General features: G+C 40.9%; 33 protein-coding genes, 2 tRNA genes and 2 pseudogenes. 20 read left to right on the top strand and 17 right to left on the bottom strand.

The features are described from left to right. Window positions 1-4: 4 nt before the first annotated feature. Together AYI87_RS20375 and AYI87_RS20370 are read left to right on the top strand one after the other, a co-directional pair. Window positions 5-91: transfer RNA gene (locus AYI87_RS20375), tRNA-Leu, on the top strand. Window positions 92-111: 20 nt separating this feature from the next. Then, window positions 112-198 (top strand) — tRNA-Leu (locus tag AYI87_RS20370). Window positions 199-247: 49 nt separating this feature from the next. Here AYI87_RS20370 and AYI87_RS20365 read toward each other — a convergent pair. From AYI87_RS20365 to AYI87_RS20345, 5 genes are all read right to left on the bottom strand, one after another. Next, entirely contained in the window at window positions 248-649 is a 402-nt protein-coding gene (locus tag AYI87_RS20365) for a DUF2787 family protein (RefSeq protein WP_144204436.1), read from the bottom strand. An 82-nt stretch (window positions 650-731) separates the two neighbouring features. Next, window positions 732-1,271: a hypothetical protein gene (locus AYI87_RS20360; RefSeq protein WP_144204435.1), complete on the bottom strand. Its 540-nt coding sequence runs from the start codon at window positions 1,269-1,271 to the stop codon at window positions 732-734. 21 nt (window positions 1,272-1,292) lie between these two features. Then, on the bottom strand, window positions 1,293-3,347 hold the full coding sequence (locus AYI87_RS20355; protein WP_144204434.1) for an AAA family ATPase: 2,055 nt from the start codon (window positions 3,345-3,347) through the stop codon (window positions 1,293-1,295). Beyond that, window positions 3,341-4,273, bottom strand: coding sequence for a tyrosine-type recombinase/integrase (locus AYI87_RS20350; RefSeq protein WP_144204433.1), 933 nt, complete (start codon window positions 4,271-4,273; stop codon window positions 3,341-3,343). Before AYI87_RS20350 ends, AYI87_RS20355 begins: the two co-directional genes overlap by 7 nt. Before the next feature lie 191 nt (window positions 4,274-4,464). Further along, window positions 4,465-5,187 (bottom strand): hypothetical protein, encoded by a 723-nt coding sequence (locus AYI87_RS20345; RefSeq protein ID WP_144204432.1) that lies wholly within the window; start codon window positions 5,185-5,187, stop codon window positions 4,465-4,467. A 496-nt stretch (window positions 5,188-5,683) separates the two neighbouring features. On the opposite strand from AYI87_RS20345, the gene AYI87_RS20340 reads away from it, so the two are divergent. From AYI87_RS20340 to AYI87_RS20310, 8 genes are all read left to right on the top strand, one after another. Beyond that, complete coding sequence (locus AYI87_RS20340; RefSeq protein ID WP_144204431.1) at window positions 5,684-8,464, top strand: DEAD/DEAH box helicase; 2,781 nt, start codon at window positions 5,684-5,686, stop codon at window positions 8,462-8,464. 539 nt (window positions 8,465-9,003) lie between these two features. Next, window positions 9,004-9,639 carry a hypothetical protein gene (locus AYI87_RS20335; RefSeq protein WP_144204430.1) on the top strand — a complete coding sequence of 212 codons (636 nt, stop codon included), beginning with the start codon at window positions 9,004-9,006 and terminating at the stop codon, window positions 9,637-9,639. 652 nt (window positions 9,640-10,291) lie between these two features. Continuing rightward, on the top strand, window positions 10,292-10,993 hold the full coding sequence (locus tag AYI87_RS20330) for a hypothetical protein (RefSeq protein WP_144204429.1): 702 nt from the start codon (window positions 10,292-10,294) through the stop codon (window positions 10,991-10,993). 165 nt (window positions 10,994-11,158) lie between these two features. Further along, entirely contained in the window at window positions 11,159-11,437 is a 279-nt protein-coding gene (locus tag AYI87_RS20325; protein WP_144204428.1) for a hypothetical protein, read from the top strand. Further along, window positions 11,430-12,020: an ABC-three component system protein gene (locus AYI87_RS20320; RefSeq protein WP_144204427.1), complete on the top strand. Its 591-nt coding sequence runs from the start codon at window positions 11,430-11,432 to the stop codon at window positions 12,018-12,020. Before AYI87_RS20325 ends, AYI87_RS20320 begins: the two co-directional genes overlap by 8 nt. Further along, window positions 12,014-12,247, top strand: a complete 234-nt coding sequence (locus AYI87_RS21525; RefSeq protein ID WP_409928986.1) for an ABC-three component system middle component 6 — start codon at window positions 12,014-12,016, stop codon at window positions 12,245-12,247. Before AYI87_RS20320 ends, AYI87_RS21525 begins: the two co-directional genes overlap by 7 nt. Before the next feature lie 7 nt (window positions 12,248-12,254). Continuing rightward, window positions 12,255-14,012 carry a DUF2326 domain-containing protein gene (locus tag AYI87_RS20315; protein WP_144204426.1) on the top strand — a complete coding sequence of 586 codons (1,758 nt, stop codon included), beginning with the start codon at window positions 12,255-12,257 and terminating at the stop codon, window positions 14,010-14,012. A 101-nt stretch (window positions 14,013-14,113) separates the two neighbouring features. Beyond that, entirely contained in the window at window positions 14,114-14,848 is a 735-nt protein-coding gene (locus AYI87_RS20310; protein ID WP_260865198.1) for a hypothetical protein, read from the top strand. Window positions 14,849-15,975: 1,127 nt separating this feature from the next. Here AYI87_RS20310 and AYI87_RS20305 read toward each other — a convergent pair. Beyond that, window positions 15,976-16,692 (bottom strand): annotated as a pseudogene (locus AYI87_RS20305) (IS3 family transposase); the annotation flags it as partial. A gap of 216 nt (window positions 16,693-16,908) precedes the next feature. On the opposite strand from AYI87_RS20305, the gene AYI87_RS20300 reads away from it, so the two are divergent. The 4 genes from AYI87_RS20300 to AYI87_RS20285 all read left to right on the top strand — a co-directional run bounded on the left by AYI87_RS20300 (window position 16,909) and on the right by AYI87_RS20285 (window position 23,933). Continuing rightward, window positions 16,909-21,024 carry an RHS repeat domain-containing protein gene (locus tag AYI87_RS20300; RefSeq protein ID WP_144204425.1) on the top strand — a complete coding sequence of 1,372 codons (4,116 nt, stop codon included), beginning with the start codon at window positions 16,909-16,911 and terminating at the stop codon, window positions 21,022-21,024. Between the two features lie 56 nt (window positions 21,025-21,080). After that, on the top strand, window positions 21,081-21,899 hold the full coding sequence (locus AYI87_RS20295; protein WP_144204424.1) for a colicin E5-related ribonuclease: 819 nt from the start codon (window positions 21,081-21,083) through the stop codon (window positions 21,897-21,899). Next, window positions 21,899-22,216, top strand: coding sequence for a hypothetical protein (locus tag AYI87_RS20290; RefSeq protein ID WP_144204423.1), 318 nt, complete (start codon window positions 21,899-21,901; stop codon window positions 22,214-22,216). The genes AYI87_RS20295 and AYI87_RS20290 overlap by 1 nt, the downstream gene beginning before the upstream one ends. A gap of 967 nt (window positions 22,217-23,183) precedes the next feature. Beyond that, window positions 23,184-23,933 carry a hypothetical protein gene (locus tag AYI87_RS20285; RefSeq protein WP_144204422.1) on the top strand — a complete coding sequence of 250 codons (750 nt, stop codon included), beginning with the start codon at window positions 23,184-23,186 and terminating at the stop codon, window positions 23,931-23,933. A gap of 986 nt (window positions 23,934-24,919) precedes the next feature. On the opposite strand, the gene AYI87_RS20280 is transcribed toward AYI87_RS20285, so the two are convergent. The 3 genes from AYI87_RS20280 to AYI87_RS20270 all read right to left on the bottom strand — a co-directional run bounded on the left by AYI87_RS20280 (window position 24,920) and on the right by AYI87_RS20270 (window position 28,398). After that, window positions 24,920-25,834, bottom strand: coding sequence for a DMT family transporter (locus AYI87_RS20280; protein ID WP_313955040.1), 915 nt, complete (start codon window positions 25,832-25,834; stop codon window positions 24,920-24,922). A 108-nt stretch (window positions 25,835-25,942) separates the two neighbouring features. After that, the gene (gene deoC / locus AYI87_RS20275; protein ID WP_144204421.1) at window positions 25,943-26,722 is read right to left on the bottom strand and encodes a deoxyribose-phosphate aldolase; all 780 of its coding nucleotides are present in this window, start codon (window positions 26,720-26,722) and stop codon (window positions 25,943-25,945) included. A gap of 233 nt (window positions 26,723-26,955) precedes the next feature. Then, the gene (locus tag AYI87_RS20270) at window positions 26,956-28,398 is read right to left on the bottom strand and encodes a PLP-dependent aminotransferase family protein (RefSeq protein WP_144204420.1); all 1,443 of its coding nucleotides are present in this window, start codon (window positions 28,396-28,398) and stop codon (window positions 26,956-26,958) included. A gap of 147 nt (window positions 28,399-28,545) precedes the next feature. On the opposite strand from AYI87_RS20270, the gene AYI87_RS20265 reads away from it, so the two are divergent. The 4 genes from AYI87_RS20265 (at window position 28,546) to AYI87_RS20250 (ending at window position 35,832) form a co-directional block, all read left to right on the top strand. Next, a complete protein-coding gene (locus tag AYI87_RS20265; protein ID WP_144204419.1) occupies window positions 28,546-29,919 on the top strand; it encodes a cytochrome ubiquinol oxidase subunit I in 1,374 nt (457 codons plus the stop codon). 28 nt (window positions 29,920-29,947) lie between these two features. Continuing rightward, window positions 29,948-30,955: a cytochrome d ubiquinol oxidase subunit II gene (gene cydB / locus AYI87_RS20260; RefSeq protein ID WP_144204418.1), complete on the top strand. Its 1,008-nt coding sequence runs from the start codon at window positions 29,948-29,950 to the stop codon at window positions 30,953-30,955. A gap of 9 nt (window positions 30,956-30,964) precedes the next feature. Beyond that, window positions 30,965-31,105, top strand: coding sequence for a DUF2474 domain-containing protein (locus AYI87_RS20255; protein WP_313955039.1), 141 nt, complete (start codon window positions 30,965-30,967; stop codon window positions 31,103-31,105). A 176-nt stretch (window positions 31,106-31,281) separates the two neighbouring features. Then, a complete protein-coding gene (locus AYI87_RS20250; protein ID WP_144204416.1) occupies window positions 31,282-35,832 on the top strand; it encodes a PKD domain-containing protein in 4,551 nt (1,516 codons plus the stop codon). Window positions 35,833-36,105: 273 nt separating this feature from the next. On the opposite strand, the gene AYI87_RS20245 is transcribed toward AYI87_RS20250, so the two are convergent. The 6 genes from AYI87_RS20245 to AYI87_RS20215 all read right to left on the bottom strand — a co-directional run bounded on the left by AYI87_RS20245 (window position 36,106) and on the right by AYI87_RS20215 (window position 40,344). Continuing rightward, window positions 36,106-36,579, bottom strand: a complete 474-nt coding sequence (locus AYI87_RS20245; protein ID WP_144204415.1) for a GrpB family protein — start codon at window positions 36,577-36,579, stop codon at window positions 36,106-36,108. Window positions 36,580-36,669: 90 nt separating this feature from the next. After that, complete coding sequence (locus tag AYI87_RS20240) at window positions 36,670-36,984, bottom strand: hypothetical protein (RefSeq protein WP_144204414.1); 315 nt, start codon at window positions 36,982-36,984, stop codon at window positions 36,670-36,672. 54 nt (window positions 36,985-37,038) lie between these two features. Then, entirely contained in the window at window positions 37,039-37,287 is a 249-nt protein-coding gene (locus AYI87_RS20235) for a hypothetical protein (RefSeq protein ID WP_144204413.1), read from the bottom strand. A gap of 160 nt (window positions 37,288-37,447) precedes the next feature. Then, a complete protein-coding gene (locus AYI87_RS20230) occupies window positions 37,448-38,404 on the bottom strand; it encodes a DUF4268 domain-containing protein (protein ID WP_144204412.1) in 957 nt (318 codons plus the stop codon). A 127-nt stretch (window positions 38,405-38,531) separates the two neighbouring features. Then, entirely contained in the window at window positions 38,532-38,933 is a 402-nt protein-coding gene (locus AYI87_RS20225) for a hypothetical protein (RefSeq protein ID WP_144204411.1), read from the bottom strand. Between the two features lie 835 nt (window positions 38,934-39,768). Beyond that, complete coding sequence (locus AYI87_RS20215) at window positions 39,769-40,344, bottom strand: TorF family putative porin (protein WP_260865196.1); 576 nt, start codon at window positions 40,342-40,344, stop codon at window positions 39,769-39,771. Here AYI87_RS20215 and AYI87_RS20210 point away from each other — a divergent pair. Beyond that, complete coding sequence (locus AYI87_RS20210; RefSeq protein ID WP_260865195.1) at window positions 40,331-41,134, top strand: molybdopterin dinucleotide binding domain-containing protein; 804 nt, start codon at window positions 40,331-40,333, stop codon at window positions 41,132-41,134. The two genes, AYI87_RS20215 and AYI87_RS20210, sit on opposite strands and share 14 nt — an antisense overlap. Window positions 41,135-41,326: 192 nt before the next feature. Here AYI87_RS20210 and AYI87_RS20205 read toward each other — a convergent pair whose 3' ends face one another. Then, window positions 41,327-42,289: a LysR family transcriptional regulator gene (locus tag AYI87_RS20205; protein ID WP_144204410.1), complete on the bottom strand. Its 963-nt coding sequence runs from the start codon at window positions 42,287-42,289 to the stop codon at window positions 41,327-41,329. 307 nt (window positions 42,290-42,596) lie between these two features. Between AYI87_RS20205 and AYI87_RS20200 the strand changes: the two genes are divergently transcribed. After that, window positions 42,597-43,172: a DUF1835 domain-containing protein gene (locus AYI87_RS20200; protein WP_144204409.1), complete on the top strand. Its 576-nt coding sequence runs from the start codon at window positions 42,597-42,599 to the stop codon at window positions 43,170-43,172. Here AYI87_RS20200 and AYI87_RS20195 read toward each other — a convergent pair. Further along, window positions 43,150-43,478: pseudogene (locus AYI87_RS20195) on the bottom strand (IS4 family transposase); the annotation flags it as partial. The gene AYI87_RS20200 and the pseudogene AYI87_RS20195 sit on opposite strands and share 23 nt — an antisense overlap.

The raw sequence follows: 43,478 nt of genomic DNA, 5'->3' as shown, positions 1-43,478 counted from the left end.
AGATGCAGATGTGGTGGAATTGGTAGACACGCTAGCTTCAGGTGCTAGTGGCTTAACGGCCGTGCGAGTTCAAGTCTCGCCATCTGTACCAACTTATCGATGTTTAGTTATGCCAGAGTGGTGAAATTGGTAGACACAGGGGATTCAAAATCCCCCGCCCTTAAAAGCGTGTCGGTTCGAGTCCGACCTCTGGTACCATCTCTTCTAGAGATTTCAAGCCGACATTAAGTCGGTTTTTTTGTGCCTGTTATTCTGGCGTCACAGTTGTCTTAAATACGCCCATTTCGTAATAGCTCATAAAGTTTGGCTCCCAAATGGTGTACATGTCCTGGGCTATCTCGATAGCAAACACACCAAAGTTGGTTTGAAAGATCCCACTCCCAAAATCAAAGTCGATAGCCTTGGCTAGTTCAGCAAAATGACCCGTTCCAACATAGCAAAACTCGGTAATGTAATTAATCTGCCACTGTTCACTATGCCACTCTAGGCGTATTTCGACGGGGCGGTATCCACCCGCTTCGGCGCTGTAGCTCTCGTCTCGAAAATTAAGTGTCACTGCATGGCCGTCAACATCTTTGACTATTGATGCTAATAGATTGGCAAACGGTTCGGAGATTCGGACGGGTAAGTCGGTGTTTATGGCTTTCATAAGGTTTTCCATTAATAACAGGTCTAACAAAGGGGGCGGTATGCCCCCATCTGAAGGTGTGATGCTGGTTCGGTGTAAGTTGTTACTTACTGGTCTTGTTTGCTGGCTTCTCATTAGTCGCTTGGTTTTTGGTTTTACTGCTGGTCTTACTGGTGTCTGTTGCAGAGGCTTCTTCCTTATCTTTGCTGCTAGCCTTCTTGCCGAATTTGGATGAAGCAGCCAGCAGCTGTTCATCCAGCTCTCCTTTCTCTACAGCATCAATCACTACCTTAATCACTTCAGGTAGCTTGGCTTTCTCCCCAACATCGATAGCAGGGCAACCTTTTTGCAGTTCAACAGGCTTATTACTAATCCGCACTTCAAAGTAGTAATGGTTTTCGCTGTCGTAATACCAAGGCCTGACGACATAACGGCGACGGATTTTCTTGCGCTCTCCCGTGTCAGGGTCTTTGATCGAGCGCTCTTTGTAGGCCTCAAACTCACGACCTTCTATCATGCATTCGGCCAATGTCAGTTGTTGCTCGAGCTTTTCTAACAGCTTCATGCGTTTACCTAGCACGGGTGGCTTAGGCGCGATTTCAGGGCGAGCGATAACCTTGAGTGAACTCAATACATTAGTCATGGTGGTTTCCTTATTGTGGTGTTAGCGGATAAATCCGATTTGGGGTTGCCCTTGCTTACGGCTATTTTCCGCGCTAAGTAAGGCGAGGGCGGTTGTACGATGATTGTGTTTAGGTGTAAAACGTTGGCGTCTTGCTAAGATGGCAAAGTCACCTGGTGTTAAATGGGTTAGGGTGTTTAGTGTCGATAGCTCGATATTAGTCAGGCGCTTAATACCAAAGACTTGCCGAAATAATGCTTGGCGCTGTTCAAATGTCAGATAGTCACAGATGAGCTTTACATCAAAGCGGCGCATCACAGCACTATCGATGCGCTCCAGCGCGTTAGTCGCAGCGAATACGGGCACAGTATTACATTCAATTTGCGAGAGCAGTTCGTTGACGAGCTGTATTTCATGCAACGCAACAGTGCTGTCGCGCTTGCTAAGCAGACTATCGACTTCATCTATCAGTATCAGCTTCTGCTGTTTGTGTGCGTCTCTGAAGAGCCTAGCGACGTTCTGCTCGCTCTCTCCTACATATTTACTGAGTACGTCAGAGCATTTGATATGCATGAGCTCAAAGCCGTGAGTTTCAGCAAGATGATGTACCCAAGCTGTTTTCCCTGTTCCGGCGGGACCACTGAGCATGACCCTGATAGGCATTGCCTGTTCAAGCGCACTGTTAACTGTGGTTATTATCTCGGTTGCTTGCGATGTGGTAGGTGTAAGCTCCTCTTTCACTACCTTGAAGTTCAGCATATTGCTATCGAACTGAAGTTCTCCTTGGTACTTCGGTTCCTGCACTTCTTCATTACAGGCCTCCAAGGTGGCATCTATTACCTCATCTAACACGCTCTCGGCCTTGCTTCCTTTGAGTTTTAGTGTCATTGCAACATGGGCGGCATTACCTACCATGGCAGGAGTAACATTAGGTTTCTCCGAGAGTAGTAACCGATATTCATCAGACACTTTAAGTGGCGTAAGTAACCGCTGACTCATGGCGTAGGCAAAGGGTTCATCAGGTACGGGTATCTCCATAACCAGTTTAAAGCGGCGAATAAAGCTAGGCTCTAACAAGTCGACATGGTTGGTTATCCAAATAGCTGGCACGGCATTGTTTTCCAATACCCGCATGAGCCCTTCTTTGGCATAGCGTTCATCTGCCTGAACAAATAGGCTTTCGCATTCATCTACCAGTAGCAGGCTTTCGTCGCTATGAGACAACAAAGCTTGAAGCAGATTCAGGTATCCAAGGCGCTGCGAAGCATGATCGCGGGTTTGAAACTCTCCAGCCAATTGACCGTCCATCAGCTTTAAGCTGCGAACTTCCAATAGGCTACGTCTAACAGTCTTGGCTAAGGTGCGAGCTAACTCCGTTTTCCCTGTTCCTGCTTTGCCATACAGCAATACGTTGATGCCGGCATTGTTAGCTTTAGTGATAGCCTTCAGATAGCTCACTAACAGGTCAGTATTGACGTGGACGAACTGGGTTAATGGAAACTGTGCGTCAGGGCTTTTAGAGAGTATGGGGGCAAGTAACTGCTCACAACTTACTAGCTTCTGCTTAACCAGTATCGGCACCAATAGTGTTGGCAGTCTCATCAGATAGGGCATTGCCAATGATGCTTCTTCGACCAACTGACACTGCGCCAACACGGTTAACTGTTCAATGATGGTGGTACTTTCAAGCCCTGTCTTCTCTTCTAACATCCGTTCTAGGAGTGTTTCATCCTCATCGGTCAGTAAATTGGTGAGCCTTCTTAGGCCAACATTGGCGTTAGCAACAATTAGGTATTCCATAACGGCCTGCATTTGTTGTTGCAGGGCAAAGCACTGGCACAAGAACAGAGCGTTATGACGAACAATTTCACTACAACTAGGTACGCGATCTTTGTCTGGCAGCATGGTCAATATGCTGTCCAGGCTGTAGTGCTGACGACTGCTGACACGCTTACCTGTAATGCTTTCGAGCACTGGAGAAGGTATATATTGCTCTTCCTCATTAAATGAGGCATTGATTAACGCCTCGCTAAATTGAGAGGCAAGATAGTGACAATGCCGAGCTTGCCTGTGAGGAGACTTAGATTGTTTTAACATCTTCTCCTCCTGCCACGTTGCTTAGGCGCTGGCACATAGTTCAGGGCTGAAGCAGCTTCACGCATAAAGGCATCACCACGCTTATCATAGATAGTGGTGGTGCTGATATCCGCGTGTCCCGCCATTTGGCGAACCGTATTGATATCGACGTCCTGCTCAAGTAGTCGAGTAATGAAAGTACGGCGCAAGTCGTGAGGAGATGCGCCAGATATCCCAATATCAATGAGCTTGTCCTTCACCAATCGATAAAGGGTGTCACTGCTGACTGGCTGGGTAACGTCCAGTTTGCCAGAGATATAACACTTACAAATGAGCCAACCTTCTTGTCGGCTACGAAGTTTTAGCCAAGCGCTAATATGTTGCTCAACCCAACTAGGTAAGAACAGTACTCGGCTTTTGTTACCTTTGCCTGCTACCACAGTGATAGTGGAGTTAAGTCTGTCGTAATCAGCCATTGATAGTGCTGCTAGCTCACTACGGCGAAGACCCGTACCCAAGAACAGTGCAAAGATTGCTAGCGTTCTCAGGCCATAGGCTCCTTTGGGCTTAGCCAGTCGTTCAAATAGCTCATTTACTTGTTTAACTGTGAGTGGATTGCCCTGATGGGCACCATGTTTCATGTTTGCGATGCTAGATATGTGTGCGACTTGCTGCATATCAGCTTTTCCCATAAGGGCTGCGACTTTGACGATATTCTTTATCGCTGTCATGGCGCGATTAATTGAACGTGCAGACCATTGCTCATGTATCAGCAAAGCACGTATCTGCATAGCTTGTTGATAGTCGACGCTGCTCAGTCGTATGTCGATGACTGTATCAGGCCAGTCCATTAATCTGCCTATACTGCGCATCTGTGATTCAATAGATCGCTTACTGTTAGGCGCAAGGCGGCTCAAATACAGCGCATAAGGGGTTGCTGTCGTCATAGAAATAACTCCAGAAATAGTAAGATTGATTTGTTGCTAGATAATTGAAATAGAAGAGGATAGCGATACCACGCTATGTAACCATGGTATCACTAGAAAAGCGGTATTTCAGCCGGTGTTTTTGACACGGTAACTGGTTGATTGTATTTTTAATAAATGTCAATAATTTTAGGTTGGGTTAATATATAATGTTATTGTCTGTTTATTGGTAGTTTTGTTTTTAGTTTTAATTTTAGCTTGTTGTTTTCTTTCTCTAAAAGTGCGTTTCTTTCCTTTAGTTCCTTGTTCTCATTGTTGAGAAATTTAATTTCATTTTTCATATCCTTATTTGTTATTTTTCTTAATAGTATTAGATCTTCGAAGCTTGTTATTTTGTTTTTCTTTAGCTCATCCAGTATTGATTTTATTATTCTGTTTGTTCTTCCTTGAGGGAGTGTTCTATCTGCCAATAAAGATTTTGAGTATCTCTCACTTGTGGCTGAACTAAACTTGTTCAATTCTTCTATTATTTTGTAAGTCTCATCAATGCTATTTAAGTCAAATATGCTGATATAGCTTAATAAGGCTGTGAATATTTCGTTGTCACTTTTCTTGTTGTTTTTAGTTTGCCCTAGGAATGATAGTAACTCGTTAAATGTTTTATCTTTCAGATAAAACCTACTTCTTTTCATGTCATTTTTCTTTTGGTTTATCTTTTTTACCCAATCCGTCCAATTTTTTCCTAATTCATACTTTAGCTGATTTAAAATTGTTGTTGCTTCTTCTTTTTGATGTCTGTTTGCATCGCTTTTTAATATGGAAATTTGGCGGCTTATTGCTTTATGTTGGTTGTTTCTATTGTCTATCATTTTTAGCAATAAAACACCATGCTCAGACCAGTCTTCCAAGGTTCTGTCTTCTCTTTCTCGCGCCATGTCAAGACTTCCTTTTATTTGTCATGATTGCAATTTTTAATATAAATTTAAGCTAAAAAAATAAGTGTGTCCATATCTATTTATTTTGGTGTTTTAGTCTGTTTGAACGGTATGTCCGTACTTATTGGTTTTGGTGTTTTAGTCTGTATGAACGGTATGTCCGTACTTTTGTTTTTGGTGTTTTAGTCTGTTTGAATGGTATGTCCATACCAATGGTGTAAGTAGTTTTAAGTGAGATTTTTCATGTCTGCTGTAGGATGTGGATGGAAGGCATTGAACGGTATGAGTGGTATTAGTTACTCGGTATAGCGTGAGGCTGTTGGTGCAGTAAATCGGAATCGAACTAGAGATTGTTTCTCATCACAGTAGAAATTGATGGGGTTACCTTGTTAGTGCATAAATTAGTGGTCATGGTTATCATATCGAAGTACTATCCAATAGTAGTAGAAATAGCCTTAAATGTCAGATCGATAGTCAATTTTATAGGTATTCAAGGATGAGTAATTCTAAGTCACCTAAGAGTGAATCCGTAGCGTCTAACAGTGGTTTTTCGGGAAAAGTGTTTTATAAAAACATAGTCCCGAGTAAGATTTTTGATGTGTCCAATAAGGATCGTTACCCACTAGTTCAACCTGAACTTAATCGTAAGATTGCTAAACTCACAAATCCTAAAACATTAAACTACACAACTGATATCGCAAAGATCATGAAAGTGCTGCGTGATAGAGAAATTGTTGAGTACCAACAACGTCTCATGGAAGCAGCAATCGATAATATCAGCGAAGATACAGTTGATATTGACTATATTCGCATAGGCTTAAATTTAACAATAACTGACATTGAAAAGTTATTGGATGAGGAAAATGGTCTAATCCGGGTTAAAACCCAAGTGAGGCAGCAACACTTAACAGTTGAGACAAAGGGTGTCGGTAATAAAAATATAGGTTTCAAGAAAACAGATAAAAAGCCATTTTTTACAAAAAGATTTATAATATTTGCCAATGATGACGATTATCGATGTATTAATATCTTGATTGCTGAACCTGAAAATCAACGGAATGTTGATAGAAAGCTAAAGCATAATTGCGAAATTGAATATATCCCAACCCGTGTAAGTAATCAACTTGCATCATTCTTGTTGTACCAACTTTGTTCTGTGTTAGAGAGTCGCCGTTATAGCCAACTAATGCGAAATGCACTCCTGCTTGAATTACATACCGGATATATCATGTATGGTGTTTCACAGCTCTTCGGTTTCATGTTGACAAAAAATGATGGTGTTAAGAAGAGGCAGGTTTACCCTGAGGAGCGGGAGATGGCTGTTGAGACAACCTATGTCGGCAGTTACGAGGGTAATCATCTAATAGGCTACGATAAAACACTTAAAGAGAATAAGAAGTTCATTGAAAAGGCTTTAGTTGGATGGGGTGGCACATTTGAGAGAATAGCCAAGTACCTTCCTGGAATTGAAGAATGGTTTCCAAATCAGGTGTGTAGCTATCGTATAGAGTCTCGATGTCGGTATGATAATAAAAATATCTTGATGGGTATGAGTCCTGTAAATTCTTTGCTATCAAATGTTAGGATTATACGACCTAGAAGACTGTTTGAACTTGACGATAAAGAATTGGAGTTATTATTAACAAATAAAGGTATCGATCAAGTTAGAAATACACTGAATATTTTGTATGAAAACAACGTGAGAAGAAATGAATCTGGAAAAAGGAACCGTTTACGATTCTTTTGGATTAATAAAAGAAAACTGAATGGGGCTGTAAGCGGTCGAGCTAATAAATTGTTTGATGCTATTGCCAACCCGCATAAAGATGTACCTGTCTTTGATGATAGTTATAGTAATAAAGTTAAAAAAATTCGTAAGAGACTGGTAAAGAAGATTAAAGAAAAGCTTACGCATAGCGATCCAATTCCCTCTATAGTTCGAGCAGAACAAAGAGCTATTTATGTTGAAGGGTGCCCTGGCTCGGGCAAAACTAGGCTCATTGTAAAGCGTGTAAAACATCTGCTTCAGCAAGGAGTACAGCCCAGTGAAATCTCTGTTCTTGCTTTTACAAATAAGGCAAAAGAGGAATTCGAAGAGCGATTAAAGAGTTTATCGTTGTATAGCAATGATATGTATATTGATACCTTTAGTCGTTGGTGTAATCAACTGCTTAATACCATCGAGGATGCTAAAGTGTTGAATGAAGACAAGGCGGATGCTCTCATTAAGACTTTAATTAAGCCAAAAAGTAAGATCGCTAAAAAATATGCTGTAGATGATATTTCTAGGCGTTGCCTTACTATTTTTAGTCACATGGCTAATTTCGATAACCCTATTCTTTCAGCCAGTATCAAAAAAATAGCACCAGACATGCTAAGTTACGAGGATGATATTCTAGTTCTCCAAAATTCCTATGAAATTCACAAGAAAGGTAAACTTAGGGATTTCAATGATATGCTATTTAAAATGAGGGTGGAGTTAGAGAATACCGAATTTCTGCAATATGTTATAAATAGAACAAAGCACCTGATTATTGATGAGGTTCAGGATACAAATATTGTTCAATGGAAGATCATCAAGACGCTCTATGATCACGGGATTCACATATTCTGCGTGGGAGATCCAGCGCAGTCCATGTATGGTTTCAGGGGGGCGAATAGGTCATCACTTGCGAACTTCACGAAGTCGTTTAATAACAGCAAACGCTTCCAGCTAACAAACAATCATCGCTCAACAGAGCCCTTGGTACTGTTAGCAAATGAAGTTCGTCGCTTAATTGACAAGAAGAGCTTGATTTCATTCGAACAGCGCGAGTCCACTAATGAAGCTAAGCCTAGGTTTAAATGCAGCGATACTCTTCAAGATGCTATCGATTGGCTTGTGAGTGATATTGAACGCAACAACTGCGCTAAGACACAATTGATTTTGTGTCGGTACAATGACCATTGCGATGACGTGAAGGAAGCTCTTAAAAAGGCTAAGATTAGGCATGGTGAGGGAGCGAATATTCAAGTACTTACTTACCACAAAGGTAAAGGTATGGAAGCTGAGCACTGCTATGTACTTGACCCTAAGTTTAGCAAAATGAGCCTATCAAGCTATACGGAAGAGCTTTGTAATACCTACGTTGCGCTTACGAGAGCGAAGACTGCACTTACAATTCTCGCATGTAATGGTGGTTCATCAAATTATGGTGCAGATAAAATAACAGGAAGGCGGACAGGTAAAAATATTTTCCTTGACCTGCCTGAAGACCTTTTGGACATAGTTGAATAGCTAATTATAACATGAAGATAACAGTTCAGGTCTGAGTTTTTGGTTGCATAGTGAATTCGGGGGATGGGTCAGCAGATATAACCCTATAGTGACGATTCAGGTTTGTAAGTTTCTTGTGTTGCCCTAATCAGGTGGCCAAATTCACTATGCCACTACAAAGTATTGATGGATTAAAGTGATCGAACTAAGCCATTTTGCCCCAATACAAACTAGAAAATTGAATCCACTATGTTTCAGCCACCTGGTTCTCCTACTTTTTATCAACTCTGATCGCTTTGCTACTCTTCCCAAAAATAGATTCATAGTGGTTTGTCGTCAAAAGAGCTAGAACGGAATTGCTTTAAATTGAGATGATTTTGGCTTTAGATAGTTCGTAGAATGAGCTGTATCCGTCAGTATCATTAGCGTCATCTACATATAAATAGAAATTATTAATTTACAACAATGCCTTAGCGATGATAGCGTGGGAGTCTGAATTTAGCAGACAGGAACCTACCGAGCAGCTATTAAATAAGCTGTTATGTATCAGTGAGAATTGCATGAACAACGACGAGACATTAGAGGTTCGAACTCAGCTGGACATCATAGCCCAAGCGGGTATTGCAGCGATTCCTGTAATAGGTGGCTCGTTGGCAACCCTGTACTTCGGGAAAAAGCAGGAGCAAAGATTCCGACGTTTAGAGCGCTTTTATGAGGAACTCAGAGCACTGGTGAATTTAAATCTTGATCAAATACTCCCGCCAGACCAACATGAGCCTGCTTCATTATCAGCGATAATTTCAGAAATAAACGAATGCGTTGAGGCCGACTTGGTCGAAGAAAAAAGAAAATACTTTCAGGCGTGCTTTGTTAATTCATTAAAAACAGATAACTCTGACTCCTCTGATCGCAAACGGCAGTTTGTGAGGTCTGTTCTAGAGTTAACAAATCTTGAGTTAGAGATTTTGGTCGAGTTAGATCGCGCTGGCGATAAAGCATACTACAGATATAAACCTGATGATGAAGAGATTGCACCAGCATTTAACGCTGGGTTGGAAAATTTACGATCACGAGGTTTTATTTCCGCACGCATGGGAGGCGCATTGCAAGTTAACGTCAATTGGGGGGAAATAACACGTTATTCCTTATCACCATACGGGCGAGAATTTGTAGAGTTTTGTGGTAATGACACATAAACAGGTAGCCGCAGGTGTCTAACTTACGACTAAGCTAGCTCACTTCTGTCCAGAACATTGCTGACTGGGGCATATAACATAAAAATGCCCCAAAGTGTGCAGCCCTTAGTATGAAGGTTTGGCATTTCTATAGTTTGCTTGGTTGGCATTTGGCGACATGCTCATTTATTAAGTGAGTTGAAAGTCGTACCTTCATCGCTACCTAACGCCTGCTCGGCGAGGGATGTGCCGACACTCCTGTGACACGCTGTGCGTCATCCCTGGCCGCTCTGCGATTTCATCCCTGAAACCGAAGGTCACCGGCGTATCTGCACTCAGTATCCAACGTCTCTTCGATTTAACCTCACTGAATTCTCTCTAAGACAAGCTATTATTTTTCGATAAAAAGAACAGGTAAATATGTGACATGACATGTTGATAGCCACTAACAAGATAGATTAAAGTATCACCACTTAAGGACAGAGCTAGGCCTACTCGAATCAAATATCGACCACGCCATTCAGGGAATGAAAAAGCCAATCTCCACCCGCCAATCAACTCCCTTATAAAGTTAACTCTGACCCCATTTATTTACAATTTACATGCTTGGTCTCCTACGTTACAAGGTAGCGTACCTAGCAAGGTCTCACTAATAAGCTGTTAAGTGGAAATAATGAAACACGATATCAAAACGTATTTAATACTCGCCGCTGTATTCATACTATCGATTGGAGGTTGTTATCTTGTGCCCGCGAACGATGTAATTAAAGCAGTAGTTGCATCGCCAGGTATTGTTTCTTTGTTAGCTGCATTATTTCAACTAATACGTGACCAAGCTGCCTTTGAGAGAGCACAAGAAATCCAGCAAAAACAATTTCAATTTACACTTGGTGCTGCATCCCACATGGCAAACACTGCCTTTGATAAGCACGTTGAATTTTGTGAAAAATACATGGCTGAACTTCAAAGTTCTGTAAGGACGCTATGGCGAGAAGGAGAAACCCCAGAAGCTTTATCTCATGCGGGTGCACTTTTCATGCTTAGAGAAGAATATGCAGTGTGGCTGACAGACGAGATTAATGAAAACCTTGGAAAGTTCGAAAAAGCTTTGCGTAAGCTTGGCGCCGAATCGCATTTTGTACGAACTACGACTGGCTCAGAACAACATGCAGAACAGCGATCTAGAACCATTACTAGTTCTTTTGAGCTTTTTGGAGAGATTCTAGGTATTGATGAGACCCAAGAATTAAATGAAGATTATGCTGTCGAGAAGATAAAGATCAAAGTTCGAGACATTCTTGGCGTTGAAGAGTTGACTACGCTTCGTAAACACTTAGTTCAAGAAGCAAGTCAGGTTATATGTAGTGGCACTTAACAAGCCGTTGCAGTACGGGACTTTTAACAGTTGGCTTTCCTCACTGCGTTCGTTATTGTAGCCAACTGTTAAAAGCCCCTGAACGGGGCGTCATACGAATGCCAAATCATCGTACATACATGATAGAATTATTGGTAATGGATATTGATTTTTATGGAGATCACTTTGGATAATTTTTTTAAAGCAGCTCTTGGTATAGGAGGCTTAGGAACAGTAGGTGCCGCAGTATTTTTTGGCTTATACAAAGACTGGTTAGCACTTGATATTTTCTCAAAATTGTCTGCTGATCAAACATTTATCATTATGCTTGTTTTCTTAGGATTGGTATTTCTTAGTCTTGTTGTACTTGTGATTGCTTACATACTGAAGGGAATGAATATCAACTCAGCCAAAGCAGTGAATAACTCTGTAGCTATAATCAACGACACAAAACAACATGATTAATAGAAATAAAGCAGAGGCGCAAGAAGGCTCAGTTGCAGCTGTCAACCATGGTAATGGCCCTCAAAGTATTGATAACAGCACGACAATCCGACTTGGTGGATTAGTTAATCTTGCAGAAACTGCCACTGGGGCGATTGTTTTTGATCCTGTCGCCATGCGAGAGGCAATTCTGTCAATTGATCACTCACTTGAGAGTATTAACGATAGCCAAAGTGATTTTGATATAATTGATGTAGAAAAGAAAAATAAGCTTAACGGCTTAACCCAAGAATATTATGACGAGTTTATCTCGATAAATTATGAACCATATTTTTTAGAGCTGGATGTATTTTTAAAGCAAAGAGAGAATGAAGACCTTCAGAAGAAGGTTCACAACATTGTTGCAAGTTTAAATAGGAAAATTTTTATAAAACGAAAGAACTTTGATACATTTGAGGACCTCTTAACTTCCATTGAAGAAGCTCTATTGGAATCAGAGTTTAAATCCCTTCAAGGTAAAGAGTATACAATTAGCTTTTTCCTGTACTATTTGTATGCTTGCTGTCTCATTGGGAAGAAAACTGATGAGGAAAAGAAATGCTAACTCCCCATAGATTTACAAATCTTAATTACTGTCTCATTTATGTATCTTCTTTAGTCATTGAATGCCTACTATCTAGAGGTGCTTCAAGCTTAAGTGAGCTATATAAATACTGTAAAGTATCAAGTGCAGAAATAAATGAACAAGATATAACACTTGCAGTAAGCTTTTTATATCTATTAAATAAAACAAAATACAATGTCGAAACTGACATTGTTTCGCTTGTGTGAGAATATCATGCTTAAATTGAGTCGCTTATACGCAAATGACAACAATGTATTTCCTGATATAAATTTTAGAGAAGGCCTGAATGTTGTCTTTGCGAATGTAACTAAAGAACAGAAGAACAAGTCCTCTCACAGTCTAGGAAAAACAACTCTTGTCGACCTGTTGAATTTCACTTTGTTAAAGAAAATCGACAAAACTTTTTTCCTAAAAAATAAAGTTTTTGAAGACTTCATCTTCTACTTGGAGGTTGAGTACGATTCAAATAAATTTGTCACCATAAAAAGGCCTGTGAAGGGCAAAATCTGCATACATTCTTCTTCTAAAAAAGATAAACTAAATTACCTAGATGATAAAGGCTGGGAATACAATTCCCTCAGCTTGAAAAAAGCAAAAGAAACTTTTGACTCTTTTGTTTCTATTAAAGACCTGAAGAAAAATGACTTCACTTTTCGCAATGGGCTAAGATATTGCCTAAGAAAGCAGACACAATACGAAAATACATTCAAGGTGAATACAAGCCGAGAAACAGACTCGGCATGGAAGCCATATTTAGCACAAATACTAGGTATAAACCCTATTCTTGTAAAAGAAAAGTATGATGCTAACAAGCAAGTTGAATCCATAAAAAATGCAATCAAAGAGATTGAGTCTCTACCACAAGAAAGCACTCAAAGCTTAGAGGCAGAAATTGCTCAATTAGAAGCTCATATTTCAAGAATGCAAGTTGAGCTAGATAAATTTGATTTCAGAAAAGCTGATACAGAAATCAATAGTGAGCTTGTCGATAATACCTCACTACAAGTATCTGAATTTAATAAAAAGCTATATGAAATAGACCAGAGAATCTATGCAATAAATGAGTCCTTACGAACAGAATTCTCTTTTGACTTAGATAAGGTTGTTGAGCTTTTTAACGAAATAGAAATCCACTTTCCAGATAAGCTTGCACATTCATACCAAGACTTAATCAATCTGAACACACAAATGTCTGAGGGAAGAAAAACCAGACTGAAAGGTGCAAAGAAAAAACTACTCGAGGAAAGAAAAAATACAGAAAAAAATTTAAATGTTGCAACAGAAAAGCAAAAAGAACTTGCTAGTATACTGCTACAAAAAGATGCTTTTTCTAAATACAAAATAATGCAAGCTAGGCTAAGTAAAGAGGAAAGTAGACTTGCTGTATTACAAGAAAGAGTTGAAAAGCTAGACTACGCTTCATCCTTGTCAGATAGGCTTGAGACTGCAATAAGTTCGCAAAGTGACGCAGCTAAATCTTTAGAGAAAGCAACTCGAGTCCGTGAAAATGCACAAATGAAACATGCTGTTGAAGTCTTCAGTGAAATTGTTGAGTATGTACTCTCTTTATCTGCTTTTATTTTTACTAACACCAACTCTGAAGGAAATCTAGAGTTTAAAATAGGTTTAAAAGATCAGACATCAGTCAATGATGGTTTTTCATACACAAGAACATTATCAGCTATTTTTGATATTACTCTACTTTCAATACACTCAAATGATAGTTTCTACAAGTTTAGCTACCATGATGGTCTCCTTGAAAGCCTTGACGACAGAGTCAAATTTAAACTTATTGATAAGATGAGAGAAATATCTGAGAGTCAAGGTTTACAGTTTATTATCAGCGTACTTGATAGCGATATTCCTATTTCAGAATCGGGAGAGCGATCATATTTCTCACCGAATGAAATAATTCGTGAGCTACATGACGAAGGTAACTCAGGAAGGCTTTTCAGAATGCCGGCTTTCTAACTAATGCGTAAAATTCTTATAACAAGCGCAAGCAGTTGGAAAAATTACTCGCTGCGCACCTAATTTTCCGCTGTTGCGAGCGTTAAGTATCAAGAGCAAGTATGGATAATTGCCCCAACAGAAAAGTATTCGATTCATTATCCTCTTCATTCGATAGGATAGATGAGGCTGCATGGTTTATTCGCCTCATGGAGGAGAATTACCATAAAGCAGATAAATTTCGATGGTCTCTAAATTCCTTTTTGAGAACGTTAAAAGAAGTCATGCAGCTGGTTACAATGGAAGTTCAAGGTGACAAAGAACTCTCAAAGTTAGTCGCTAACAAGAAGGCTGAGCTTTCTAAAGATCCATTGATCGGTTTCTTGTATAAGCAACGTGACATAGTTGTTCATAAATCAATGCTAAAACCCGCAAGTAGCGGGAGTGTTGGTTTTACGCGTGGTCGAGGAATGAAACTTGGGCTAGGTTTGCCGATTGACCCTCTTAGTGATAGCGAAGAAGGGATAAAAAGGTATATTTACCACGCTGCTAAAGATAAAGACTTTCTGGGCATTTTGTATACCGAAGAAGATGGTGGCGGTGAATATACGTGTGTGCAGCGAGAATGGAAGCTGGAGCAGTTTCCAGAAGAAGAGATAACTAAACTGGCGGCAACTGCATGGGAAAAAGTTGCGCAAGCATTTTTTGACGTTGCGCGTGAAATGGGTGCACAGCTTATAAAGCCAACGTTCAAACAAGGCAATCCAAACCATGTTCAGTTTGAAATATACAATCCTGAATGGGTTAAAGAGCAACTAGAACACGCCAAACAGTGGATCGCGGAAAATGAAACTTAACAAGCGCATGTTGTCGGATTGGTTTTACGCTGTGCTCCAAACCAGCCGCAATTGCGGGCGTTACCAATACTTTTCCTAATCCTTCAGTCTACCTTTAGAGTGTTTGCGTTAGCGCACTTTTGTCCAGAAATGAGGCAGAATTCCGAAACAAATTAAGAACTGAGTATTTATGTATGTTAATAACTTAACCTGGCTTAAATACTGAAAAACCGAGTGCAGTGGCTTTGAAACTACGTATGATCGATTTGAATGGTGCAAAAGTAAAGCTACTGAGCGAGCAAGGCTGCGGATGTAGTGGTTCTATTATGGCAGGTAAACACTGTGAAAGTTTGGCTGTATTAACTAAGGTTAAGAACAATCTTTTAAGGTTATGATGAAAATCTTTAATTATGAACAAATAGATGAAGCGTCAAGGGATTGGGTTATAAAATTTAGACGAAGCAAGTGCATGAATACTTTGGACTTGATGGTCGATAAGGCTGAAAGAGAACATCAGTCTGATAGGAGAGTTCTTGACGCAATAAACCTAGCCTGGTGCGTCAGAGAACAAGAGATCAAAAACGGTAAATTCATCTAGGATCCAGCCAAGTACTTGCTGAACACGATACTCTACCACAATGCTCGTTCCTTTAAGGCACAATGGAATGAGCAATTAGAAGCATTTCATCGAAAAATCAAAGCGTCATCAATCGACGATTGTTACTATACTATATCTTACATTGATAAGGATTGTTGAGGTTTAAAATGGAACATGTAGAACCTACTCTAGTCTTGGCTATCGTCGGACTTATATGTATCGGATGTTCAGTTCTATATTATATTTCTCACAGAGATTAACTCATCCCTTTTTGCATTTTAATAACTATTAACATGCAATTTTTGCGTGTTTACGTGCATATTTTAGTTGTTTCAGGAGCAATTAACTGCAAATAGCAGTTCTGATGCTGTCATGCATATGTAATTGCATAAATAGTCAAAAATTATATGAGTCAGCTAGAGTTCAGTAGATAGCTCGATGATCCGCTATCGTAAGCATTCACGCACAACGATGCTTGTTCGATTACAGTATGTACCACTTCAATATTATGTTGTGGTCAACTAAAATTGGCCTCGGTTTTGTATTCCTGCTAGTATCTTCGCTCTGACTCATTGGGTGTCAGCCTACCGTTATACTGATGTGGTCTCAGCTGGCTGTAATTCCCCGTCACATATTGCGAGATTTTACTCTTAGCCTCACCGATATCCCGATAGCCGGTCATCGGTATCCATTCTGTTTTTAAGCTTCTAAAGAAGCTTTCCATCCGGCCGTTGTCCCAGCAGTTTCCTCGTCGACTCATGCTCTGCTTAATCTGATAACGCCAGAACTGCTGGCGGAAGTGGCAGCTGGTATATTGGCTTCCTTGGTCGCTATGGAACATCAGGTCTTTCGGTTTACCACGAGCTTCAAAAGCCATAGTCAGAGCTCTACTTGTTAGAGCTCTATCTGGCGAGAAAGAGATGGCCCAGCCTACCGGTTTACGAGCAAACAGGTCCAGAACAACGGCAAGGTAAGTCTAAAGTCTACCTGTTCACACGTAAGTCACATCCCCACACCACTCTTGATTGGAAGTTGTTACTGCAAATTGGCGGTCTAGATAGTTAGGGATGGCTACATCTTCTTTGTCGGCCTTATTATTGCGATGCTGCCGCACCTAGCAGTTCATTGGCCCCAGTTTCTTCATCAACCCTGTAGTTCGATAACGGGTTAACCGTACGCTTGCGGATGTCACTATTTAGGCTAGAGCTCTGGCGCCCGCAGACCCATTGCTGGCTTCATAAGCCTCCCGCATCAAGCTGCGCAGCTTCTAACTTGAGTGTCGGTCTTGTGTGCTGTATTTCTACCACTTTTTTCCGGAAGAGAGTCTATCATTTCGTTTATTCAGGTGACCAAATTCACTATGCCACTACAGCTTACCAGCTATATACAATGTAAGTTTTATAGACGCCATAACATGTTTATGTTAAATACTAAACTCTATTTCCAGAAATGAAATATAAACCATTTAATTCAGGGAAGATTAATGAGAATATTTGCAATTACAATGGCTTTTCTTATTACTTTAGGTAATGTAAGTGTTGAGGCCAATAATACTAATGTTGAAACACTAAATAATGGCATTCAACAACAACTTTTTTACCAAAAAAAATTTATAAACAGTGAGTCTCTTTCTTTTAGCGATCCAAAATCAATATTTGGAGAATCAATTGATCTTAGCTCAGGCTTAGTTGTTTTTAGACGCAATGATGGAGATATACCTGGAAATTCTAATATAAAAATCAGCTATCCAACATATTATGATACATCTATGCCGGAAGTTGCAGGATGGAAGGAAGATATCCCTAGAATAGACTATTCATATCACTCTATAAAAGATGACTATGGTTCGTTATCATATGGTTGGAGAAATGGCAAATACTGTTCAGAAAGTCAAAAGCCTGTTTATGATAACAAATGGATTGGAGGTATTTACCATACAGGGCCAACTTTGGTAATTCCAGGTAAAGGAATGATGCCTATTCTAGAAAATACTTTAAAAGATTCCAACTCAACAAATTATAACTTTCCATATATAACCAATTCCCTCTGGAAAATTAGCTGTTATATTTCTAACGAAACTAACAATGAAGGATTCAAGGCAACATCTCCTGATGGCATATCATACTATTTCGAACATAGAGTCGATCAAAAACTGGTTCACAAATATGAAAGGGGTGGGCTTCATGGTGGAAATGTTCCTGGCATATCTTCTAATACCGGTTTTGTTAAGAGAAAAACAGTATCATTATATGTAAAGAAAGTAGAAGACCGATTTGGTAATAACCTAAAATATTATTACAGAGACAATGGAATTCAAAGAATAGAAAGTAACGATGGAAGAGTTCTTACCGTCGAATATGAAAATGGAAAAAAAACTCTTAAAGCACAGGATAAGAACTCATCTTGGGAAAGAAGATGGAGTTATTTTATAGAGGGAAATGACTATGTTGTTCGTCAACCAGACGGAAGAAAGTGGCGATATAACTTATCCATAAACCAATACTTTCAAGTTCCTCCCGGAGTTGGTCCTCAAACATGTAACATTGCACCTCGCCCGATTAAGATGTCTATTACTCACCCAAATCTCGTTATGGCCGAATTTGAATTTTCTGAACGACGAGATTTTACGGCCGCGTATGTCGACATAAATTCATCATCTCCAGTTCCATGTCAAAGAGTTTTAAATTTGGTAAAAAAAACAGTCACAGGCAGCTCTATAAGAAACTCTCCACTTATTTGGAGTTACAAATATTCAGACAATGATGGAGGTTATATAAAAAAAGGTCAAAGCGTGCCAGAAAAATACAAATTAAAAGGAAATCTACCCGCAAACGTGGACGCATTTTTATCTGACTATATTTTAATCAAAAATCCAGATGGCAACTCTGAAAAACATTATTTTAACCGTGAAGAAGGTTCAGCAAGCGAAGGAAAAAATATCGCATTAGAGCACATAAACGAATCCGGTGAAATAATTAGGACTGAACTATATTATTTCAAGAGTTCCTTAAATTTCGGGACACTAACTGGCTATTACATTCCTGCATGGAAAAACTCTACCCTAACAAAGAAGATTATTAGAGATCAAAATGAATATACTACATTATATTTAGACTTTAACAAATTCAACCAAGCAACAACGATAGCAGAAACAGGCTCTTCACGTCGATACATAAAGAAAGATTTAATCCATGATGAGAAAAGTTGGATCTTGAATTTAACCAAAAGAGAATATATATCAAAAAATAAGTCTTTCAGTAACCCATACAAGGAGTATTCCTATAATGATAAGATGTTACCAAAGGATGAATACCTTTTTGGGAGGTCTTTAAAAACAAAAACTTACCACAATGACGGTAACCTTTTTAGAGTTACCTACTCAGACTCTAACAAGTATGAGCAATTCGAAGACTATTATAGAGGAAAGGCAAGAAAGATAACTATGCCATGTCCTGTGAACAACGAATGTGATTACACTAATGGTAGTACAAAAAGTACTATTATCGCCAAACTGGAAATAAATCCAGATGGTGATATAAACAGTGTAACGGACTTTAAAGGTATAAAGACCTCATACAGTTACAATCTTACTGGATGGCTAACAAAAATAGATTATGAAGACCCAAAATGGGCTGACAAGGTTATAAGTTACGCGACAGTTACCATAAATGATGATGGCATTAGTGGAAGTAACATTGCGATAGGTAGTTTACGTCAAACAATTTCGCAAGGAAATTACGAAAAACGGATTTATCATGATGCTTTACTTCGTCCAGTCTTTACTCGTGAGCGTGATACAAATGACTCATCTACAATACGTTATCAAACTATAGCGTATGATCATAAAAATAGACTAACGTTATCCAGCTTTCCAAGTAATAATGCAAGTAATCGAAAAGGTATGGAAACAGAGTATGATGCTTTAGGACGTATTGTTACCCAGACTCGTACCAGTGATAACAGTATAAGTCGTCATGAATATCTCACAGGTAATAGAGTTGCTGTTACCGATGGTGAAAATAATATCATCACTACAACTTATCTTGCTTATGGGGAACCATCTTTTGACAAGCCGACGTTAATTGAGGCTCCTGATAGTGATGACATTGCCATTGAGTATAATATTTTTGACCAAATCACAAGTATTATGCAGGGCAATGTCACGGAAAATCGTTTCTATGACGCTTATCAGCAATTGTGTAAACAGGTAAGGCCAGAAACGGGGATTTCTGCATTTGGCTACAATACTCAGCGTCAACAAATATGGTACGCGAGGGGAACTAACGGCTCTAGAACAAGCTGTGACGCTAATGCTGTACCGGTCACTCATAAGACATTGTTAGATTATGACAATCTAGGGCAGCTTCGTACCGAAAACTTCCCTGATACTACGCCCGATAAAACCTACAACTATGATGCAAACGGCAATGTAATCTCCCTAATTGCTGGTCCTGTCAGTTGGAGTTATTTGTACAATAGTCTGAATGGTCTAGAAAAAGAAACCTTGACTCTAGATGGTCATAACTTCGTATTGGATTGGGAATATAACATTCTTGGCGCAATTAGCTCATTAAAATACCCTTCAGGAACAGTGGTAGAGTTCGCACCAAATGCGTTAGGGCAGGCAACGAAAGCTGGCGGCTACGCAACTGGTGTGAGTTACTATCCTAATGGCCAAATTAAGCAGTTCACTTATGGTAATGGCATTGTTCGAAATGTTGGGTTGGATACAACTGGCCGAATAGATTTCATCAAAGATAACAAAGGCGGTGTAATTAAGAACAGTCTGGATCCGAGCTACGACTATAACGACAATTTAACTCGCCTGATTGATAGGCTTGACCGTAATAACGATGTCGACAATCTTACATATGATGGGCTCAATAGATTGAAATCCGCAGATGGAAAGTGGGGGGCGGGATCTTATAGCTATGATGGTCTTGGCAACATACTTAACCGAACCTTTAATAACTCAACTATAGGGTATAAATACAACTCTCTGAATCGTTTAAATAACCTTACCGGGGCCTATGCCTATCGCTATCAATATGATGCTCGCGGAAATATCACTCATAATGGACGCTATAGCCTTACCTATAATCTAGGTCAGCAAATGACTTCGGCGAAGGGAGTCAATTACTTATATGACGGGCACAACAGACGAGTAAAGCAAACTAAAGCTGACGGAAACCACTATACGATCTATAGCCGAAAAGGACAGTTACTCTATCGTCAAATGCCAGATGGTTCTATGACGGATAGCATCTATTTGGGTAATTCAATTGTGGCGGAAACTGACCACAATATTAAATTTGATGGAGTTAATATAGCGCCAGTTTGCAAAAATGTTCCAATTCCTGGTTCTAGAAAAATGAAAAAGGTTTGCTATCCAGCTAAAAAGTCTATTAGTTGGAATGCCCTTGGTGCTAAATCTTGCTCCGGTACCATTGAGCGTAGTATCAATTTAAATGTATCAGGCACTACGAGAGTAACGGGGACTTCTGGGAACAGGAGTTTTGATCGACAATATACACTGAAAACAACCATTACTTGTACAACGAATACGAATAAAACCATTACCGAATCTTATATCTTTTAACAATTCTAATAGATAAATAGCTAGGGAATGCTAAGCGGAATACAATAGGATATAAAATGAATAGATATTTATTGATTGTTTTAATAACTGTGGTTGTTTTTAATGCTGTCGGTGCCACCGTTCGATATCAACATACTGACATGTTAGGTTCAATAATCTCTGAATCAGATTTAGCAGGAAACATAATTAGTCGCAGTCATTACGAACCATTTGGAAAGCGTATCGGAGGTGATAAAGAAGGAATTGGTTATACTGGCCATTTACATGATAAAGACCTCAACCTTACTTATATGCAGGCACGATACTATGATCCAGTCATAGGTCGTTTCTATTCGAATGATCCGGTTGGTACTTTAGGGCATTTCAGCCAAGGTAATATTCATGGTTTTAACCGTTATGCTTACGCAAACAACAACCCATACAAATATACTGATCCAGACGGTAAATTTGCAATTCTTGCGCCGCTTGTTCCGCCAACTTTGACTGCGTTTGGAGAAGCTCTTGGTTTTGTTGGTACTGCTGCTGTAGCAGGGTACGCTGGTTCTGAAGCGCTGAATGCCTATAATGAGTCATCAGACGGTAATGTTATAATTGACGATAAAATCAAAGATCAATTGGGTGACAGAGGTTGGACAGAAGATGAAGTGAACGACTTGGTTGGTAACACTGAGCCAACAGGTGAGTCTACTGACAATAGGAGACCAAATAAGACTCCTGATGGTAAAGGTAGAAATGATCCCGCATCTGATTATGGTTCAAAGGATGGTGGGCATGTCGTTGTAAATGACAATACCAACGAAGTTACACATGTCAGTGATAAGAATGACCCAAACTGGATACCGGATAGCCGTATTAAGTGGAAAGAGGATAATTAATGATGCTAGATAGAAATTTGTTGTATTCAAATGCATCTGATTTTTTCAGTAAACAAGGCAACAACGTTATGAAACTAACGCCTAAAGCTGCCATAGATGTTTGCAAGAAAAGTGTTGAATTGAAATACCTTGTATCAAGAATAGAAGGCGGAATATGGCACAACCCCGGTTTTGAAATGAGATTAGATTGTATTTGGGATAGAGATAAAACTCTTGATGGTAAATCTCAATTAGCGAGTGAAGAAGCTATAAAGTTCATTGAAGAGGAACTCGTAGACCACACGGCGTTTATTGTTTCTTTGCAAAAGATTGAATAATAAATTGAGCAATAATTTTTGAACCCAAAGCTTCGTACTCGCGGGGCTTTGTTTTTTCTGGCTATTGGAGTTTTGTTTTCAATACAGGCTAAGTGCCTCAATGAAAAAATCCATTTGGTGCCAAATTCAACTGGGTGATCTGCTCAGGTGAAAAGCCGTGGCGAAGGAGTGGCGATTCAGTTCCAATAATGGCTATCACCGTTAGAGTATGAACGTCAGTATTTTAATGAGGCTAAAAGTCGTCTAGTGAAGTAGTGGCTATTCACATTTTAAAGTGCCCAATGCAACCAGGGTCTAATGTGATTACTTCTCTCTCCATCGAGTTCGATCCGATCACCAGTGCTACCAATCAGTATTTTCCTTGCCTCTTCTTCTGTTGCTTCAAAGTGAAAACCCCAACCATCCTTTGCTTTCGTGATTATTGGTAATTTCAAAAATACCACCTTATATAAGAATACGAATTGAATTTAAAAATCAGAATCAAACTGTATAGTACTTATTACTTTATCAGCATTATGACTGTTTATGCATCTTTGTATGCGTAACTGCATTCGAATTACTATTTTTAGTCGTTAACTGCTGAAATCGTTAAAACATGTGAGTAAACATTCGATTTCTGTATGTTAGTTTCTATTAAAATGCAGATAAGGAAAGAATGGTTCTCTGGGGTACCTAAATTAGCTTTAATTAATTTAGGTGGGGGGGGTAAATAAGTTCATCTCCGTGAGATATGTTGTAATACTCGATTAAAAGTGTGTGAGTTCTGTAAAGAGAAATATTTACAATTCACATAGTTTACTTCGTTGTTTCATATGAATACAATCGATAATGATTATCACTATCGTTGAGGTAAATTATGAAGTTTTACACTTTAATCACTAAAATATGCATTATGACAGTCACAATACTTAGTGCGAGTAGTTACGCTAGTAACTATGTTGAATGTTACGAATGTTCGTCATCAGAAATGAAATCCATAGCGTTAACGTGGGCAAAAAATAATATTTCTGATTCAGAAGCACGAAGTAACGTACATAAAGATGTGCATTTAATTAACATTCTCAATAATGATGCAGAAAGTTATCGAGTACATTTACAACTTGTTCAAATGCCACCTCCTTTACCCAGCACATACCTACCTTTTGGTGAGAAAATAAACACTCCAGCTGAAGTCTTAGGACCTTTAGCCAACCTAAAAAAAGCGAGGAGCCAACTTTCAAGTGCTGGCAATAACTTGACTATACCTACTTCCGTAATATCAGATGCTTGGCAATTTACTAATTGTGCTTTCTGTGAAAACAGTGTGGATAGATTTCTAAATACCAACCTCAATGGTGAAATTTTAACTGTTCAATTGACTCTAACCGCGATTGCACAGACATTTGGGTTAATTGAGACTGGGATTCCTGATACTTTTCGGATAAACCTGGAGTCAGGAGGGTATTTAGAATTGTTAATTAAATTGAATAATGAACCAACGAGCTTGAAAGTTATAGTGACCAAAGCAGTCGATCAAGATGATAACACTGTGCCTTTTAGTGCAGACAAATTAAGAAGCTTAATCATCCAGGTATCTTCAGTTCATAGGGCTGCTGGTATTGATGCATTTTTAAATAATTTTAACTTAGCAATCCCACATAGAATGGGAGTCATAACAATAACAGACTGTCCGTCGATTGTTGATAATGATCAAATACCTAGACCATGTAGTAAGTAACCGTTATATACTGACCACAAACTAATTACGAGTAAATGATACATGCCCAATAAATGGTGGGGGCCATTCCACCATTTCATTTGCTGTGAAGTGTACTAGCTCTGACTTCATCAGACCGTTCTCCATTTTTATTGATGCTTGCTAGATTTAATTTGAGCTAATTTTTATCTTCCAAAATCGATCTCATATCAGCTAATTTGGCCCAATATCGTGAGTTGACTAGTTAGCTTTCAGACTCACGATAAATTCTTGACTTTAATACATATTAACATGCAAATCTCGCGCGTTTATGTGCATATTTGAGCTGTTTCAGAAGCAATTGACTGCAAATAACAGTTCTGATGCTGTGAAGTATGTGAAAGTGCATAAATAGTCAAAATTAAGTGAGTCAGTTAGAGTTCTGTAGACAGCACGATTATCAGCTATCGCAAGCATTCACTCACAACGATGCTCGTTTTGCTTCACTTTACTATTACCACTGAAATGCTTACCGAAGAGCGCATAGCTACCATCTACGCATCCAACTGAGATAGTGTTAGGGATATTGGTGCTATCGCGAGTATGGCACTGGTAAATGGTAAACGATTGGTATTGCTAGTAAATTTCGTCATGAAGGCGTTCATTCCAAATAGTCTGTCCATGAGCGCCGTATACTCTTCCAACAGCTAGCGTGTTTAGTCAGACTTTAACGCTAATTGGATCAAGGACAGCAAGAAGGGTATTGATTGAACGTGCTAAACTCGGAGTGGGGCAATAATGAGCTTGGACTTTAGGCATACCCATCGAGATTCAGATTGATTTTTGAGCACGTGACCAAATTCACTACGCCACTACAGTTCAAAACTTTGGATGAAGATAGATATGAAATAGAGATATGGAGTGAGCACTTAATCATGTTCGCCCACATAATTTAGTGAAAAACATGCCGCCTGTTGAGTATGCCAAGCAGGCAGCAAAAGCTGGAAAATCTCATTAAGTGTATTAGTTCAGACTAGATCTGACAGCTCTTCTGGTGTGTGACTTACAGCTACTTTTCTACGAGTTTGAATAAGGATATAACCACCACTTAATACGATGAGTAAACCTCCTGCTAGAGTGGGTAAGTCTGGAGACTCTCCAAATATCAAAATACCAAGGATTAAAGCAAATAATAAACGGGAATAGCGAAATGGAGAAACTACAGAGACATCACCTGTACGCATAGCGATAGTTAACGCATTATAGGCCACCACGCCAAAGACGATTGCTCCTGTGATCTGCGCCGCTAACATTAAATTCAGTTGAGCGGGTTCACCTTGATACGCCATTATCACCAAACCTGTTGGAATTAGCACAAAAAAACCATATACCCCAAGTTGAGTGTTAGACAGCACAGGTGGAGCGGCGCGTGTGGCTAAATCACGCCCAGCAAATCCTAAGGTAGCCACTACCGCAAATATTGAGTTGGCCTCAAAGCCAGCGAAACCAGGACGAATAATCATTAGGACGCCAACAAAACCGATAACAACGGCCAGCCACCTCTTAAAACCAATCTGCTCACCGAAGAATAAAGCTGCACCAACCATGGCTATCAATGGTGTGGCCTGCAAAATGGCAGATGCACTCGATAATGGTGTTAAAGTGATTGCTAAAGCGAAACTAAACCGACCAATTACTTCACATACAGCGCGCATTAATAATGGGGGTGAAAATATAGCGGGATGAAAGACTCGCCCTCCCTTAAGCCTAGTCAATAAGATAAACACAAGCATGCCACCTAGACCAAATAATGCTAAAATTTGGCCAATTGACGCTGTCTCAGCTGCCGCTTTGATAAGCATATCTTCAACAGAAAACGCAGCCATCGAAGCAACCATAAAAAAACTGCCCTTGGTATTGTTCAAAAAACCACCACTATTCATGTCGTTTTTAGTTAAAGTACTTATGGTCAATAGCGCTGATTGGCTACGCGCACTGCGAAGAGTTATCGATAATATCTTGTCGAATCGGAACGCTCATAAGTGATCAATCTAATATTTAGCGTCAACGTCTATTTTTGCTTCACCTAGGGTGTGAAGTAAATTAGATAACAAGCTAGAAGCACCAAAACGATAGTGTTTAGAGTTATCGGCCCAACCTTCCCCAATAATATGATCAACCATATCTAAATAGAGTTTGGCTTCTTCTGCAGTCTGAACACCGCCAGAGGCCTTAAAACCAACACGACTTTCAACACCCATCTGTTTGATGACTGATAACATAATTTCTGCAGCTTTTGGCGTCGCATTGACGGGGACTTTCCCTGTAGAAGTTTTGATCATATCAGCACCCGCTTTAATGGATATTTCGGAGGCTCTTTTGATGAGCTCAGGCGTTTTTAGCTCACCAGACTCGATAATCACTTTAAAAAAAACATCATTGCCGCATACAGCTTTACATTGCTCAATAAGCTCAAAACAAACATCCTCATTCCCCGATATTAAGGCTTGATATGGAAACACAACATCGACATCATCGGCGCCATAGGCAACTGCCGCTTTCGTTTCTGCAACGGCAATTTCAACATCATTATTTCCATGAGGAAAGTTGGTCACAGTGACCACTCGAATATCGGGCGTACCTTGAGAGTTCAGTTGCTTTTTGGCAATAGGTATGAAACGTGGATAGATGCATATGCCCGCAGTATTACCTGCTTGGGTTTTAGCTAGCTTACACAACTCGATAATTTTATCATCGGTATCACTGTCGCTTAAGGTTGTTAAGTCCATCAAATGGAGTGCACGTTGTGCAGCTGTTTTTAAATTACTCATTGGTATTTCCGATACGTAGTAAAATCTACCTTCAGGTCTCTACAAACCTTGAGGACAAACGAAGTAACGGCATTATAGAAGTGGAGGAGATAAGAAAGTAGATACAGAAATGACGCCTGTATCTATATCAGATCTTAAGTATCAGAGCTTTCGTGTTAGAGTTTGAACACAATATCTTAAGTAAAAAATAAGCCGACAAAGCCATGGCTAAACTACTACCTTGCTTTAATACATTACCTTGGAATCGCCAGTATTGTAGATTCCTTCTCCGCTACTTTCTCACTGATTATTTTCCCTAATGTTATTATCGCTTGTATTGTTTTATCATTCAGTTCAAAAGACGCATTCAGTCTCATGCAATGATTGTAGTGCTCGGTCACACTGAACATTTTTCCCGGCGCGATGCTGATGTTTTGTTTTAGAGCAGCCTGAAATACTTCCACTGAATCAATGCCAAATGGCAGTTCGACCCAAATAAAATATCCTCCCCGTTGAGTCACTATATTCACTTCTGAAGGAAAGTATTTATTCAGTAAACACTCCATCTTCCCTTTTCGTTCGTGAAGTTTTTTTCTTAGCTGCTTTAAATGGGTTTCATAATTACACTTGCTTAAATAATCAGTCAACGCTAATTGAATCGGCGCACTTGTTGCTAGCGTACTCATTAATTGTAGCCTTTGCATCTCCAACGCACGCTTCCCTGCTGCGACCCAACCAATTCTGAACCCCGAAACCAAAGATTTTGAAAAAGAAGAGCACAGCATTACGTTTCCGCTTTGATCAAACTGTTTTACGGGCATAGCAGCAGTGCCTTCTTGATACAGCTCTCCATAAACATCATCTTCAATCAAGGCCACGTTATAACGATTAAGTAGAGCATTTAACGCCTGCTTCTTCTCTAATGTCAGTGTAAAACCCAGTGGATTTTGATGATTACTCATCAACCAACATGCCTTTACATCATGAGATTGAAATGCCTTTTCCAAAGCATCGAGATCTATTCCTGTATTTACATCAGTTCTTACTGACAGAGCTTTTAATCCCAACCGCTCTAATGATTGAAGTGCACCATAAAAGGTGGGAGATTCAACCACCACCCAATCACCCGGCTTTGTGCACACCTGCAAGCTAAGATTTAATGCTTCGAGCGCTCCAGCCGTAATTACTATCTCCTCTGGCGATATGTTAACTCCTTTTGTCGCATAGCGTTTAGCAAGGATCGTTCTTAGCTCTTCATTACCGGGTGGTAAATTATCGAATGTACTAGAAATAGGGAGATTTCGTGCGGCAGACATTAGCGAACGATTAACCTGTTGGCGAGGATACAAGCTAGGATCTGGATACGCGAAACCAAAATTGACCATATACGGGTTACGACCCGCTTGCAGAACTTCAAACACAAAGTCGTTAATGTCAACTTTTTCTGTTGACGACACTGCAACATGCAGATGAGGATCGGTTTCTTTTAATTCAGGTGCCACCCGATAGCCTGAACGCGCTTGAGAAACTATATAACCTTGAGATTCCAAGACTTGATAAGCATGTAAAACTGTCATCAAACTTAGACCACTATGTTCTGATTGTTTTCTAAGCGACGGTAATTTATCTCCAGCGCGCCAAACTCCAGATTTTATCTGACGTTTGAGTTGAACAACCAGATCTTCATACTTTGCCAATTCGAATTCACCATAACAATTATCCCTTTCCAAATTATAACATCGACAAAAAACATCTGTTATATATCCAAGTTTAGTTTCTGTGTCTATTGACCTCCTTACCCATCAATTAACATTACGTCCTTCAAAAATGAATAGGGCACGTTTATGTTCGAGTTTGATGCATTCGTATTAGCACGGATACAGTTTGCATTTACAGTATCTTTCCACATTATTTTTCCAGCAATAACCATCGGACTGGCGAGTTACCTCGCAGTTTTAGAGGGTTTAAGCCTCAAAACTCGCAACCCTGATTACAAAGTTCTTTACCTTTTCTGGTCAAAAATTTTTGCTGTTAACTTTGGTATGGGTGTTGTTTCTGGCCTGGTTATGGCCTATCAATTTGGAACAAATTGGAGTGGCTTCTCTGATTTTGCCGGTAGCATTACAGGACCGCTACTTACCTATGAAGTGCTAACCGCCTTTTTCTTAGAAGCCGGTTTTCTTGGTGTTATGCTATTTGGCTGGCATCGGGTAGGCGATAAGCTACACTTTTTTGCCACTTGTATGGTTGCTCTAGGAACCATACTCTCCACTTTTTGGATCCTCGCCTCTAACAGCTGGATGCAAACCCCCTCTGGCTATGAGATCATCAATGGCCAAGTTGTCCCAACCGATTGGTTTGCTGTTATTTTTAACCCTTCATTTCCTTACAGATTAGTTCATATGGGTGTCGCAGCGTTTCTCAGCACCGCAGTATTTGTCGGCGCTTGCGCCGCTTGGCATCTGCTCAAGGGCAACAACACTGGCCCAGTAAAGAAAATGTTTTCGATGGCTATGTGGATGTTAGTTCTTGTTGCGCCGATCCAAGCCTATTTAGGGGACATACATGGCCTAAATACACTCGAACACCAACCTGAAAAAATTGCAGCGATAGAAGGGCACTGGGATAACTCTGAAGGAGGTCCAAGTCCATTGATTTTGTTTGGCTTCCCGAATATGGAAACTGAACGAACTGACTATGCGCTTGAAATCCCCGTCCTTGGCAGCTTAATACTCAAACACAGTTTGGTAGATCCCATTCCAGCATTGAAAGACTATCCAAAAGAAGAAAGACCTAACTCACTAGTCGTATTTTGGTCTTTTAGAATTATGGTCGCACTTGGAGTGTTCATGATTGTTCAGGGTTTTTATAGCCTTTGGCTGCGCAAAAAGCAGCGCCTTTATAATACAAGCTGGTATCTAAAGTTCTCTCTTTTAATGGGCCCATCAGGATTAATTGCCATACTTGCGGGTTGGTTTACCACCGAAGTAGGCCGTCAGCCTTGGGTTGTATACGGGTTGATGAAGACGAAAGATGCAGTATCAGGCCATAGTGATTTACAAATGAGCATTAGTCTTATTTGTTTCCTCATTGTTTACAGCATGGTGTTTGGATTTGGCTATTTCTACATGATGCGCCAAATGAAACAGGGGCCTCAATCAGATGACGAACATAATAATGACTCCCATGAAATTTCTACAGTTTCTGGTCGACTTTAAACTTACTGCATAACTTGAGGTAATCGTTATGGAATTGGATCTTTCGGTTGTTTGGTTTGGTATCATCATCTTTGCTACCTTGATGTACATTTTCATGGATGGTTTTGATTTAGGTATAGGGATTGTGATGCCTTTTGTTAAAAGCGGCCCACAGAAAGATGTCATGGTTAATAGTGTTGCACCCGTTTGGGATGGAAATGAGACCTGGATAGTGCTTGGTGGCGCAGCATTGTTTGGCGCCTTCCCCCTTGCTTACTCGATAATTCTTGAAGCGCTAACCATTCCACTGACACTTATGTTAGTCGCATTAATTTTTCGGGGAGTAGCCTTTGAGTTTCGCTTTAAGGCGCTACCTAGCCACCTTAATTTCTGGGATCGTGCCTTTATGATGGGTTCAATTATCACCACCTATTGTCAAGGTGTCGTCGTTGGAGCCGTAGTTCAGGGGGTTACTGTCGAAGGTCGCGTATTTGCGGGCGGGCAGTTCGACTGGCTCACTCCCTTCCCGCTATTTTGTGGCTTTGGTCTGGTAGCAGCATATGCATTACTTGGTTGCACTTGGTTACTAGCTAAAACCGAAGGTGAGTTGCAACAGACCATATATTCTTTCGTGCCAAAAATTCTCAGCTTACTTATAGTTGCGATCATTGTTGTGAGCGTGTGGACACCACTTGCTAGCGCATCCATTGCCGAGCGTTGGTTTACACTACCAAATTTCTTCCTATTAGCCCCAGTGCCGTTGCTGACGGCCATTTTGTGCTGGAAAACATTTGATTCAGTTAAGAAGCAGAAAGAAACAGCACCATTTATAACGGCATTAATGATTGTTTTTCTTGGCTTTGCTGGGCTTGGGATCAGCCTATGGCCCAATATCATTCCCCCTAACATCTCGATATGGCAAGCAGCGGCCCCCCAAGAGAGCCTCAGTTTCATGCTTTATGGTGCGCTGATCATCATTCCAGTGATCCTTGCCTATACATTTTGGAGCTATTACGTCTTTGCCGGCAAAGTAAAAGAAGGCGAGGCTTATCATTAGTTACGCCTTATGGAGGTTAAAATGAAGCTGAATAGAACACTCCAGCAATGGTTATGGCTTCTGAGCATTTGGGCTATAAGTGTGCTCTCGTTAGGTATGATATCCATGGGGTTTAAATTATTAATGACTGCGGCGGGATTTAAGTCTTAGATAATAGCCATAGGATGTCTTGTAGTGGCCAAATTTAGTTGGCCACTACAGTATCGGGAAGAATTGTTTCATTATTACAGTGCCGTTGACGTCTTTAACATTTATGTAACTGGTTTGTATGGTTATTTGCTACTATTCTCTATGGTGAGTAAGTACTACGTAAACAAGGATTATGTATGATAGTTAAACATGGAGTTATTTTCGTTGCGACTTTACTTATCGCAGCGGGTTGTGGCAGAACAAGTGATAGCACTACTGATGAAAAACTCATCCCAGTGGCTGATGCAGGCCAGCCAATGCTTTTACAGAAGGGAGCGACTGCTGTTTTAAATGCGAGTCAGTCTTATGACCCTAGAGAGCTGCCACTGACATACAATTGGCGGATCGTAAATAAACCTGCAACCAGTAGTACTTCTTTAAGCGATTCGTCGAGTCCGTTTCCTAGCATCTATCTGGATGCGGTAGGTAATTACGAGTTTGAGCTCATTGTTAATAATGGTGAATATGACAGTGCTCCCGACGTGGTCGTGATTAGCGATACGGATTCAGCTCCTGTGGCTAATGCAGGCCCCGATAGAGCGGCAAGAATTGGTGAAGATGTTATCTTAAATGGAAGTGCTAGCTTCGATCCTGATGGTGATCCGCTCAATTATGCTTGGACGTTAAGTAGTCAGCCAATGGGTAGTTCGGCGGTTTTGGCTAGAGTAAGCTCTCCTTTTGCTGTATTAACTCCAGATGTCGAGGGTGACTACAAAGTAGATTTAGTCGTTTCTGATGGCAACAGCAGTAGCAAGGTAGACAGTGTTGTCATTAGCACGCTAAATACACGACCATTGGCTAATGCTGGCCTCTCAAGAGGTTATATATTAGGTGAGAACGTAGTATTAGATGGCAGCCTTTCTAGCGACGAAGATGGTGACCCACTTTCCTTTAGATGGCATATTGTCGCTGCTCCCAAAGGGAGTACAGCTAATCTCAGTCATGCCGATAAGAGTCGAGCAAATATCACTCCTGATATAAACGGTGATTACGTTGTCGCTCTGATTGTCAACGATGGAAATGTCGATAGCGAAGCCAGTACAGTGGTACTTCATTCTGATAACTTACCCCCTGTTGCTAATGCAGGGCATGACTTATCAGCGCAAGTGGGTCAACTATTACACCTAGATGGCACTAACTCAACCGATGCTAACGGCGATATATTAAAACCACAATGGTCTATCGTTTCAAAACCTAAAAACTCGTCTGTAACTCTTGGAGACAGCCATACATTTCACCCGACACTCATCCCTGATGCTTATGGCGATTACGTCATTCAACTCATTGTGTCAGATGGTGTGATGCCCAGTGCACCTGACTCTGTGGTAGTTTCTACAGAAAATACAGCCCCTGTTGCTAATGCAGGTCATTCAATATCGGTATCTACTGGTAGTGCTATACACCTTGACGGTTCTAATTCAAGTGATGCAGAAGGTTCATTGCTCAATTATAAGTGGAGCATGATTTCAGCGCCTAAAGGCAGCTCTGCTCAGTTATCTGCGACAAACGTTGTCTCACCACAATTCACTCCAGATGTCTCTGGTGATTTCGTTTTTCAGTTGATCGTTAATGATGGTTTCTTAAATAGCATGCCTTCGACAGTCACTGTCACTGATAATGATTTACCACCAACCGCAGATGCGGGTAGAGATCAATCGGTACAAACAGGAGTGACTACGATACTTAATGGCGCGGCATCCTCAGATCCTGAAAAAAAACCGCTTACATATAAATGGTCTTTCCTATCTAAACCTTCGGGTAGTGGCTCTGTCATCAATGATGACACTAATGTCAACGCCAGCATGGTTCCTGACATTGCTGGTGACTACATTATTCAATTAATGGTAACAGATGCGGCTGGTCAATCGGCTAGTGATGTTGTGGTGTTACGTGATAATAGTCTGAATACACTGCCAGTTGCCGATGCAGGGAACGATACAAAAGTTTTCTTAGGAAGTAATATCGTGTTAGATGGTCTTGCTTCCTTCGATGCTGATGGTGATCCCCTGAGTTACAAATGGGCTATACTCAGTCGCCCTGATGGAAGTAACGCTCAACTCAACAATGAAGCTTCCGCGAGTCCTGACTTTACCCCAGATATTGAGGGTGACTTTGTGATACAGCTGGTCGTCAGTGATGGTAAAAGCACTTCTTTACCCGATGTTGTAGTCATTCACGACAGTAAGAAAAACCTTCCTCCAGTTGCGAGTATTTTGGGCTCAGTTGAAGGTTTGGTCGGACAGGTCTATCAGCTCGATGGTAGTCAAAGTAGCGATCCCGATGGAGATACTATTTCCTACAACTGGATTCTATTTAGCGACCCAAGCAGCGCGGTACTAAGCGATCCTACATCGGCAAAACCGACGTTTACCCCAACTAGTGCTGGCACTTATGTCGTGGCGTTAAGTGTCAACGATGGAGTGCGAGACAGTAATTTAGCCTCAGTTTCCATCGTCATTAAGGAGCCACAAAAAGGCACCGCCATTCCGACTCCTGCAGGTCATAACTTGATGATGTTGAGTTCGAGAGGTGGCAGTAATAGGACTGGTTCATTGGTTTCGGTTCGCGAAAGTGATTTAACACAATCTACTGAAATTACGAGCTTTCATGGCTTACCATACCCTGTGCGATTGAATAATCGCCAAGGTTGGTCAGTTCATCCAATAAACAATAAGGCTTATCAGTTGCTGGCTGATGGAGGTATAAGTGACTCAGGTACTATTACTGAGTTTATGCCTTCGACCCAAGAAGCGACTATGTTTCTCTCGTTTCCTGAACTCGAAGTAGGAGGACATCGAGTTTCTAATTACATTGCGGAATTGTTATTTCACCCTGATGGTAAATCTGCTTATACCTACTCTCAAGATGGTGGAGCCAAAGACTCAGGCGTCTTAGTGCATATTAACTTTGACCCAGCCAGTTCGGATTATAAAAAGGTTTCGGTTATCGCTGAATTTGGTGCCGTTAATGCTAGCTACCCGGGAGCAAGTATTCCTCCTAACACTATGCTGTACTGGAATGGCAGTAAAACAGAGTTAATTACTGCATTTGGCTATTCTCGACTAGAACAGCAGTCAGTAATTAAGATTGTACCTAGTGATATGAATATGCTCAGTCAACCATGGTATATCGAGCCATTTGGCGATCCTCTTTGGTCTAATGGCCGTTATTTTGTTGCGGAGGAAGACACACAGATTATCGTAACAAGCTCTAACGATCCTATTTTAAGTGAAAACAGTTCAGCGGGCGCAAGAGGGTATACTTTACCTGGTTGTCGCAATCCGTTTGGCGCTTTTGCTTGGCTATCACCAGAGGTATATGTCTTATGCCAAGGAAGTGGCGGCGCTGACGCTATGTTGTATGCTTCAAACACTTCGGTAATCAACCCGTCACTCGAAGCGACTTTCAGGAGTTTGAAAGGGACTGAATTTGGCGGCGTAGCTGCTTCGGAGTTACGATCGGCTCTGTACACTACGGTGAATGATGAAAGTGCTAATGTATTTATTAATCTTCCATCACCAGGAACCTACATACAGAGACCCACCTTGAGTGAGGTCACTAAACCTAACTATGCAATAAGACATTTGATCACTGGCGGCGATGATTTCGGCTACTTTTTTATGGGCAATCCCGCGGTAGTCACGGCGCCAACCGATACTATAAACGATCGCTATATTGTGACCACCTCGTTTGATGGCGCAACATATGGCAATGGAGCAATCATTACCTATGACCGTGAAAAAGCAAGCATCTCTCACCTTCCTCTAGGATATCCACAAGGAGGTTTGCCTTATGGCCGCATAACAAAAACCTCATCTGGCGATTACTTCTTTGCTTTAAGAGAATTATCTGTCAAAAACGAACCCCGTCAACAAAGTGCGCTTGCTCGTTATGATTCAGCCATAGGAGATATAGAGCTAATCAAGTTGGGAGACTCGGCTACCCCAGCTATTGGCCTTGCCGATGATGGACTTGGTAATATCTATACACTGACAAGTTCTCAGACTGGTGTTTCCAGCTACGTCTACGATCTTCTCAGAATTGATAGTACAAGCCTTACTGCATCAAAAGTCGCATCTTATCCGAATACTAATGCTCAAATTCCCGATACAGAGCTGGTATTAGACAACAGCAACGTCTGGTTCTTCACTGACGAAACCCTTCGTTGTCGTGATCTAAATTCAAACAGTGACGGTGAACTGGTTCTGTCGAATACGATAGCACATGACCCTGTGTACGCGGTGACCTTCCCAGTGCTTGGCGGTGATGGATTCTTTACAACACGTGAAAGCAATATTAGTGGACAAGGAACTATCCAACGGTTAACTAATAATTGCAACACGCCATCAATAACTACGTCTGTATTGGGATTAACTGATCAACCATCAACTGCTTTGGTTGCAGCAACAGATGGTTATATGTATTACGGTACTCAGGGTGGTAAATTGATGCGCTATGACTCACAGGCTAATACTGTTTCGGAGGTTGCTCAGGTTCCAGCAAGAAGCATCGTCGGCTTTATTATTGAAGATTCAAATGGCGACTTAGTCGGCTTTGCATCTAACGGTACTGAGAGTGATGATAAAATGTTTGCCTATACGTTAACTTCTGGCAGCATAGTCATCAGCGATGTTCCTGAAGATACTCCCATTGACGAGATTTACCCAGGTTTCACTGAGATAAATTAACTTAAATAACATCTAGCCTCATCAGATCGTGTGGCCCATAGTAAATATTAACTATGGGCCACACTGTGAGAAATGCAGAACGACATAGGATAGGCGAGTCCACCTTGTTGGCTTTATCTGATTCGTTGCTTTTCGATATTCATAGAGATAGCACCCACAAGTAGATTTTAGGCCAAAAACACAGAGGCTATAAGGTTGGTTTTAGTCTCAAAGATAACTAAACACGCAAATAGATCTGAACGCCAATCGTTCCGAATCAGCTTAAAATATTTATTATGTCTTTGCTAAAACATACTCCACAAAAAAAGATTTCATCTTTCTATACTCTTCTTGAGGCAATCCTTCACATGACATTTTAAGCTCATTGTACCGCTGTACTAACATTTCATTTGCTCGCAGTTTATCACGAAACTCAAGAAAGCACTCAAACTCAGAGCCATTTGCTACCACTTGAAGTGCAACATCATTATCTGAGGTAGATTCGAGCATACAAAGTTCAGATGTTCTTAATGTATCGGCTTTCTCTTGAAACCCTAACTTTTTTAGTACTCTCACGGTGCTTTCTAACTCAATGTTAGGGACGCCGACAAATATATCTAAATCTCCTTTTGAGATAGCCTTAGGTATTGATGATGCTCCAATGTGCTCAACTAAAGCCCCATTAACTAGTTTTTCAATCTGGCTTTTGTACCAGAAAAAAAGCTCTTCACAAGAGCTCTGATATTCCTCTGGACTATAAAATTTCATCCTAAAGTGGACCTCGTTGTGTATGCCATTCCATCACTTAAAACCATTAATACTTAGACTATAATGATGGACGCAAACAGTCACTATCAATTATTTGAGCGCTCGTACTAATGCCTGTGCACCATCAATGATTTGAGCTAATGGATTTTTTTGGCAGTAATTATCAATCCATACACTAAACGAATGTACATCACTCTTTTTTAATTTATCGGTCTCATAGAAACCCGCAGCGGATATGTACCCAAGAATCCAATATTCCATGTCTTTATATCCATCCTGTTTACGTTCTTTAATCCAGGTTCCACATGTGGCTGTACCTTGGCCGTAAACGGTATAGGCATTTGCTTGAGAGGCAACTCCTAACCATAGTAATGCTACTACAAGTCCTGTATTAATTCCCTTCATCGTTTATCCTTGAAACTTCGGTCAAGTTGCGGTGGGTGTTATCTTGACCTTTTGCTAATCTTTGGGCTCAAAGTGTTGCGCCACTGCTTGTAATAAAATTGGTACATAAGAGCTCCAATCGACTGTTTTATCCTCAACAAAGTGCTCTACTAACTGGTCTTTGATGTCACCATCGGCATCTGGCATTATATCGTCGATAAAATCCATTAACTCTGATTCTTTAGTAATCAAAGGATATCCATCGCATTTTAGAGCTTCGATTTTATCTATGATTTCTTTGTGTTTTGAGTGAAATAACTTCATTTTTTATATGGTTAGGTGGAGGTGGTTATTTAATTTTCATGTTATAAACGGAGTTTCTAACCGATTAAAGCTAACATCTAAAAGAGCGGCTTGGTTAAGTTGGCGACTTTTGGGGAACAAAAAATATGGCAGCTTTACCTAGTCCGAGAGCTTTGACTTGTTATATGCTTGTTGCCGACTTCACTAAACTACCAATTTTGTTGCCAAGTGATAGCTTAATTTTTAAGAGTTTCTCTATGTGCCAGTTCTTAATCCTCTCAAGGTCAGAGTCTGAATCATCTATTGCGCCATTGGTATATAGTGCTAACCTAGAAGCTCGTTTATTATCTAGGCGCTCCCAGCTCACTTGCTCACCTAATTCGGTTTCAATTTGTTCTTTTTGACTGTGAAGCTGATCAAAGACATACTTATTCTTTTCTTGGTCTCCCAAATCTATGTATAGCTCAGTGCGTGCCTTACCGCCCTGTGAAAAATTTGCACCGTATGTTAAGCCACTTACCCCAGAGGAAAATGAATACCAGTTCTGGGGTTGACCTGCTTTTGCAGAAGTAAACTTGTGTGTGTCACGTAGCGTATCAATCAGTCCCTGAAAATAATTTTGATACTTTTCAGCTTTTGTTGAAACAGATGCTCGTTGGGTTTGGCGTTTCTTGTTTTTTTGCCATTCATTTGGAGAGGCGACCAGCTTAAAGTTGAAAGCTGGTTTAGAGTCGTCGATTTTTATAACCTCAACAACAACTCCAAAAAAAGATGTTTCATTATCTGTTCTTTGGTTTAGCCAATCCATTGCTTGCCGATGCTCTTCTCGAATAGACTCTGAAACCCATATGACTATAGACGCATCAAAGCCGGCCGCGTAGGTTAGCAATTTCCCCAAGTGGTCGTGATCAGTTTGCGTGAGTTGATTTTCAATAATGACTGACTTCGATGAACCTAAATCTTTAGCAAGAATATCTAGCGAGAAATCACCGACACTTGCTTCTTGTTCGATAAGTTCCAGATCCATGCCTAAGGATTTTCCTAACTCCTCGATATTTTCTGCGAGCCATGGTGTGAAATTTGATGCCTCATGAGGCCATACTTCTCTTAATGAAACTTTGCTCAATTCTCCGAACAATGTGATTTCTCCTTATAGCATGTACCGTCTAGTATAACGGGCGTTTACAACCCCAAACTGGTTGAAACGGCTAAATATTCGTTTTTAGAAAAATGTGCCACGAGCAAACGTTTCGTTGGTTTTTTTGTTATAAATCAATCCAATACGTATGGGGCGAAGCTTGTTGTATTTCTGTTAGTTTGTAACCTAACACCTCGTCGATTACATCGTCGCTGGAGTTAAAAGTAATTTGAATCCCAGTCGTTTTCCTAACACTAGAGTCTTCGATTCGTTCTACGTTGAAGTAAAGTTTCACAACGTTAGAAGTAGAAGATAATAAAGTAAACGGAGAATCAACATTATTAGCCCTTCCTTTTTCAACCGGAAATAGAAATGCTTTAAATGTCTTCCCCTTAGAGCTTAAGAACTTACAAACCAGCCAAAACATAGCTACTTCCTCTTCAGAAGCCTTACCGCCAATTTTATGCGAATTTTGTTCTGAAACAGCCTCCAACAAAGACGATAGCTTGTGCTTATCTAGTAGTGCCATGCTCTTAAACTCCCCGCCTGATTTATAACGCCCTGTTAAGGCGTGAGCAGCGTAATACCAAAACCGCCGCATACCACCTTAAACACTAAAACCAATGAATAGTGAAAATGCCACGCGTTGTGAATCACTCCTGAGCAGATTGTTGTGTTAAAATATGTTTAACCCGCTCCACAGCACTATGCAAGCAATCGCCAATGGTTTAGTCCAAGCCCAATAATGTAGAGCATTAATAGATAATTTTGGTGTAAATATCAAAGTTAATACCCAAGATAGTACAAAACTTGCTATGAATGACAGCCCAGCAATGACCCAGCCTCGTTGAGAAATTAGGATAATGGATGGGCCAAAGAGCATAATGGACGTATATAGTATTTGAAAAGGTGTCATAGATTAATCTCGAGAAAAACAGCTTTAATTTTATCGTACAACATGTTGATTTTGTTAATATGTTTGTGTAACAGGCGCGAGTTTACGATCGGCTTTGTTGACGCGCTTGTAATTTGATACACTGTCCGACGTCATTAACATAAGTAAGAAAATCCTTCTCGTCATTATTAATTATAAATTCCTGTATATCTTGCCACTTATGCCATACTTGAATCGCCACTTCTTCACTAGACGACTTTTAGCCTAGTATAAATACCGATTTCCATACTCTAATGGCAACAGTCCAATAATGAAACCATGTCGTCGTTACGGCTTGTAAAAACATCTTAATTAAGCACACCCATTTTCGAGGCTTCTCGACTCGTATAGATTTTGTGAATCGCCAATAGTTGGAGCGCCGTCGGCGCTCCAACTTGTTGCTTCTCTTTATCGTATGAATAACTGACGGTTAGAAGTTGTAAGCTAGACCTATCATATAGTGGTCGTGTTCGAACTCCTGGTAACTGACTTCTAACATCAGATCTAGTTGGGGTAGCAGAGGATAGCGATAGCGTAACCCCATATCATAGATACTGTCGGCTATCTTGTCCTTGTCGGGGTAACCATAGTTTTCCGCATCGGTAAACAGGCCTATATGAGCAACTAACTGACTCTCGTTAAACAGATCGAAGCCATAGTTGACCTCGGTATACCAGGCTTCCACGTCCTGATCGTAGTTCACCATCAGATTTAGGGCCTTGTAGTCGAAGCTTACTGCGTACTCGACGCTATAGCCTCCGGCCCCATAGGTGTATTTCATGGCGTTGAAGCCCAGACCAAGATCCTCGGTGATCATTTGGTAGTAGCCGCCGTAGTAATCGATCTCATAGTCGTTGTAGACGCTGCCTTCTTCTTCATATCGATAAGTTTCGAAGGAGGTCCCCAGATAGAAGCCGCTTTCATGTTCTACCATGAGGTCGCCCTGCAGGGTAGGTTTGTTGTCGCTGATGGTCTGGCCGCGCCACAGGTAGTTGCTGTTTGCCAATATCGCCCATACAGGATCTGTGCTGCCATCGCCTACGGAGGAAGATATCGCCTTTACCAGCGTGGATCGCGTGCTGCCGCTGTTCAAGGCCAGACTCAAGCCCGAGGAGGTGGGGCCGACCGCCTATATGCTGACCCGTGGGGGTCGTTACGAGCGGGTGGATGAGCGTTACGAAGGGGAGTTTTTCAACCCCATGATGCGCATGGACACTCAGTTCCAGGTGTACAACGAGTCCCTGGCCCGGGTGAAAGACTCCTACAGTGGCGAGTTTAACGATGGCCAACCCGTCTATGATGTGGATCGCTTCTGGGACGGCTCGGCGGTGCGTGCGCTGTGGAAGGTGAATGAGTATCCCTTTAATCTGTCGACCTTCAAGCTGCATCTTCGTAGCCCTTATTCTGTGGCGCTGCCGCGCATCACTGCTCTGGGTGAGACCAACTATATCCATCTGCATGAGGATGATGCTGCCAAGTTTGATATCAAGGATGGCGATAGGGTTCAGGTGTTGTCTCCTAAGGGGAAACATATCGAGGGGATAGTGCAGGCAGACAAAACTGTGGCCCGCAACACCATAGTGGTGGGAATGGGTTATGGTCACTGGTGCTTCGGCGCCAGCGATCTGGAGGTCGATGGTCAGGTGATCCCTGGCATTCCATCGAGAGGCACAGGTGTCTGCCCTAACCCTTTCAACATAGTGGATCCTAGTCGTAAGGGCGCCAGTCTCTACCGTGATAAAACTTTTGGTTCGACAGCGAGACACGGAGTGCCAGTGGCGATCCGTAAGGTGTAATTGCGATATGAGCGCCGTCTAAATTTAGACGGCGCTCATATTTGCTTAGTTTTGATGTGCTCTATTATTAGGCTTATCTTTGTTGTCCATTACTCAGATAGGACACTTTTTCCCCCATCTCCTGTCTTAGCGACAAAGACTTTACCTAGATACTCTATTTATCCGGATCTTTGATAAGTAGAGTTTTTCTTTTTAACGACCCATGGCCAGTTGCCACTCTTTGCTTAAGTGCGTAAATAATTGTTGTTTCAGCCAGTGGTGGGTAGGTGATTGGTTAATCTCCGAGTAGATGAGGTAATTGCCAACTGTCCGTCCGACATTGATTTGTGCGAGTAATTGCTCGGTGAGCTCTCTCGGAAGGGGCGCGGTTTGTATTCCCTTGACCAGCGAATAAAACTCACGGGTAAAAACGTTGCAACTCATGGAAATAGCGCGCCCATCGAGAATATGGCGACTCAGGGCGGCGATATTGTCGGTGGCACCGACCACATTCACAGCTATTCCCTGCTGTTTAGCGAGTTGTTCTATTAGGGGCTGATTTAGGTCATTATAATTATCCAATGTGAAATAATCATATTGGCATAAGTTTGCCAAGGTAAATTCATCGTCAAATACAGCATGTCCTTCTTTGGCAATTAAAAAAAGCTCCTCAGTGGGGGAAAACATCTCGCTGATGATCTTGTGATCTTTAAAGTGTTCATAGACCACAGCGAAGTCTATTTCGCCATGCTCGATAGAGCGACTGCAATCGCTGGAAAGGGTGCGCACTTCGAAGGTTAAATTCGGTGCCAGAGGTAATATATAGTAGTGAATCACCTTGTTGATCACATAGGTGAACTCGTTATAAGCGTATATCTTAAAATGGCCCCTAGCGGTGAGCGGATTGAAATGAATATGGTTATGTTTTATCACCTGATAGTCATGAAGTAATTGCTTGATATAGGGGAGTAGTTGTATGGCTTTATCTGATAACACAAAACCTTGTGCGCGACGGATGAAAAGTACGTCCTTAAAAATGTCGCGTAGTATGCCAAGGTGTCGACTAACAGAAGAGATACTCATTCCCAGCTCGTTGGCGACCAGACCTGCATTCAAGTGACGACTAATTGATTCGAAAATGATCAGTGATTGATAATCGAGTTTATCTATGTTCATGGGAAAAAGAAAAAAGATATTTGTTCACTGTTTTTAACATGTTATGACCTGGGGGAACAGATTATCTTCGTTTTTTTGTGTGTTAGATTGGCTTCTATAGACTAAAGCATAATGGTGATGTGAAGTTTAATTTATGACTACTCATAGTTTTACAGGTTGCCGTGTAAACTTTCAAATAGATGAGCGTGTAGTCAACTATTCTCTTGTCAATTGAGTTTATTTGATAATTCAGTCACTATTTCAATCTAGACCTTCGGATGGATGTATATTAGGTCTCTAGTATGTATGTCATTACAGTGAGGTTTCTATGACAAGAGAATCCACGATTCATTTTGTGTTTGGTGGTGCGGCGGCAGGAACATTGGTTCATTTTTTAGGTGATGAGAACAATGTCGAGGTTACTGAGGTGCGTGATCCGTTAGCATTTGGTCCACTCTACGATTATGGAACATCAGAAGGGAATGCAATACGAGGAAAATGGTTGCAGACGGTATATTATCTCATAGGTGATGCAGATGGGTGGCAGTGGATATCTGATGATGTGGGTTTGCCAAGCTTGTCTGCCTATAGGGATAAGTCCGACAACAATTATATTGTATGGATAGGCCAATCTGTCGATGAACAATTAATGTTGCGTGCAATTTGCGCACGACTTCCGGAGCAGCAATTGTTGATTGCTGATGTAACCAAGGGGAAGCTAGGTGATATGACCGTTCCTATTGTAGGGGCATGTTCGCCAGAAGAACTTGCTACTGTTAAGCTTGAGCCACTCGATACTTTGGAGCATAGAGCATTAGCTGAGGAGTGGAATAAGCTCACAGAAACCTCGAGTATGGTTAGGCTGGAGGATCCCCTCATAATTAGGGCCTCCCAGAGGTGTTAACCAGTTTAAGAAATTCACCCCAAGCCCAGCGAAAATGCGATTCTTTGATTGAGTATTCCGGACGTCGTCTCACTTCTTTGCCGAGCCGGAGCACAGATAGCACGTTTCTGTCACGTATCGTATTGGCTTGAAACCTCCGCTGCCATCCCAGATGCCTGGCTGCCAGACCGATGCACCAAAGCAGGATTTCTGCCAACAAAGCTATCAGCAACAACACATCATAACGGCGTGGACAACGACTGCGGCTTTGTCTGAGTCCCATGCCGTATTGGGGACTTTTGAGGTCGCGAAAGGTTTCTTCTATCT

Source organism: Shewanella sp. KCT, from assembly GCF_007636505.1.
Classification (GTDB): domain Bacteria; phylum Pseudomonadota; class Gammaproteobacteria; order Enterobacterales; family Shewanellaceae; genus Shewanella; species Shewanella halotolerans.
The sequence above is the reverse complement of the archived record's forward strand: the minus strand, read 5'-3'. Positions and strand labels throughout refer to the sequence as shown.

Excerpts from the sequence above, each read along its gene's own strand:
- AYI87_RS20355 (WP_144204434.1), bottom strand. The coding sequence starts at position 3,347 with ATGTTAAAACAATCTAAGTCTCCTCACAGGCAAGCTCGGCATTGTCAC.
- AYI87_RS20335 (WP_144204430.1), top strand. The coding sequence starts at position 9,004 with ATGAACAACGACGAGACATTAGAGGTTCGAACTCAGCTGGACATCATA.
- AYI87_RS20285 (WP_144204422.1), top strand. The coding sequence starts at position 23,184 with ATGAAATCCATAGCGTTAACGTGGGCAAAAAATAATATTTCTGATTCA.
- AYI87_RS20360 (WP_144204435.1), bottom strand. The coding sequence starts at position 1,271 with ATGACTAATGTATTGAGTTCACTCAAGGTTATCGCTCGCCCTGAAATC.
- cydB (WP_144204418.1), top strand. The coding sequence starts at position 29,948 with ATGGAATTGGATCTTTCGGTTGTTTGGTTTGGTATCATCATCTTTGCT.
- AYI87_RS20280 (WP_313955040.1), bottom strand. The coding sequence starts at position 25,834 with ATGAATAGTGGTGGTTTTTTGAACAATACCAAGGGCAGTTTTTTTATG.
- AYI87_RS20255 (WP_313955039.1), top strand. The coding sequence starts at position 30,965 with ATGGAGGTTAAAATGAAGCTGAATAGAACACTCCAGCAATGGTTATGG.
- AYI87_RS20320 (WP_144204427.1), top strand. The coding sequence starts at position 11,430 with ATGATTAATAGAAATAAAGCAGAGGCGCAAGAAGGCTCAGTTGCAGCT.
- AYI87_RS20205 (WP_144204410.1), bottom strand. The coding sequence starts at position 42,289 with ATGAACATAGATAAACTCGATTATCAATCACTGATCATTTTCGAATCA.
- AYI87_RS20365 (WP_144204436.1), bottom strand. The coding sequence starts at position 649 with ATGAAAGCCATAAACACCGACTTACCCGTCCGAATCTCCGAACCGTTT.
- AYI87_RS20235 (WP_144204413.1), bottom strand. The coding sequence starts at position 37,287 with ATGAAGTTATTTCACTCAAAACACAAAGAAATCATAGATAAAATCGAA.
- AYI87_RS20330 (WP_144204429.1), top strand. The coding sequence starts at position 10,292 with ATGAAACACGATATCAAAACGTATTTAATACTCGCCGCTGTATTCATA.
- AYI87_RS20295 (WP_144204424.1), top strand. The coding sequence starts at position 21,081 with ATGAATAGATATTTATTGATTGTTTTAATAACTGTGGTTGTTTTTAAT.
- AYI87_RS20310 (WP_260865198.1), top strand. The coding sequence starts at position 14,114 with ATGGATAATTGCCCCAACAGAAAAGTATTCGATTCATTATCCTCTTCA.
- AYI87_RS20300 (WP_144204425.1), top strand. The coding sequence starts at position 16,909 with ATGAGAATATTTGCAATTACAATGGCTTTTCTTATTACTTTAGGTAAT.
- AYI87_RS20265 (WP_144204419.1), top strand. The coding sequence starts at position 28,546 with ATGTTCGAGTTTGATGCATTCGTATTAGCACGGATACAGTTTGCATTT.
- AYI87_RS20345 (WP_144204432.1), bottom strand. The coding sequence starts at position 5,187 with ATGGCGCGAGAAAGAGAAGACAGAACCTTGGAAGACTGGTCTGAGCAT.
- AYI87_RS20225 (WP_144204411.1), bottom strand. The coding sequence starts at position 38,933 with ATGGCACTACTAGATAAGCACAAGCTATCGTCTTTGTTGGAGGCTGTT.
- AYI87_RS21525 (WP_409928986.1), top strand. The coding sequence starts at position 12,014 with ATGCTAACTCCCCATAGATTTACAAATCTTAATTACTGTCTCATTTAT.
- AYI87_RS20245 (WP_144204415.1), bottom strand. The coding sequence starts at position 36,579 with ATGAAATTTTATAGTCCAGAGGAATATCAGAGCTCTTGTGAAGAGCTT.
- AYI87_RS20250 (WP_144204416.1), top strand. The coding sequence starts at position 31,282 with ATGATAGTTAAACATGGAGTTATTTTCGTTGCGACTTTACTTATCGCA.
- AYI87_RS20315 (WP_144204426.1), top strand. The coding sequence starts at position 12,255 with ATGCTTAAATTGAGTCGCTTATACGCAAATGACAACAATGTATTTCCT.
- deoC (WP_144204421.1), bottom strand. The coding sequence starts at position 26,722 with ATGAGTAATTTAAAAACAGCTGCACAACGTGCACTCCATTTGATGGAC.
- AYI87_RS20200 (WP_144204409.1), top strand. The coding sequence starts at position 42,597 with ATGACAAGAGAATCCACGATTCATTTTGTGTTTGGTGGTGCGGCGGCA.
- AYI87_RS20240 (WP_144204414.1), bottom strand. The coding sequence starts at position 36,984 with ATGAAGGGAATTAATACAGGACTTGTAGTAGCATTACTATGGTTAGGA.
- AYI87_RS20350 (WP_144204433.1), bottom strand. The coding sequence starts at position 4,273 with ATGACGACAGCAACCCCTTATGCGCTGTATTTGAGCCGCCTTGCGCCT.
- AYI87_RS20290 (WP_144204423.1), top strand. The coding sequence starts at position 21,899 with ATGATGCTAGATAGAAATTTGTTGTATTCAAATGCATCTGATTTTTTC.
- AYI87_RS20340 (WP_144204431.1), top strand. The coding sequence starts at position 5,684 with ATGAGTAATTCTAAGTCACCTAAGAGTGAATCCGTAGCGTCTAACAGT.